Origin of the sequence: Streptomyces sp. NPDC050448 (assembly GCF_040655295.1) — a bacterium.
GTDB lineage: Bacteria > Actinomycetota > Actinomycetes > Streptomycetales > Streptomycetaceae > Streptomyces.
Genome location: NZ_JBFAJR010000017.1, coordinates 111,227 through 167,784 on the forward strand (window position 1 = coordinate 111,227; position 56,558 = coordinate 167,784).

The 56,558-nt window shown below is 71.3% G+C and carries 51 protein-coding genes (1 of these 51 cut by a window edge); 10 read left to right on the forward strand and 41 right to left on the reverse strand.

The annotated features are described in order from the left end of the window. A protein-coding gene (locus AB0I68_RS21305) for an acyltransferase (RefSeq protein WP_363178888.1) crosses the window boundary here: on the forward strand, positions 1-1,166 show its 3' portion. It extends 1 nt beyond the left edge of the window; the window shows 1,166 of its 1,167 coding nt (coding positions 2-1,167); its start codon straddles the left edge of the window (only 2 of its three bases are visible, at positions 1-2); it ends in the stop codon at positions 1,164-1,166. Positions 1,167-1,318: 152 nt separating this feature from the next. Here the strand turns inward: AB0I68_RS21305 and AB0I68_RS21310 are convergent, their stop codons facing one another. Further along, positions 1,319-2,779, reverse strand: coding sequence for a transcription antitermination factor NusB (locus AB0I68_RS21310; RefSeq protein ID WP_363178889.1), 1,461 nt, complete (start codon positions 2,777-2,779; stop codon positions 1,319-1,321). Between the two features lie 71 nt (positions 2,780-2,850). Continuing rightward, the gene (gene fmt / locus AB0I68_RS21315) at positions 2,851-3,795 is read right to left on the reverse strand and encodes a methionyl-tRNA formyltransferase (RefSeq protein WP_363178890.1); all 945 of its coding nucleotides are present in this window, start codon (positions 3,793-3,795) and stop codon (positions 2,851-2,853) included. A 286-nt stretch (positions 3,796-4,081) separates the two neighbouring features. On the opposite strand from fmt, the gene AB0I68_RS21320 reads away from it, so the two are divergent. Next, positions 4,082-4,606, forward strand: a complete 525-nt coding sequence (locus tag AB0I68_RS21320) for a hypothetical protein (protein ID WP_363178891.1) — start codon at positions 4,082-4,084, stop codon at positions 4,604-4,606. A gap of 577 nt (positions 4,607-5,183) precedes the next feature. On the opposite strand, the gene AB0I68_RS21325 is transcribed toward AB0I68_RS21320, so the two are convergent. From AB0I68_RS21325 to pyrR, 14 genes are all read right to left on the reverse strand, one after another. Beyond that, positions 5,184-7,313, reverse strand: coding sequence for a primosomal protein N' (locus AB0I68_RS21325; RefSeq protein WP_363178893.1), 2,130 nt, complete (start codon positions 7,311-7,313; stop codon positions 5,184-5,186). A gap of 190 nt (positions 7,314-7,503) precedes the next feature. Further along, positions 7,504-8,712, reverse strand: a complete 1,209-nt coding sequence (gene metK / locus AB0I68_RS21330) for a methionine adenosyltransferase (RefSeq protein WP_266631096.1) — start codon at positions 8,710-8,712, stop codon at positions 7,504-7,506. A 195-nt stretch (positions 8,713-8,907) separates the two neighbouring features. Continuing rightward, positions 8,908-10,122, reverse strand: a complete 1,215-nt coding sequence (gene coaBC / locus AB0I68_RS21335; RefSeq protein ID WP_363178894.1) for a bifunctional phosphopantothenoylcysteine decarboxylase/phosphopantothenate--cysteine ligase CoaBC — start codon at positions 10,120-10,122, stop codon at positions 8,908-8,910. 99 nt (positions 10,123-10,221) lie between these two features. Continuing rightward, on the reverse strand, positions 10,222-10,494 hold the full coding sequence (rpoZ, locus tag AB0I68_RS21340) for a DNA-directed RNA polymerase subunit omega (RefSeq protein ID WP_004948662.1): 273 nt from the start codon (positions 10,492-10,494) through the stop codon (positions 10,222-10,224). 61 nt (positions 10,495-10,555) lie between these two features. Next, entirely contained in the window at positions 10,556-11,119 is a 564-nt protein-coding gene (gene gmk / locus AB0I68_RS21345) for a guanylate kinase (RefSeq protein WP_363178895.1), read from the reverse strand. Positions 11,120-11,180: 61 nt separating this feature from the next. Further along, positions 11,181-11,504 (reverse strand): integration host factor, encoded by a 324-nt coding sequence (locus tag AB0I68_RS21350; protein WP_008740406.1) that lies wholly within the window; start codon positions 11,502-11,504, stop codon positions 11,181-11,183. A 301-nt stretch (positions 11,505-11,805) separates the two neighbouring features. Next, positions 11,806-12,639 carry an orotidine-5'-phosphate decarboxylase gene (gene pyrF / locus AB0I68_RS21355; protein ID WP_363178944.1) on the reverse strand — a complete coding sequence of 278 codons (834 nt, stop codon included), beginning with the start codon at positions 12,637-12,639 and terminating at the stop codon, positions 11,806-11,808. A 26-nt stretch (positions 12,640-12,665) separates the two neighbouring features. Beyond that, positions 12,666-13,775, reverse strand: a complete 1,110-nt coding sequence (locus tag AB0I68_RS21360) for a quinone-dependent dihydroorotate dehydrogenase (RefSeq protein ID WP_363178896.1) — start codon at positions 13,773-13,775, stop codon at positions 12,666-12,668. A gap of 83 nt (positions 13,776-13,858) precedes the next feature. Beyond that, positions 13,859-17,167, reverse strand: coding sequence for a carbamoyl-phosphate synthase large subunit (gene carB / locus AB0I68_RS21365; RefSeq protein WP_363178897.1), 3,309 nt, complete (start codon positions 17,165-17,167; stop codon positions 13,859-13,861). Continuing rightward, entirely contained in the window at positions 17,160-18,323 is a 1,164-nt protein-coding gene (carA, locus tag AB0I68_RS21370) for a glutamine-hydrolyzing carbamoyl-phosphate synthase small subunit (protein ID WP_363178898.1), read from the reverse strand. The genes carB and carA overlap by 8 nt, the downstream gene beginning before the upstream one ends. After that, positions 18,320-18,901, reverse strand: a complete 582-nt coding sequence (locus tag AB0I68_RS21375; RefSeq protein ID WP_363178899.1) for a hypothetical protein — start codon at positions 18,899-18,901, stop codon at positions 18,320-18,322. The genes carA and AB0I68_RS21375 overlap by 4 nt, the downstream gene beginning before the upstream one ends. Further along, positions 18,898-20,184, reverse strand: coding sequence for a dihydroorotase (locus AB0I68_RS21380; RefSeq protein ID WP_363178900.1), 1,287 nt, complete (start codon positions 20,182-20,184; stop codon positions 18,898-18,900). Before AB0I68_RS21380 ends, AB0I68_RS21375 begins: the two co-directional genes overlap by 4 nt. A 2-nt stretch (positions 20,185-20,186) precedes the next feature. Further along, a complete protein-coding gene (locus AB0I68_RS21385) occupies positions 20,187-21,176 on the reverse strand; it encodes an aspartate carbamoyltransferase catalytic subunit (RefSeq protein ID WP_363178901.1) in 990 nt (329 codons plus the stop codon). 119 nt (positions 21,177-21,295) lie between these two features. Then, positions 21,296-21,892, reverse strand: a complete 597-nt coding sequence (gene pyrR / locus AB0I68_RS21390) for a bifunctional pyr operon transcriptional regulator/uracil phosphoribosyltransferase PyrR (RefSeq protein ID WP_363178902.1) — start codon at positions 21,890-21,892, stop codon at positions 21,296-21,298. A 264-nt stretch (positions 21,893-22,156) separates the two neighbouring features. Here pyrR and bldD point away from each other — a divergent pair, with 264 nt between their 5' ends. Further along, positions 22,157-22,657, forward strand: a complete 501-nt coding sequence (gene bldD / locus AB0I68_RS21395; RefSeq protein ID WP_007263032.1) for a transcriptional regulator BldD — start codon at positions 22,157-22,159, stop codon at positions 22,655-22,657. Between the two features lie 162 nt (positions 22,658-22,819). Here the strand turns inward: bldD and nusB are convergent, their stop codons facing one another. The 15 genes from nusB to rpsD form a co-directional block, all read right to left on the reverse strand. Continuing rightward, the gene (nusB, locus tag AB0I68_RS21400) at positions 22,820-23,251 is read right to left on the reverse strand and encodes a transcription antitermination factor NusB (protein ID WP_363178903.1); all 432 of its coding nucleotides are present in this window, start codon (positions 23,249-23,251) and stop codon (positions 22,820-22,822) included. Positions 23,252-23,253: 2 nt separating this feature from the next. Then, positions 23,254-23,820, reverse strand: a complete 567-nt coding sequence (gene efp, locus AB0I68_RS21405; protein ID WP_356848407.1) for an elongation factor P — start codon at positions 23,818-23,820, stop codon at positions 23,254-23,256. 59 nt (positions 23,821-23,879) lie between these two features. Continuing rightward, positions 23,880-24,989 carry an aminopeptidase P family protein gene (locus tag AB0I68_RS21410; protein ID WP_363178905.1) on the reverse strand — a complete coding sequence of 370 codons (1,110 nt, stop codon included), beginning with the start codon at positions 24,987-24,989 and terminating at the stop codon, positions 23,880-23,882. 78 nt (positions 24,990-25,067) lie between these two features. Further along, positions 25,068-25,838 carry an AAA family ATPase gene (locus tag AB0I68_RS21415; protein WP_363178906.1) on the reverse strand — a complete coding sequence of 257 codons (771 nt, stop codon included), beginning with the start codon at positions 25,836-25,838 and terminating at the stop codon, positions 25,068-25,070. Between the two features lie 80 nt (positions 25,839-25,918). Continuing rightward, positions 25,919-26,359: a type II 3-dehydroquinate dehydratase gene (gene aroQ, locus AB0I68_RS21420; protein ID WP_363178907.1), complete on the reverse strand. Its 441-nt coding sequence runs from the start codon at positions 26,357-26,359 to the stop codon at positions 25,919-25,921. Then, entirely contained in the window at positions 26,356-27,447 is a 1,092-nt protein-coding gene (gene aroB, locus AB0I68_RS21425; protein WP_363178908.1) for a 3-dehydroquinate synthase, read from the reverse strand. Before aroB ends, aroQ begins: the two co-directional genes overlap by 4 nt. Next, a complete protein-coding gene (locus AB0I68_RS21430; protein WP_363178909.1) occupies positions 27,444-27,962 on the reverse strand; it encodes a shikimate kinase in 519 nt (172 codons plus the stop codon). The genes aroB and AB0I68_RS21430 overlap by 4 nt, the downstream gene beginning before the upstream one ends. Continuing rightward, complete coding sequence (aroC, locus tag AB0I68_RS21435) at positions 27,959-29,143, reverse strand: chorismate synthase (RefSeq protein ID WP_363178910.1); 1,185 nt, start codon at positions 29,141-29,143, stop codon at positions 27,959-27,961. The genes AB0I68_RS21430 and aroC overlap by 4 nt, the downstream gene beginning before the upstream one ends. Before the next feature lie 233 nt (positions 29,144-29,376). Further along, a complete protein-coding gene (locus AB0I68_RS21440) occupies positions 29,377-30,198 on the reverse strand; it encodes a shikimate dehydrogenase (RefSeq protein WP_363178911.1) in 822 nt (273 codons plus the stop codon). Further along, positions 30,195-31,919 (reverse strand): endolytic transglycosylase MltG, encoded by a 1,725-nt coding sequence (mltG, locus tag AB0I68_RS21445; protein WP_363178912.1) that lies wholly within the window; start codon positions 31,917-31,919, stop codon positions 30,195-30,197. Before mltG ends, AB0I68_RS21440 begins: the two co-directional genes overlap by 4 nt. Positions 31,920-32,046: 127 nt before the next feature. Next, entirely contained in the window at positions 32,047-32,517 is a 471-nt protein-coding gene (ruvX, locus tag AB0I68_RS21450) for a Holliday junction resolvase RuvX (protein ID WP_327282511.1), read from the reverse strand. 2 nt (positions 32,518-32,519) lie between these two features. Further along, positions 32,520-35,189, reverse strand: a complete 2,670-nt coding sequence (alaS, locus tag AB0I68_RS21455; protein WP_363178913.1) for an alanine--tRNA ligase — start codon at positions 35,187-35,189, stop codon at positions 32,520-32,522. Beyond that, complete coding sequence (locus AB0I68_RS21460) at positions 35,189-35,539, reverse strand: DUF6167 family protein (protein ID WP_363178914.1); 351 nt, start codon at positions 35,537-35,539, stop codon at positions 35,189-35,191. The genes alaS and AB0I68_RS21460 overlap by 1 nt, the downstream gene beginning before the upstream one ends. Positions 35,540-35,547: 8 nt before the next feature. After that, positions 35,548-36,012, reverse strand: coding sequence for a DUF948 domain-containing protein (locus AB0I68_RS21465; RefSeq protein WP_363178915.1), 465 nt, complete (start codon positions 36,010-36,012; stop codon positions 35,548-35,550). 416 nt (positions 36,013-36,428) lie between these two features. Next, on the reverse strand, positions 36,429-37,040 hold the full coding sequence (rpsD, locus tag AB0I68_RS21470; RefSeq protein ID WP_030294564.1) for a 30S ribosomal protein S4: 612 nt from the start codon (positions 37,038-37,040) through the stop codon (positions 36,429-36,431). A gap of 295 nt (positions 37,041-37,335) precedes the next feature. On the opposite strand from rpsD, the gene AB0I68_RS21475 reads away from it, so the two are divergent. After that, positions 37,336-37,989 (forward strand): DUF2470 domain-containing protein, encoded by a 654-nt coding sequence (locus AB0I68_RS21475; protein WP_363178916.1) that lies wholly within the window; start codon positions 37,336-37,338, stop codon positions 37,987-37,989. 78 nt (positions 37,990-38,067) lie between these two features. Here the strand turns inward: AB0I68_RS21475 and AB0I68_RS21480 are convergent, their stop codons facing one another. Then, positions 38,068-39,417: a replication-associated recombination protein A gene (locus AB0I68_RS21480; RefSeq protein WP_363178917.1), complete on the reverse strand. Its 1,350-nt coding sequence runs from the start codon at positions 39,415-39,417 to the stop codon at positions 38,068-38,070. 67 nt (positions 39,418-39,484) lie between these two features. Then, a complete protein-coding gene (locus AB0I68_RS21485) occupies positions 39,485-40,099 on the reverse strand; it encodes a vitamin K epoxide reductase family protein (RefSeq protein WP_363178918.1) in 615 nt (204 codons plus the stop codon). 136 nt (positions 40,100-40,235) lie between these two features. Between AB0I68_RS21485 and AB0I68_RS21490 the strand changes: the two genes are divergently transcribed. Genes AB0I68_RS21490 through AB0I68_RS21505 form a run of 4 tightly spaced genes read left to right on the forward strand, consistent with a single transcriptional unit; the run spans position 40,236 to position 43,822 of the window. Continuing rightward, on the forward strand, positions 40,236-41,117 hold the full coding sequence (locus AB0I68_RS21490; RefSeq protein ID WP_363178919.1) for an ABC transporter ATP-binding protein: 882 nt from the start codon (positions 40,236-40,238) through the stop codon (positions 41,115-41,117). Continuing rightward, entirely contained in the window at positions 41,114-41,974 is an 861-nt protein-coding gene (locus AB0I68_RS21495) for an ABC transporter permease (protein ID WP_363178920.1), read from the forward strand. Before AB0I68_RS21490 ends, AB0I68_RS21495 begins: the two co-directional genes overlap by 4 nt. Further along, the gene (locus AB0I68_RS21500) at positions 41,932-43,182 is read left to right on the forward strand and encodes a sensor histidine kinase (RefSeq protein WP_363178922.1); all 1,251 of its coding nucleotides are present in this window, start codon (positions 41,932-41,934) and stop codon (positions 43,180-43,182) included. The genes AB0I68_RS21495 and AB0I68_RS21500 overlap by 43 nt, the downstream gene beginning before the upstream one ends. A gap of 13 nt (positions 43,183-43,195) precedes the next feature. Next, positions 43,196-43,822, forward strand: coding sequence for a response regulator transcription factor (locus AB0I68_RS21505; protein ID WP_363178923.1), 627 nt, complete (start codon positions 43,196-43,198; stop codon positions 43,820-43,822). A 199-nt stretch (positions 43,823-44,021) separates the two neighbouring features. Here AB0I68_RS21505 and hisS read toward each other — a convergent pair whose 3' ends face one another. Next, positions 44,022-45,281 carry a histidine--tRNA ligase gene (gene hisS / locus AB0I68_RS21510; protein ID WP_363178924.1) on the reverse strand — a complete coding sequence of 420 codons (1,260 nt, stop codon included), beginning with the start codon at positions 45,279-45,281 and terminating at the stop codon, positions 44,022-44,024. Between the two features lie 10 nt (positions 45,282-45,291). Then, positions 45,292-46,002: an MBL fold metallo-hydrolase gene (locus tag AB0I68_RS21515; protein WP_363178925.1), complete on the reverse strand. Its 711-nt coding sequence runs from the start codon at positions 46,000-46,002 to the stop codon at positions 45,292-45,294. 163 nt (positions 46,003-46,165) lie between these two features. Here AB0I68_RS21515 and AB0I68_RS21520 point away from each other — a divergent pair, with 163 nt between their 5' ends. Beyond that, entirely contained in the window at positions 46,166-46,948 is a 783-nt protein-coding gene (locus tag AB0I68_RS21520) for a peptidylprolyl isomerase (RefSeq protein ID WP_363178926.1), read from the forward strand. Positions 46,949-47,138: 190 nt separating this feature from the next. Beyond that, the gene (locus AB0I68_RS21525) at positions 47,139-48,368 is read left to right on the forward strand and encodes a DUF349 domain-containing protein (protein WP_363178927.1); all 1,230 of its coding nucleotides are present in this window, start codon (positions 47,139-47,141) and stop codon (positions 48,366-48,368) included. A gap of 120 nt (positions 48,369-48,488) precedes the next feature. Here AB0I68_RS21525 and AB0I68_RS21530 read toward each other — a convergent pair whose 3' ends face one another. The 6 genes from AB0I68_RS21530 to ruvB all read right to left on the reverse strand — a co-directional run bounded on the left by AB0I68_RS21530 (position 48,489) and on the right by ruvB (position 56,398). Continuing rightward, complete coding sequence (locus tag AB0I68_RS21530; protein WP_363178929.1) at positions 48,489-50,927, reverse strand: bifunctional (p)ppGpp synthetase/guanosine-3',5'-bis(diphosphate) 3'-pyrophosphohydrolase; 2,439 nt, start codon at positions 50,925-50,927, stop codon at positions 48,489-48,491. 208 nt (positions 50,928-51,135) lie between these two features. After that, the gene (locus AB0I68_RS21535) at positions 51,136-51,687 is read right to left on the reverse strand and encodes an adenine phosphoribosyltransferase (RefSeq protein WP_363178930.1); all 552 of its coding nucleotides are present in this window, start codon (positions 51,685-51,687) and stop codon (positions 51,136-51,138) included. Continuing rightward, the gene (gene secF, locus AB0I68_RS21540; RefSeq protein WP_363178931.1) at positions 51,684-52,742 is read right to left on the reverse strand and encodes a protein translocase subunit SecF; all 1,059 of its coding nucleotides are present in this window, start codon (positions 52,740-52,742) and stop codon (positions 51,684-51,686) included. Before secF ends, AB0I68_RS21535 begins: the two co-directional genes overlap by 4 nt. Before the next feature lie 3 nt (positions 52,743-52,745). Beyond that, positions 52,746-54,527, reverse strand: a complete 1,782-nt coding sequence (gene secD / locus AB0I68_RS21545; RefSeq protein WP_363178932.1) for a protein translocase subunit SecD — start codon at positions 54,525-54,527, stop codon at positions 52,746-52,748. Positions 54,528-54,680: 153 nt separating this feature from the next. Further along, complete coding sequence (gene yajC / locus AB0I68_RS21550; protein ID WP_363178933.1) at positions 54,681-55,172, reverse strand: preprotein translocase subunit YajC; 492 nt, start codon at positions 55,170-55,172, stop codon at positions 54,681-54,683. A 164-nt stretch (positions 55,173-55,336) separates the two neighbouring features. After that, positions 55,337-56,398: a Holliday junction branch migration DNA helicase RuvB gene (gene ruvB / locus AB0I68_RS21555; RefSeq protein WP_363178935.1), complete on the reverse strand. Its 1,062-nt coding sequence runs from the start codon at positions 56,396-56,398 to the stop codon at positions 55,337-55,339. Positions 56,399-56,558: the final 160 nt, after the last annotated feature.

Consider the following 56,558-nt stretch of genomic DNA (forward strand, 5'->3'; position numbering starts at 1 on the left):
TGTCCGACAAGCTCGTCCTCACCGGGGACCGCGTCCCGGAGCCCGCCGAGGCTCCGCAGGCAGCCCCCGACCCCGTCCGGCGCCGCCGGGGGCTGTGGTCGAGGAGCGGCGGGTCCGCGCGGGCGCCGCGCATAGCCGTGCTGGACGGCCTCCGGCTGCTCGCGGCGCTGTCGGTGGTCCTGTTCCACTACCTGGCCGGCTCGGGGACGATCCCCTGGCAGCGGACGGCGGTCCGGCTGTTCCCCGGGCTCCACCGGGTCGCCGAGTTCGGCTGGCTGGGCGTGGTCTTCTTCTTCATGATCAGCGGCTTCGTCATCTGCATGTCCGCCTGGGGCAAATCGCTCCAGCAGTTCTGGCAGGGCCGGATCCTGCGGCTGTTCCCGCTGTACTGGGCGGCGGTCCTGCTCTCCTCGGTGGCCGCCCGCCTGGGCCCGCGGATTCCGGGCGAGCCGAGGGTCACCGTCGGCCAGATGCTCACCAACCTCACGATGCTGCAGGAGCCCCTCGGGGTGAACAGCGTGGACAACGTCTACTGGACGCTCTGGGTCGAGCTGCGCTTCTACCTGATCTTCTCGTTGATCGTTCTTCTCGGTACCGGCTACCGCCGGGTCGCGACCTTCTGCTGGCTTTGGGCGCTGGGCTCGGTCCTGGCGCCGGCATCGGGCATCCCGCTCCTGGACCAGCTCCTGGTGCCCCGGTGGGCACCCTTCTTCATCGCCGGAACCGCCTTCTACCTCATCCGCCGGGCGGGCCGCATCGAGGGCGAGACCCTGGGGATCCTGGCGCTGTCCTGGCTGCTGATGCAGCACCGCCTCCCGGCGATCATGGAGGGCGAGGGGCACGGCATCAACTGGAAGATCTGCCTGGCCGCGATCACCGTCATGTACCTGCTGATGGGCCTGATCGCGCTCGGGAAGCTGGACCGGATCCAGTGGCGCTGGCTGCCGGTCGCGGGCGCGATCTCCTACCCGCTCTACCTCGTGCACCAGTCCCTGGGCGTCCGCGCGATCTGGCGCTGGAACCAGCAGTGGGGCCCATGGCCGACCCTCCTCGGCGTGATCACGGGCGTGGCGCTGACCGCCTGGCTGCTCCACCGCCTGGTGGAACGCCCCCTCGTCCCGCTGCTGCGCCGCCTGATCGCCCCGGCCACGCCACCATCCCGGTGATCCCGCAGACACGCGCAGCCAGACACGGGTAGCCAGATACGCGTAGCCAATGACCCGGCTACGCGTATCTGGCTACCCGTGGAGTTGAGCATCCCGTGCCCCGGAGCGCGCCAGCCGCTCCCGGGCCGGTCAGTCGACCCGAACCGAACTGCCTAGCCCGTACGCCGGATCAGCGCCAGGTACATCGCGTCCGTCCCGTGCAGGTGCGGCCACAGCTGGACGTCCGGGCCGTCGCCCAGGGCCGGGACGCCCGCCATGTACGGCCTGGCGTCGATCAGTTCGGCCGAGACCGGCGAGGCTCCCGCGCCGCGGCCCTTGAGGACGTCGTCCACGACGACCCGGGTCTCGGCCAGATGGGGCGAGCACGTCGCGTAGCCCACGACGCCGCCCACCCGGACCGCCGACAGCGCCTCCCGCAGCAGTGCGCGCTGCAGCGGTGCGAAGCCCTCCAGGTCCTCCGGGCGACGGCGCCACCGCGCCTCCGGGCGACGGCGCAGCGCGCCAAGGCCGGAGCACGGGACGTCCATCAGGACCCGGTCGAAGGAGCCCGGCCGCCACGGCGGGCGGGTGCCGTCCGCCGCGATGACCTGGTACGGGCCGGGGTTGCCGGCCAGGGCGCGCTCCACGAGCCGGGCCCGGTGCGGCTGCTTCTCGGAGGCCAGCAGGAACGCCCCGCGCTGGGCCGCCAGGGCCGCCAGCAGGGCCGCCTTGCCGCCGGGTCCCGCGCAGCCGTCCAGCCAGCGCTCGTCGGCGCCCTCGACCGGCGCGGCCGCCAGGGCCATCGCCACCAGCTGGCTGCCTTCGTCCTGGACGCCCGCGCGCCCCTCGCGGACCGCCTCCAGCGCGCCGGGCTCGCCGCCCTCGGCCATCCGGACGGCGTACGGCGACCAGCGCCCCGGCAGCGCGGAGTCCTCGCCGACGGCCGCCAGCAGCTCCTCGGGGGTGGAGCGTCCCGGCCGCGCAACGAGCGTGACCTCGGGCCGCTCGTTGTCGGCTTCGAGGAGGTCCTCGATGCCGGCCCGGCCGCCGCCGAGCGCGTCCCACAGTGCGCTGACGACCCACCTCGGGTGCGAGTGGTACACCGCGAGGTGCTCCTCGGCGTCCTCCTCGTACGGCGGGGCCACCCGCTCGAGCCAGCCGTCCAGGTCGTGCGCGGCGATCTTGCGCAGCACGGCGTTCACGAACTTGGCGCGCCCGTCCCCGAGCACCACCCGGGCCAGCTCCACGCTGGCGGACACCGCCGCGTGCGTGGGGATCCGGGTCCCCAGCAGCTGGTGCGCACCCAGCGAGAGCACGTCCAGCACCGGCGGGTCCACCTCCCGCAGCGGCCGGTCGATGCAGGCCTTGATGACCGCGTCGTAGGTGCCCTGCCGGCGCAGCGTCCCGTACACCAGCTCGGTGGCCAGCGCCGCGTCCCGGTCCTGGAAGCTCTCGTCCTGGCGGGCCTTGCGCAGCAGCGGGGGCAGGACGAGGTTCGCGTACGCGTCGCGCTCGTCCACCGCCCGGAGCGCCTCGAAGGCCAGCATCCGGACGGGGTCCTTCTTGGGACGGCGGTACGGCTTGGCCTGCCGCTGGCCTGCGGCGCTGCGCGGGGGACGGGACTGTTCGCTCACGTGAAAGGTGCTCCGGGGTTACGAGGTGCTGCTTGCGGCGGGCTGCTGCCCGAATGGGGTGCCGGTACGGATCAGCCTACGTCCGTGCCGCCGACCCGCTCGCCGGGGGCGATCCGCACCCCGCGCGCCCAGTCGGCGCCGCGCATCGGCTTCTTGCCCTGGGGCTGCACCCAGAGCAGCTCCACGGCGTGCGAGCCGGTGCCGACGTACACGTTGTTCTTGGCCGGGGCGAGCTCGCCGGGCGCCAGGTCCGTGCGGTCGGCGACGAGGCCGACGGAGATCAGCTTGAGCCGCTCCCCGCGGAAGACGGTCCACGCGCCGGGCGCGGGCGTGCAGCCGCGCACCACGCGGTCGGCGCGCATCGCCGGGGCGTTCCAGTCGATCCGGGCGTCCTCGACGGTGATCTTGGGGGCGAGCGAGATCCCGTCGGCGGGCTGCTCGACGGCGCGCAGGGTGCCGTCCTCGATGCCGTCCATGGTGGCGGCCAGCAGGCCGGCTCCGGCGAAGGCGAGGCGGGTCAGCAGGTCGCCGCTCGTGTCGGTGGGCCGGACCTCCTCGGTCAGGTGCCCGTAGACGGGCCCGGAGTCCAGGCCTTCCTCGATGAGGAAGGTGGAGGCGCCGGTGACCTGGTCCCCCGCCATGATCGAGTGCTGTACAGGCGCGGCGCCGCGCCAGGCGGGCAGCAGCGAGAAGTGCAGGTTGACCCAGCCGTTGCGGGGGATGTCGAGGGCGCTCTTGGGCAGCAGCGCCCCGTACGCGACGACCGGGCAGCAGTCGGGGTCGATCTCGCGCAGCCGGGCCTGGAACTCGGGGTCCCGCGGCTTGACCGGCTTGAGGACCTCGATGCCGGCCTCCTCGGCGCGTTCGGCGACCGGGCTGGCGATGAGCCGCCGGCCGCGGCCGGCCGGTGCGTCGGGCCGGGTGACGACGGCGGCGACCTCGTGGCGCCCGGAGGCGATCAGGGCGTCCAGGGCGGGCACGGCGACCTCGGGGGTGCCTGCGAAGACGAGCTTCACTGGGGTCCTACCTCGCTATCTCGGCTGTCAGCAGCGCACCAGTCTATGGTCCCGGCGCCCACGGGGGGTGCCCGGGCCGATCAGCAGGCGCCCCAGGAGTCCCGGCAGCCTCATCAGGGGGCGTACGCACACACGCGCGCCTCTCGCATATGCCGACACGCCCCCGGTGCGTGACTTCAGTGCCGTATGACGCGTTGGTCAAGAGAGATTGACCGAAACCGGGCCGCGATGAGAACGGTGTCTGCGGCCCGATCCGCTCTTCAGCACCGGTTCGAGAGGCTTCTTCATGGCCGACCACGCCACCCACGACGCCCAAGCACGGGCCAGCCTGCACCTCTTGGTGCGGGACATCGAGCGGGTTCGCCGGCAGGTGGATGCTCTGCGTACGCTCACCGCTCAGCTCGGCAATGTGTACCGCCCGCGCCGCTCCGGTCCCTCCACGGGCTTCGTCGTCTATGGCCGGGCCCCCGCGCCCACCGTCCGCCTCGCGCAGGAACTGCGGGACAGCGTCGAGACGCTGGTCACCGCAGCGGTGGACTTCGACCGCTCGCTCGGCTTCTCGTGGGACGCGGTGGGTTCCGCGCTCGGCGTCACCAAGCAGGCCGTGCACCGGCGGTACGGGGCCCGGCGGGCCCAGGCCGCGGAGTCCGCGGAGCCGCTGTCCGAGGGCACGACCACCCGGACCCTGGGGCCTCTGCCCACGGTCCCGGCGGCCCGCTCGGTCCCGCCGCAGCCGGTGCGCGAGGAGTCCCAGGCCGCGGCCGCGGCCTCGTCCCCCTCCGCGGCGTTCCCGGGGCCCCGCAACGGCTGATCCGCCGCCGGCCGCCGGGACGCCGACCTCCGACGGCCGGCCCCCAGCCCTGACCGGGCATCGGCTGAGCCCACGGCTCGTCCGGCAGCTGCCGGACGAGCCGTATCCATGCCCCGGCCCGGCGTCGGCATGAGTCCACGCCGTGCCCGGCCGGGGCGCCCCGGGCAGCTCGGACCCGGCTCCGGACCGCCGGACTCCGCCGGAAGAGCGCGGGCGCGGCCTGTCCGACGGCTTGCCGCACCGCCCGAGCGCGGGCGCCCCGACGCCCCGACGCCCTGTCAGGGCGGGGCACCCGCGTACGTCCACGCACACGGGCGCCCCTCAGCCTTGCCAGGCACGCACCAGCCACCGCGCGCTCGACCGACAAGACCCGAAAGGGACGCCCTGGTGATGTGACCGGAAAGCTTCACCGGCCCTCGGCGGCCTCGCCGCGTTGTCGGGCCGCGCAGGTACGTCCAGTACGAGCCGCAGCCCTCCGACTTGCGATGCACCGCACCCCGGGGCACCTCTCAGCGGTAGCCGGGGGAACGCCGCGGGCCCACCGGCAAACCTTCCCGGTCACGGCCCTAGCCGCGCCCTAGCCGATGTCCGGCGGGTCGATCCGCACCCGGACCGCCTCCGCCGCCGGGACTCCCCGCGCCAGCCGGGCCGCTTGGGCCGACTTCAGGGCGGCCGCCAGCGCGGCCCCGCTGCCGGGCGGGACGCGGACCAGGGCCCGCTCCCCCGGCGACGGCTCCCCGCGGCGCCCCGGCACCGGGACCGGCCCCAGCACCTCCGCGTCCGGCGGCAGCCCGGCGCCGGCCAGGAAGGCCTCCACCGCCTCGCCCCGACCGGCCACGGCCGCCATCCGGGACACCGGCGGGAAACCGAGCTCGGCCCGCTCCGCGAGCTCCCGTACCGCATGGCCCACCGGATCCCACCGCACGAGGGCCTGGACCGGCCGCAGCGTCGGCTCGGCGACCACGACGACCTGCCCCTCCCCCCGGACCAGCGAGGCGGCCGCGATCCACCGGCGCAGCGCGTCCTCCCCGGCCCGCAGGTCGGGCCGGGTCAGCATCGCCCAGCCGTCCAGCAGCAGCGCCGCCGCATACCCGGCGCCCGCCGCGACGGGTTCGGCGCCGGGGGTGCACACCACCAGCGCGGGCCGGTCGGGCACCTCGTCCAGGACGTGGTCGCGGCCGGAGGTGCGCACGGGCACGGCCGGGAAGGCCCGCCCGAGCTCCTCGGCCGTCCGCCGGGCGCCCACCACCTGGGCGCGCAGCCGGAACGACCCGCACTCCTCGCAGTGCCAGGCGGTCTCCTGACGTCCGCACCAGCCGCAGTGCAGATCCCGCGCGTCGGGGGCCTCCAACGGCCCCGCGCACACCGAGCAGCGGGCGGGGGTGCGGCACCGCTCGCACGCCAGCCGGGGCGCATAGCCGCGCCGGGGCACCTGCACGAGCACGGGCCCGGACTTCAGCCCCTCCCGTACGGTCTCCCAGGCCAGGCTCGGCAGCCGGGCGGCGCGGGCCGCCTCGTCGCGGGCCAGCAGCTCGTCGCCCACGGTCCGGATCCGGGGCGCGCAGGCCCGCACCGTCTCCCGGTCGGCGACCAACGGCCGCGCCCAGCCCGTCTCGACCAGCTGGGCGGCCTCCACGGTGCAGCTCGTGCTCCCGGCCAGGAATCCGCAGCCGTCGCCGACGGCGCGCAGCTCCAGCACCTCCCGTACGTGCGGGAACGGCGCGTGGTCGTCGCTGTGGCTGGAGTCGCCGTCGTCCCAGATGGCGACCAGCCCGAGGTCCCGTACGGGCGCGAACATCGCGGCCCGGGTGCCGATGACGGCCCGCACCGAGCCGCGGTGCACGGCGAGCCACTGGCGGTAGCGCTTCTCGGGGCCCGATTCGGCGGTCAGCAGCGCGTGCCGCCCCTCACCGAGCAGGGCGGTCAGCGCCACGTCGACCCGGGCGGCGGTCCGCCCGTCGGGCAGGACGGCGAGGGCGCCGCGGCCGGAGGCGAGGGTGGCGGCCACGGCCCGGGCCAGCTCGTCGGCCCATCCGGGGCCGGGCAGGGCGGTCCAGACGGCGCGCGGGGCGGCGCCTGCGGCGAGGGCCCGCAGGAACGCGGGGCCGGAGCCGTAGCGAGCCCAGCCTCCCGGCTCGGGCGCGGCGGGCGGGGGCAGCGGCTCGGGTGAGGGCTTGGCCTCGGCGCGGGCGCTCCGCGCGGGCAGTGCGAGCTGGAGTACGTCGGCCAGGCTGCCGGCGTACCGGTCGGCGACGGCCCGGGCCAGGGCCAGCAGGCCCGGCGTGAGCACGACCTCGGGCGAGACGACGTGGGCGAGGGCGGCCAGTGCACCGTGGTAGTCGGACTCGGCGCGGCGCTCGACGATGAAGCCGTCGATGAGGCCGCCGCCCTCGCGGCGGCCGCCGTGGACCTGGTGGGAGCCGGCCCCGAAGCGGACCCGGACGCGGACTCCGGGCTGGGCGGCCTCGGAGAGCTCCTCGGGGACGGCGTAGTCCCAGAGCTGGTCGAGGTGGAGCACGCCCTTGTTGACGAGGATCCGGGCGACCGGCAGCTCCCGGGCGAGGGCGGCGCCCCGCCAGGTGCGCGGCTTGGCCTTGGGGGCCTTGGCCTTCGCCTCGGCGACCATCTCCCGCATCAGCGCGAGCTGCTCCGGCGGGCCGCCGGGACTCTGGTCCCCGCGCTGACCGGATTCGTTCGCGCTGCTCACACCCGCATTCTTACCAAACCCCACCGACAACGGACGGGCCCGGCCGCCCTCCCGGGGTTTTCGGCGGCGGCGAGGGGGTTTCCTTCACCCCGGGGAGAACTCACCCGCGCGGAACGCCGTACGGCCCCGGACCACAGGGGCCACAGGGGTCCGAGGCCGTACGGCTGCGCTACGTGCGTGCGCGGGCGTCCTACAGGCCGGCGGCCGTGCGCAGCGCGTCCACGCGGTCGGTGCGCTCCCAGGTGAAGTCCGGCAGCTCGCGGCCGAAGTGGCCGTACGCGGCGGTCTGGGCGTAGATCGGGCGCAGCAGGTCGAGGTCGCGGATGATCGCGGCCGGGCGGAGGTCGAAGACCTGGCCGATCGCGTCCTCGATCTTCTGGACCTCGACCTTGGCGGTGCCGAAGGTCTCGACGAAGAGGCCGACGGGCTCGGCCTTGCCGATCGCGTACGCGACCTGGACCTCGCAGCGCGAGGCGAGGCCGGCGGCGACCACGTTCTTGGCGACCCAGCGCATCGCGTACGCGGCGGAGCGGTCGACCTTGGACGGGTCCTTGCCCGAGAAGGCGCCGCCGCCGTGGCGGGCCATGCCGCCGTAGGTGTCGATGATGATCTTGCGGCCGGTCAGGCCGGCGTCGCCCATCGGGCCGCCGATCTCGAAGCGGCCGGTCGGGTTGACCAGCAGGCGGTAGCCGTCGGTGTCCAGCTTGATGCCGTCCTCGACGAGCTCCTTGAGCACGTGCTCGACGACGAACTCGCGGATGTCCGGGGCGAGCAGCGAGTCCAGGTCGATGTCCGAGGCGTGCTGCGAGGACACGACGACCGTGTCGAGGCGGACGGCCTTGTCGCCGTCGTACTCGATGGTGACCTGGGTCTTGCCGTCGGGGCGCAGGTACGGGATGGTCCCGTTCTTGCGGACCTCGGACAGGCGGCGCGAGAGCCGGTGCGCGATGTGGATCGGGAGCGGCATGAGCTCGGGGGTCTCGTCGCACGCGTAGCCGAACATCAGGCCCTGGTCGCCGGCGCCCTGCTTGTCGAGCTCGTCCTCGTCGCCCTCGACGCGCTTCTCGTACGCGGTGTCGACACCCTGCGCGATGTCCGGGGACTGCGCGCCGATGGACACCGACACGCCGCAGGAGGCACCGTCGAAGCCCTTCTTCGACGAGTCGTAGCCGATCTCGAGGATCTTGTCGCGGACGAGCTGCGCGATCGGCGCGTACGCCTTCGTCGTCACCTCACCGGCGATGTGGACGAGACCCGTGGTGATGAGGGTCTCCACGGCCACACGCGAGGTCGGGTCCTCGGTGAGAAGTGCGTCGAGGATCGTGTCGCTGATCTGGTCAGCGATCTTGTCGGGGTGACCCTCGGTGACGGACTCCGAGGTGAACAGGCGACGGGACACAACGCTCCCTGGGGTTGCAGCGGCTGCTGGCTGATCATTTGGCGGAACCTCACCGGGGGCTGCGCCCGATCACGTTCCTCATGCAGTTTATCGGTCGCCACCGTTTACCGGACCACCTGTCTCGCCCTATGGGAGGCACGTGACCTGCGGCACTCCATTCTTGCTCATGGAATCGGCTACGAGAAGAGCAGTCGCTCAGGCGCGTCGGGGAGCGAGTCGCGGGGCGACCTGGTCCCAAATCACCTCGGCCAGCGCTTCCTTCGGACCATAGGGAACCGGGGTCTCGACCCCATTGGAGGCCAGGATCACAGCCTCGTTCTCCTCGGAACCGAAGGTCTTGGATGCGCCCACCTCGTTCACGACGAGAAGATCACACCCCTTGCGGAGCAGTTTGGCCCGGCCGTTCGCGAGCACGTCGTCGGTTTCGGCGGCGAAACCCACCACGACCTGGCCTTCCCGCGCCCGGTCGGCCGAGATCTCCGCGAGGACGTCGGGGTTGCGGACGAGCGCCACCGGCGCCGGATCCTGCCCTTCCTTCTTCTTGATCTTGCCGCCCGCGTACTCGGCCGGCCGGAAGTCGGCCACGGCCGCGGCCATCACCACGGCGTCGGCGTCCGCGGCCGCCTTGAGGACGGCCTCGCGCAGCTGTACGGCCGTCCCGACCCGTACGACGTCCACCCCGGCCGGGTCGGCCAGTGCGGTGTTGGCCGCGACGAGGGTGACCCGGGCTCCGCGGGCGACGGCCGTGCGGGCCAGTGCGTAGCCCTGCTTGCCGGAGGAGCGGTTGCCGAGGAAGCGGACCGGGTCGAGCGGTTCCCGCGTGCCGCCCGCGCTGATCACCACGTGCCGGCCGGCCAGGTCGGGCTCGGCCACTCCGCGCGCGAGGACCCTCCGGCACACCTCGTAGATCTCCTCGGGGTCGGGCAGCCGCCCCTTGCCGGTGTCCTTGCCGGTGAGCCGGCCGACGGCGGGCTCGATGACGAGGGCGCCGCGGCGGCGCAGCGTGGCCACGTTCTCCTGGGTGGCGGGGTGCTCCCACATCTCGGTGTGCATGGCGGGCGCGAAGACCACCGGGCAGCGGGCGGTGAGCAACGTGTTCGTGAGCAGGTCGTCGGCGAGGCCGTGGGCGGCCTTGGCGAGCATGTCGGCGGTGGCCGGGGCGACGACGACGAGGTCGGCGGACTGCCCGATGCGGACGTGCGGCACCTCGTGGACCCTCTCCCAGACCACGGCCTGGGCCGGGTTTCCGGACAGGGCGGCCCAGGTGGCCTCGCCCACGAAGTGCAGGGACGCCGCCGTGGGCACCACCCGTACGTCGTGTCCGGACTCGGTCAGTCGGCGCAGCAGCTCGCACGCCTTGTACGCGGCGATCCCGCCGCTGACTCCGAGCACGACCTTCGGCTTACCCACCACACACGCCCCTTCGGCTGATCGTCGTACCTGTCTATGACACACCACAGGCCCGGCAGATGTTCTGCCGGGCCTGTGGTGAAAAGGAATGCTCGGTGCCTACTGAGCCGGGGCCTCGATGGCCTCGGAGGTCAGCAGACCCGCGTTGATCTCGCGCAGCGCGATCGAAAGCGGCTTCTCGTGGACGTGGGTGTCCACCAGCGGGCCGACGTACTCGAGCAGGCCCTCACCGAGCTGCGAGTAGTACGCGTTGATCTGACGCGCGCGCTTGGCCGCGTAGATCACGAGGCTGTACTTCGAGTCCGTGGCCTCGAGCAGCTCGTCGATCGGCGGGTTGATGATGCCCTCGGGCGCAGTGATGGAAGAGGACACGCTCTACCTTCCGAAGATGGGTGAAAGATCAAACATCAATCGATGGAACATCGATCAACGATCAAACAACTTCCATCAAGGCTAGCAGCTCACGCGCCACGTCCTCGACGGAGGTGTTGACCAGGGTGGTGTCGAACTCGGACTCGGCAGCGAGCTCGACCTTGGCCGTCTCCAGCCTGCGCTGGATGACCTCGGCCGATTCGGTGCCGCGGCCGGTGAGCCGGCGGACCAGCTCGTCCCAGCTCGGCGGTGCCAGGAAGACGAGTTGGGCTTCGGGCATCGACTCGCGGACGAGTCGCGCGCCCTGGAGGTCGATCTCCAGGAGGACGGGCTCGCCGTTCTCCAGTCGCTCCACCACCGCGCCGCGCGGTGTGCCGTAGCGGTTGCCCGCGAACTCGGCCCACTCCAGCAGCTCGCCGTTGGCGATCAGCTTGTCGAACTCGTCGTCGTTGACGAAGAAGTAGTGGACTCCGTGTCGCTCACCGGGCCGCGGCTTGCGGGTGGTGGCCGACACCGAGAGCCATACCTCGGGGTGGACCTTGCGCATATGCGCGACGACCGTGCTCTTGCCGACCCCCGAAGGGCCGGAGAGCACGGTCAGCCGCGGACGAACCTCTGCTGCCATAAAGCGATTATCCAGGTTCTCGGGACTGCCTGAGAACGCCGGGAGAACTTCAGGCAACGCGTCAGCCGGCAGGAGTGCCGAACTCACGCTCCAGAGACGCGATCTGGTTGGAACCGAGACCTCGGACACGCCGGGACTCGGAGATGCCGAGGCGCTCCATGATCTGCTTGGCGCGGACCTTGCCCACGCCAGGCAGGGACTCCAGCAGGGCGGAGACCTTCATCTTGCCGATGACGTCGTTCTCCTGGCCCGTCTTGATGACCTCTTGGAGCGAGGCGCCGGAGTGCTTGAGTCGATTCTTCACCTCGGCCCGCTCCCGGCGAGCCGCGGCGGCCTTTTCGAGCGCGGCTGCGCGCTGTTCAGGGGTAAGGGGCGGAAGAGCCACGCCTACGTCACCTCGGATGTCGAACTGTCGGATACGGACCGGTGGGGAACCCTAGGGCGCCACACCAGGCGAATGCCCGAACAGCAATAAAACTCGTTCGCTGCTCGTTCACTCTGGTCGGAGACTAGCGGCCAAGGCCGCTCCAGTCAGCGAGAACGGACGAAAAGTCCTGGTCAGCCTCCACTGAACCGTACATCACGGACAAACCACCCCGGTTTTGTCCGGTGAAAGACGTTCGAATTTCGTCAGACCGTACGACGTGCGGCGACGCCGGCCCGCCCGACGACACCTCCGAACGTGCTCAGCCGGAGACCGCCGCGCGGATTTCGTCCGCGAACCGGGTGGCCGAGGCGCGCAGCGCCGCGGCGTCCGGACCGTGCTGCAGGACGCCCCGCGACACGTTCGGGACGACGTTGCGGACCGCCGCACCGAAGACCGCCGGCAGGTCGGCCGCCGTCGCGCCCTGCGCACCGATGCCCGGAGCCAGCAGCGGCCCGTTGATGTCCAGGTCGAAGGAGGAGAGGTCGCCCAGCGTGGCGCCGACCACCGCGCCGAAGGAGCCCATCGGCGCCGCGCCCGCGTTCTCCGCCGCGAGATGCCCCAGCATCGTCGCGCCGATCGTCCGGCCGTCCTCGCGCACCGCGCGCTGGACCTCCGCACCCTCCGGGTTCGAGGTGAGGGCGAGGACGAAGAGTCCCGCGCCCGACCGGCGGGCCAGGTCCACCGCCGGCTGCAGCGAGCCGTAGCCCAGGTACGGTGACACCGTCAGGGCGTCGGAGAACAGCGGCGAGGACGGCGACAGGAACGTCTGCGCGTACGCGGCCATCGTCGAGCCGATGTCACCGCGCTTCGCGTCCATCACGACCAGCGTGCCCGCGGCCCGCGCGTCGGCCACGGTCTGCTCCAGCACCGCGATGCCCTTCGAGCCGAAGCGCTCGAAGAAGGCCGCCTGCGGCTTGAAGACGGCCACCGAGTCGGCCAGCGCCTCGACGACCGTGCGGGAGAACTTCTCGAGGCCCGCGATGTCGTCGTTCAGGCCCCACGACGACAGGAGGGCCGCGTGCGGGTCGATGCCCACGCACAGCGGGCCGCGGGAGTCCATCGCCTCGCGCAGGCGGGTGCCGAAGGGGGTCACGGCGGTCTCGGTCACGGGGGTCTCGGTCACTGGGCGGCCTTTCGGGTTTCGGCGCCGACGGCCTCGGCGAGGGTCGCGTACGGGCTGACGGCCAGGCGCGCGGCCAGGCCCTTGTGGATCGCGCGGGCGTAGAACGGGCCCTCGTAGATGAACGCGCTGTACCCCTGGATCAGGGTCGCGCCGGCCAGGATCCGCTGCCAGGCGTCCTCGGCGTTCTCGATGCCCCCGACGCCCACCAGCACCAGGCGGTCGCCCACACGGGCGTACAGGCGGCGCAGGACCTCCAGGGAGCGCTCCTTGACCGGGGCACCGGACAGGCCTCCGGTCTCCTTCACGAGGGACGGGGAGGACTTCAGGCCCAGCCCCTCCCGCGCGATCGTGGTGTTCGTCGCGATGATGCCGTCCAGGCCCAGCTCCAGGGCCAGGTCCGCGACCGCGTCCACGTCCTCGTCCGCGAGGTCCGGCGCGATCTTGACCAGGAGCGGGACCCGGCGGTCGGTCACCGTGCGGTCCGCGGCCTCCCGTACGGCCGTCAGGAGCGGCCGCAGGGATTCGGTGGCCTGGAGGTTGCGCAGGCCCGGCGTGTTCGGCGAGGAGACGTTCACGACCAGGTAGTCCGCGTGGCGGGCGAGGCGCTCGGTGGAGGCGACGTAGTCCGCCACCGCCTCGTCCTCCGGCACCACCTTGGTCTTGCCGATGTTGACGCCCACGACCGTCCTGAAGACCGGCACACGGGCCGCCAGGCGGGCCGCCACGGCCGCCGAGCCCTCGTTGTTGAAGCCCATCCGGTTGATCAGCGCGCGGTCCGGCACGAGCCGGAACAGCCGCTTCTTGGGGTTGCCCGGCTGCGCCTGCGCCGTGACCGTGCCGATCTCGATGTGGTCGAAGCCGAGCATCGACATGCCGTCGATGGCGACGGCGTTCTTGTCGAAGCCCGCAGCGAGGCCGAAGGGGCCGTGCATGCGCAGCCCGAGCGCCTCGGTGCGCAGTTCCTTGTGGCGCGGGGCCAGGGCCGCCGCCACGAAGGTGCGCAGCACGGGGGTGCGGGCCGCGAGGCGGATCCAGCGGAAGGCCAGGTAGTGGGCCTGCTCCGGGTCCATCCGCTTGAAGACGAGGTTGAAGAACAGCTTGTACATGTCGAGAAGATCCCTTGTGCGCTCATGACGAGGGGGACACCGACGCGCAAAGCGCATCCGTGTCCCCCTCCTCGTACGGGCTGCTAGTCGCGGGCCGCGGTCAGGTGCTCCGCGTGCTCCTGGAGCGAGCGGACGCCCACGTCGCCGTGGCCCAGCGCCTCGATGCCCTGGACGGCCGCGGCGAGCGCCTGGACCGTGGTCAGGCACGGGACGCTGCGCGCCACGGCCGCCGTGCGGATCTCGTAGCCGTCGAGGCGGCCGCCGGTGCCGTACGGGGTGTTGACGATCAGGTCGACCTGGCCGTCGTGGATGAGCTGGACGATGGTCTTCTCGCCGTTCGGGCCCTCGCCCTCGCTGAGCTTGCGCACCACGGTGGCGTTGATGCCGTTGCGGCGCAGCACCTCGGCGGTGCCGGAGGTGGCCATCAGCTCGAAGCCGTGGGCGACCAGCTCGCGCGCCGGGAAGATCATCGAGCGCTTGTCGCGGTTGGCGACGGAGATGAACGCGCGGCCCTTGGTGGGCAGCGGGCCGTAGGCGCCGGCCTGCGACTTGGCGTAGGCCGTGCCGAAGACGGAGTCGATGCCCATGACCTCGCCGGTGGAGCGCATCTCCGGGCCGAGGACGGTGTCCACGCCGCGGCCGTGGATGTCGCGGAAGCGCGACCACGGCATGACGGCCTCCTTGACGGAGATCGGCGCGTCGAGCGGCAGGGTGCCGCCGTCGCCGGTCTTCGGGAGCATGCCCTCTTCGCGCAGCTCGGCGATGGTGGTGCCGAGCGAGATGCGGGCGGCGGCCTTCGCGAGCGGGACCGCGGTGGCCTTCGAGGTGAAGGGGACGGTGCGGGAGGCGCGCGGGTTGGCCTCCAGGACGTAGAGGATGTCACCCGCCATCGCGAACTGGATGTTGATCAGGCCGCGGACGCCGACGCCCTTGGCGATGGCCTCGGTGGAGGCGCGCAGGCGCTTGATGTCGAAGCCGCCGAGGGTGATCGGGGGCAGGGCGCAGGCCGAGTCGCCGGAGTGGATGCCGGCTTCCTCGATGTGCTCCATGACGCCGCCGAGGTAGAGCTCGGTGCCGTCGTAGAGGGCGTCGACGTCGATCTCGATGGCGTCGTCGAGGAAGCGGTCGACCAGCACGGGGCGGGTCGGCGAGATCTCGGTGGACTCGGCGATGTACGACTCGAGGCGGGTCTCGTCGTAGACGATCTCCATGCCGCGTCCGCCGAGCACGTACGACGGGCGGACGAGGACCGGGTAGCCGATCTCGTCGGCGATGGCCTTCGCACCCGCGAAGGTGGTGGCGGTGCCGTGCTTGGGGGCGGGCAGGCCGGCCTCGGCGAGGACCCGGCCGAAGGCTCCGCGGTCCTCGGCGGCGTGGATGGCCTCCGGCGGGGTGCCGACGACCGGGACGCCGTTGTCCTTGAGCGCCTGGGCGAGACCGAGGGGGGTCTGGCCGCCGAGCTGGACGACGACGCCGGCGATGGGGCCGGCCAGCGACTCGGCGTGGACGATCTCCAGCACGTCCTCGAGCGTCAGCGGCTCGAAGTACAGGCGGTCGGAGGTGTCGTAGTCGGTGGAGACGGTCTCCGGGTTGCAGTTGACCATCACGGTCTCGTAGCCGGCGTCGCTGAGGGCGAAGGAGGCGTGGACGCAGGAGTAGTCGAACTCGATGCCCTGGCCGATGCGGTTCGGACCGGAGCCCAGGATGATGACCGCGGGCTTCTCGCGGGGCGCGACCTCGCTCTCCTCGTCGTACGAGGAGTAGAAGTACGGGGTCTTCGCGGCGAACTCGGCGGCGCAGGTGTCGACCGTCTTGTAGACCGGGCGGACGCCGAGGGCGTGGCGGACCTCGCGGACGACGTCCTCGCGCAGGCCGCGGATCTCGGCGATCTGGGCGTCGGAGAAGCCGTGGCGCTTGGCTTCGGCGAGCAGCTCGGGGTGGAGCTTCTCGGCGGCGGCCAGCTCGTCCGCGATCTCCTTGATCAGGAAGAGCTGGTCGACGAACCAGGGGTCGATCTTCGTGGACTCGAAGACCTCTTCCTGGGTGGCGCCGGCGCGGATGGCCTGCATGACGGTGTTGATGCGGCCGTCGGTCGGGCGGACCGCGGTGGCGAGCAGCTCGTCCTTGTCGCCGGGCTCGCCGACGAAGGTGAACTGCGAGCCCTTCTTCTCGAGGGAGCGCAGGGCCTTCTGCAGCGCCTCGGTGAAGTTGCGGCCGATGGCCATGGCCTCGCCGACCGACTTCATGGTGGTGGTGAGGGTGGCGTCGGCGAGCGGGAACTTCTCGAACGCGAAGCGCGGGGCCTTGACGACGACGTAGTCGAGGGACGGCTCGAAGGAGGCCGGGGTCTTCTCGGTGATGTCGTTGGGGACCTCGTCCAGCGTGTAGCCGATGGCCAGCTTGGCGGCGATCTTGGCGATCGGGAAGCCGGTGGCCTTCGACGCGAGCGCCGAGGAGCGCGAGACGCGCGGGTTCATCTCGATGACGATGACGCGGCCGTCGACCGGGTCGATCGCGAACTGGATGTTGCAGCCGCCGGTGTCGACGCCTACCTCGCGGATGATCGCGATGCCGATGTCGCGCAGCCGCTGGTACTCGCGGTCGGTCAGCGTCATCGCCGGGGCGACGGTGATCGAGTCGCCGGTGTGGACGCCCATCGGGTCGAAGTTCTCGATGGAGCAGACGACGACCACGTTGTCCTTGGTGTCGCGCATCAGCTCGAGCTCGTACTCCTTCCAGCCGAGGATGGACTCCTCCAGGAGCACCTCGGTGGTCGGGGAGAGCGTGAGGCCCTGGCCGGCGATGCGGCGCAGCTCGTCCTCGTCGTGGGCGAAGCCGGAGCCGGCGCCGCCCATGGTGAAGGACGGGCGGACGACGACGGGGTAGCCGCCGAGGGTCTCGACACCGGCGAGGACGTCGTCCATCGAGTGGCAGATGACCGAGCGGGCGGACTCGCCGTGGCCGATCTTGGCGTTGACGGCCTCGACGACGCCCTTGAAGAGGTCGCGGTCCTCGCCCTTGTTGATGGCCTCGACGTTGGCGCCGATGAGCTCGACACCGTACTTCTCCAGCACACCCTGCTCGTGCATGGAGATCGCGGTGTTGAGCGCGGTCTGACCGCCGAGGGTGGGCAGGAGCGCGTCGGGGCGCTCCTTGGCGATGATCTTCTCGACGAACTCGGGGGTGATCGGCTCGACGTACGTGGCGTCGGCGATCTCCGGGTCGGTCATGATCGTCGCGGGATTGGAGTTCACCAGGATGACCCGCAGGCCCTCGGCCTTGAGGATGCGGCAGGCCTGGGTGCCGGAGTAGTCGAACTCGGCTGCCTGTCCGATGACGATCGGGCCGGAGCCGATGACCAGGACGGACTGGATATCGGTGCGCTTAGGCACGCTCGGCCTCCATCAGGGCGGTTTCCATCAAAGACGTGAAGCGGTCGAAGAGGTACGCGGCGTCGTGCGGGCCGGCAGCCGCTTCGGGGTGGTACTGGACGGAGAAGGCCGGCTGGTCGAGCAGCTGGAGGCCTTCGACGACCTGGTCGTTCAGGCAGACGTGGGAGACCTCGGCGCGGCCGTAGGGGGTCTCGGAGACCTTGTCGAGGGGCGCGTCGACGGCGAAGCCGTGGTTGTGCGCGGTGACCTCGACCTTGCCGGTGGTGCGGTCCTGCACCGGCTGGTTGATGCCGCGGTGGCCGTACTTCAGCTTGTAGGTGCCGAAGCCGAGCGCGCGGCCCAGGATCTGGTTGCCGAAGCAGATGCCGAAGAGCGGGGTCTTGTGCGCGAGGACGCCCTGCATGACGGCGACGGGGCCGTCGGCGGTGGCCGGGTCGCCCGGGCCGTTGGAGAAGAACACGCCGTCCGGGTTGACCGCGTACACGTCCTCGACGGTGGCGGTGGCGGGCAGCACGTGCACCTCGATGCCGCGCTCGGCCATCCGGTGCGGGGTCATGCCCTTGATGCCGAGGTCCACGGCGGCCACGGTGAACTTCTTCTCACCGATCGCGGGGACGACGTACGCCTCCTTGGTGGCGACCTCGGCGGAGAGGTTCGCGCCCTTCATCTGCGGGGCGGACTGGACCTTGGCCAGCAGGGCCTCGTCGCGGACGCCCGTCCAGGCCTCGCCCGAGAAGATGCCGACGCGCATGGCGCCGCGCTCGCGCAGGTGACGCGTCAGGGCGCGGGTGTCGATGCCGCAGATGCCGACGACGCCCTGCTTGACGAGCTCCTCGTCCAGCGAGCGCTGCGAGCGCCAGTTGGAGGGGACGCGGGCGGGGTCGCGGACGACATAACCGGCCACCCAGATGCGGGAGGACTCGGGGTCCTCGTCGTTGACGCCGGTGTTGCCCACGTGCGGGGCGGTCATCACGACGACCTGCCGGTGGTACGACGGGTCGGTGAGGGTCTCCTGGTATCCGGTCATGCCGGTGGAGAACACGGCCTCGCCGAAGGTCTCCCCCACGGCGCCGTAGGCGCGGCCGCGGAAGATCCGACCGTCCTCCAGGACGAGTACGGCGGGAGCTTTGGCTGCTCCCCTGGTGGAGGTCGTCATCGTTCGGCGCCTTCCGTCGTGATGGATGAGTTCATGAGGTTGATTGCCTCGACCCAGGCGGCGTGTTCGGCCGCGCGGTCGGAGCGGAATCCGGAGTCGATCAGCTTGTCGCCGTGCGCCCAGGTGACGACGAGGAGACCGCCCTCGGTGAGTACCTTGCCCGCGATTCCCTTGTCGAGGCGGGCGCCGCGCAGCTGCGCGGCCGGTACGAAGAAGTCGGTGGCACCCGGACGGACCACGTCGAGGCCCGCGTCGGTGAGCGTGAGCTCGACCCGGCTGCGGATGCCCAGACCGTGGGCGACGATCCGGTCGAGCCACTGCCCGGCGGTGGTGGACCCGTGGTACCGGCCGGTCAGGGCCAGCCGGTGCTCGGGGAGACCGCCGGGGGCGGCGGGCAGCTCCGGCAGATCGTTCTGCAGGGCGCCGCGCCATTTCCAGCCCTGCCGCATCAGCCAGTACACGAACGCGATGAAGACGAGCAGACCGATCACCCACGCGATGCGGGCGCCCCAGTCCGTCACCTCCGCCGACCGTCGTTCGGCGGCCTCGGCGGCCAGTTGGATTACTGCAGGTGTCACGCCAGATTCCCGTCCACGACCGTTGCCCGGCCCCGCAGGAAGGTGTGAGTGACGCGACCCGGCAGCTCACGGCCCTCGTAAGGCGTGTTGCGGCTGCGGGAGGCGAAGTGTGCGGGGTCCACGACACCACGGTACGAGGTGTCGACCAGCGTCAGGTTCGCGGGTTCACCTGCCGAGACGGGGCGGCCGTGGTGGTCCAGGCCGCCGATCCGCGCCGGGGCGAAGGACATGCGCTCGGCGACGCCCGCCCAGTCGAGCAGTCCGGTCTCCACCATCGTCTGCTGGACGACGGAGAGCGCGGTCTCCAGGCCCACCATGCCCATGGCGGCGGCGGCCCACTCGCAGTCCTTGTCCTCGTGGGGGTGCGGGGCGTGGTCGGTGGCGACGATGTCGATCGTGCCGTCGGCGAGCGCCTCGCGCAGGGCCATCACGTCGCGCTCGGTGCGCAGCGGCGGGTTGACCTTGTAGACCGCGTTGTACGAGCGGACCAGCTCGTCGGTGAGGAGGAGGTGGTGCGGGGTGACCTCGGCGGTGACGTCGATGCCGCGGGACTTGGCCCAGCGGACGATCTCGACGGAGCCGGCGGTGGAGAGGTGGCAGATGTGCACGCGGGAGCCGACGTGCTCGGCGAGGAGGACGTCGCGGGCGATGATCGACTCCTCGGCGACGGCCGGCCAGCCGCCCAGCCCCAGCTCGGCGGAGACGACGCCCTCGTTCATCTGGGCGCCCTCGGTGAGGCGGGGCTCCTGGGCGTGCTGGGCGACGACGCCGCCGAACGCCTTCACGTACTCCAGGGCGCGGCGCATGATCACGGCGTCGTCCACGCACTTGCCGTCGTCGGAGAAGACGGTGACGCGGGCGGCCGACTCGTGCATGGCGCCCAGCTCGGAGAGCTGCTTGCCCTCCAGGCCGACGGTGACGGCGCCGATGGGCTGCACGTCGCAGTAGCCGGACTCCTTGCCCAGGCGCCAGACCTGCTCGACGACGCCGGCGGTGTCGGCGACCGGGAAGGTGTTCGCCATGGCGAAGACGGCGGTGTAGCCGCCGGAGGCGGCCGCGCGGGTGCCGGTCAGGACGGTCTCGGAGTCCTCGCGGCCGGGCTCGCGCAGGTGGGTGTGCAGGTCGACGAGGCCGGGGAGGAGGACCTGGCCCTCGGCCTCGATGACGGTCGCGCCCTGCGCGGAAAGGTTCTGTCCGACCTCGGCGATGGTCTCGCCGTCGATCAGGACGTCCTGCACGTCGCCGCCGAGTACCTTCGCGCCACGGATAAGGATCTTGCTCATGGTTACTTGGTCTCCTCGGTGCGGGCGGTGGTGCTGGTGGTGACGGCGGGCTCGGAGCCGCCGAGCAGCAGGTACAGGACGGCCATGCGGATGGAGACGCCGTTGGCGACCTGCTCGACGACGGTGCAGCGGTCGGAGTCGGCGACCTCGGCGGTGATCTCCATGCCGCGGACCATGGGGCCCGGGTGCATGACGATGGCGTGCTCGGGCATCTTGGCCATGCGGGCGCCGTCCAGCCCGTAGCGGCGGGAGTACTCGCGCTCGGTGGGGAAGAACGCGGCGTTCATGCGTTCGCGCTGCACACGAAGCATCATGACGGCGTCGGACTTGGGAAGCACCTCGTCGAGGCCGTACGAGACCTCGCAGGGCCAGGTCTCGACGCCGACGGGGACCAGGGTGGGCGGGGCGACGAGGGTGACCTCGGCGCCGAGCGTGTGCAGCAGGTCGACGTTGGAGCGGGCGACGCGGCTGTGCAGGATGTCGCCGACGATGGTGATGCGGCGGCCGGCGAGGTCCTTGCCGAGGCCGGCGTCGCGGCCGACGAGGCGGCGGCGCATGGTGAAGGCGTCCAGCAGGGCCTGGGTGGGGTGCTGGTGGGTGCCGTCGCCGGCGTTGATGACGGGGGCGTCGATCCAGCCGGAGGTGGCGAGCCGGTAGGGGGCTCCGGAAGCGCTGTGCCGGATGACGACGGCGTCGACGCCCATCGCCTCCAGGGTCTGGGCGGTGTCCTTGAGGGATTCGCCCTTGGACACCGAGGAGCCCTTGGCCGCGAAGTTGATGACGTCGGCGGAGAGCCGCTTCTCGGCGGCCTCGAAGGAGATCCGGGTGCGGGTGGAGTCCTCGAAGAAGAGGTTGCAGATCGTTCGGCCGCGCAGGGTGGGCAGCTTCTTTATCGGCCGGTCGGCGATCCGGGCCATCTCCTCGGCGGTGTCGAGGATGAGGACGGCGTCGTCGCGCGTGAGATCGGCGGCCGAGATGAGGTGGCGCTTCATCAGGGTGCTCCGTATGTCGAAGAGGTCAGAGCGGCGGGGAGGGCAGGGCGGCGGACCGGGAGTGCGGGCAGGGCAGGCCTGCGCACGGGCCCCGCGGTCGGGGCCCTCACTCGTACGGGCTACTGCCCGGCTGCGGTGTCGGTCCGCTGGCCGAGCAGCACGGCGTCTCGGCCGTCCTCCTCCTGGAGCTGGACCTTGACGGTCTCCCGCAGCGACGTGGGGAGGTTCTTGCCGACGTAGTCGGCGCGGATCGGCAGCTCGCGGTGGCCGCGGTCGACGAGGACCGCGAGCTGCACGGCGCGGGGGCGGCCGAGGTCGCCCAGCGCGTCGAGGGCGGCTCTGATGGTGCGGCCGGAGAAGAGCACGTCGTCGACGAGGACGACGAGGCGTCCGTCGATGTCGTCGCCGGGGATCTCGGTGCGGCCGATCGCGCGGGCGGGCTTCATCCGGAGGTCGTCGCGGTACATGGTGATGTCGAGGGATCCGACCGGGATCTTCGCGCCGGTGATCTCTTCGAGTTTGGCGGCCAGCCGGCGGGCGAGGTACACACCGCGGGTGGGAATGCCGAGGAGCACCACGTCGTCGGCGCCCTTGGCGCGTTCGACGATCTCGTGGGCGATGCGGGTCAGTACCCGCGCGATGTCCTGTGCCTCGAGCACGGGGCGCATCGCATCGATGCCCTGGGCACCGACGTTCTGAGCAGTCTGAGCGTCCATGAAAAGGACCTCCTTCTCCGCCTCACGGGACGGACCTTAAAGGACGTCTGATGTACGTGCTCCACGGTACCAGGACCGGGGCGGGGAACCGGCACCGGGCCCGTGCGGCGCCCCTCGTACGTGGGCGTTGGACAGCATTCGGCTTGACGCATCCAAGTAACGCTGCGTAACCTCACAGTGAGTTACCAGCCGCGCGGCGGAGCCGCACGTGGTCCATGTCGTCAGCGTCCATGTCGTCACAGCGTCACAGCGTCCGGGAGCGTTATGTCCAGCGAATACGCCAAACAGCTCGGGGCCAAGCTCCGCGCCATCCGCACCCAGCAGGGCCTCTCCCTCCATGGTGTCGAGGAGAAGTCCCAGGGCCGGTGGAAGGCCGTGGTGGTCGGTTCGTACGAGCGCGGGGACCGCGCCGTGACCGTCCAGCGCCTCGCCGAGCTGGCGGACTTCTACGGGGTGCCCGTGCAGGAGCTGCTGCCGGGAACGACTCCCGGCGGGGCTGCCGAGCCGCCGCCGAAGCTCCGCCTCGACCTGGAGCGCCTCGCGGGCGTTCCCGCCGAGAAGGCCGGTCCGCTGCAGCGTTACGCGGCGACCATCCAGAGCCAGCGCGGCGACTACAACGGCAAGGTGCTGTCGATCCGCCAGGACGACCTGCGCACCCTCGCCGTCATCTACGACCAGTCCCCCTCGGTCCTGACCGAGCAGCTGATCAGCTGGGGCGTGCTCGACGCGGATGCGCGTCGCGCCGTGGCGCACGAGGACATCTAGTCCCCGCGCCCAGGACCAGCAGAAACGTTACCGGCGTGGGCCGGGAGCCTGCCGTGGCTCCCGGCCCACGCCGGTTTCGCGTCTCCGGGCGCAGAGGCAGAAACGGAGGGCCCGCAGCGCGTGTGCGCTGCGGGCCCTGCGTTCTCGCCGAACCGCCGGGGGCTACTCGCCCCGGCGCAGGCTCGGCTTCAGGTCCTTGAAGCGGGCCAGCAGCCCGTTCACGAACGAGGGGGACTCGTCCGTCGAGAATTCCTTGGCCAGCTGGACGGCCTCGTCGATGGCCACGGCGTCCGGGGTGTCGTCCACCCAGATCAGCTCGTAGGCACCGAGCCGCACGATGTTCCGGTCCGCAACCGGCATGCGGTCGAGTTCCCAGTCCACGGCGTAGGTGACGATCAGGTCGTCGATGCGGTTCACCTTGTCGGCGTAGCCCTCGACGAGATCCATCGTGAAGGCGCTGACGGGCGGCTGCCGGTCGTCCGACCGCGCGTGGCGGATCCAGTCCGCGAGGACCTCGCGCACGGGCACCCCGCGCTGGTCGGCCTCGAACAGGATCTGGAAGGCGCGCTTGCGCGCGTTGCTGCGGGCAGCCACGGTTAGCTGCTCACCCGGCCGAGGTAGTCGCTGGTACGGGTGTCGACCTTGACCTTCTCGCCCGTGGTGACGAAGAGCGGGACCTGGATCTCGTAGCCGGTCTCCAGGCGCGCCGGCTTGGTGCCACCGGTGGAGCGGTCGCCCTGGACGCCCGGGTCGGTGTGCTCGATGACCAGCTCGACGGCGGCCGGGAGCTCGACGTAGAGCACCTCGCCCTCGTGCTGGGCGACCGAGGCGGTGAAGCCCTCGATCAGGAAGTTGGCGGCGTCGCCGACGGCCTTGCGGTCGACCATCAGCTGGTCGTACGTCTGCATGTCCATGAAGACGAAGTAGTCGCCGTCCATGTACGAGAACTGCATGTCGCGGCGGTCGATGGTGGCCGTCTCGACCTTCGTGCCGGCGTTGAACGTCTTGTCGACGACCTTGCCGGAGAGCACGTGCTTGAGCTTGGTGCGCACGAAGGCCGGGCCCTTGCCGGGCTTGACGTGCTGGAACTCGACGACGGACCAGAGCTGGTCACCGTCGAGCTTGAGCACCATGCCGTTCTTGAGGTCGTTCGTGGAAGCCACGGTTGCGGAATCTCCTGCACTGGAAGACCACGGGTGCGCGCACAGCCCGCCGCAGCGGGCTAGAGCGCGAGCAGCTCCTTGGTCGTAATGGTGAGTAGCTCGGGACCGCCGTCCGCCTCGGGGCGTACGACGAGCGTGTCATCGATCCGGACACCTCCCCGGCCCGGGAGGTGAACCCCCGGTTCGACGGTGACCGGCACGCAAGCGTCCAGTTTACCCATTGCCGTAGGTGCAAGCTGCGGGTCCTCGTCGATTTCGAGGCCGACGCCGTGTCCGGTCCACGGAGCGAGGGTCACGCCGTGGCCTGCGGAGTCCAGTACGGAGCGCGCGGCATGGTCGACCTCGCGGTACGCGGCACCGGGGACGAGTGCCTCGCGTCCCGCCCGCTGGGCCGCGAAAACAAGATCGTAGAGCTGGATCTGCCAGTCGGCCGGGCTGGTGCCGATCACGAAGGTCCGGCCGATCTCGCAGCGGTAGCCGCGGTAGTTGGCGCCGAGGCAGACGGACAGGAAGTCGCCCTCCTCGACGCGGCGGTCGGAAGGCCGGTGCCGGGAGCGGCCGGAGTTCGGCCCGGTGCCGACGGAGGTCGGGAAGGCGGGTCCGTCGGCCCCGTGGTCGACGAGGCGGCGCTCCAGCTCCAGGGCGAGGTGGCGTTCGGTCCGGCCCACCAGGATCGACTCCAGCAGCTCGCCGAGCGCCTGGTCGGCGATCTCGGCGGCGATCCGCAGGCAGGCGATCTCCTCCTCGTCCTTGACGAGGCGCTGCTGTTCCACGGCGGTCCCGAGGTCGGCGAGCCGCAGCGCGGGCGCGACGGAGCGCAGGGCGCGGTGCCGGGCGACGGTGAGGTGGTGCTCCTCGACGGCCAGTGAGTCGGCCCGCAGGGAGCCGGCCATGTCGCCGGCCGCGACGGCCGCGTCGCTGCCGGGGGCGGACAGCACGGAAAGCCTGAGGTGCTCGTCGAGGCGTCCCTCGTCGGCTTCGCCGGTGGGCGGGCCGACGGTGAACAGCATGTCCTCGCCGGCGGGCCCGACGAGCAGGACGGCGCGCGGCGGGGACGCCCCGGCGAGGTAGCGGACGTTCGCCGGACGCGTGATCAGTGCGGCGGCGTTCCCCGCGGCGGCACAGCGGTCGCGAAGCAGGCCCCGGCGGGCCGCGTACACGTCTGACATGTCTTCGAGCCTACGAGCGCCCCGCGCATCCGGCCCGGTGAGCACGCCCGTACGAGGGCCCGGCCACCGCGGCGGCGGTCAGAAGGCGGGAGCCGTGATGGCGCGGGCCAGGGCTTCGTCCAGGGCCCGGGACGTGCCCTCGACGTCGAGGTCCGAGTTGTCGATGATCGGCAGGCCGGAGCCGTACCAGCCGGCCATCCGGCCGTGGATCCGGGCGACCTCCTCGTCCGAGAGGCGCCGGTTCCCCGAGCGGGCGGCATTGCGCTCCAGGACGATCTCCAGGCCGGGGAGGAGGACGACCGGCAGCAGGGCGGGGCCGACGTGGCGCTTCCAGCCGCCCAGGCCCACCACGGGCCGGTCCGGGAAGACGGCGTCGTCGAGGATGCAGGAGATCCCGTTCGCCAGGAAGTTGCGGGCGGCGAAGCCGCAGGTGCGGCGGGCCAGGCGGTACTGGGCCTCGGAGTGGTCGTTCCAGCCCGCCTGCGGGTCCGCGAAGCCCGAGCACACCCACTCCCGGACGTCGTCCAGGCTCACGTGCGCGGTCGGCACCGGCCGGGTGCTCGCCCAGTGGCGGGCCACCGTGGTCTTCCCCGCGCCCGCCGGGCCGATCAGCAGCACGGCCAGCGTGGCGCCGCCGGTGCCGGCCACCGCGGGCGGCAGCGGAATGTGCCCCGTGGCCTCGGGACCGGGCGGCGGGGGCACGTGCGGCGGCGGTGCGTGTGGCGGCGGTGCGTGCGGCGGCGCAGGCACCGGCCATCCCTGCGCCGGGGGTATCGGCGGCTGCGGGGGCGCAGCCGGATGATGCCCCGGCTGCCCCCAGTTCGCGCCGCCCCCCGCTCCTTGCTGCATCCGCTGCCACTCCGTCTCGTTCCACCGACTGATGCGAGAACGTTATATGACCGCGGGGGCCGAACCGCTCACCAGCACCGTCAGAGCGGGACTTCGTCCGCCAGTGCGCGCAGCGCCAGCCGGTACGAGCCGATGCCGAAGCCCGCCACCGTCCCGGTCGCGACCGAGGCGATGACCGACGTGTGCCGGAACTCCTCGCGGGCGTACGGGTTCGAGATGTGCACCTCGATCAGCGGCGCGGTGCGCTGGGCGGCCGCGTCCCGCATGCCGTACGAGTAGTGCGTGAAGGCACCCGGGTTGATGACCACGGGAATCTTCCCGTCCGCCGCCTCGTGCAGCCAGCGGATCAGTTCGCCCTCGTCGTTGGTCTCGCGGACCTCCACGTCGAAGCCGAGCTCCTCACCCAGCGCGCGGCAGCTCTCCACGAGCCCGGCGTACGAGGTGGCCCCGTACACGTCGGGCTCACGCGACCCGAGCCGGCCCAGGTTCGGGCCGTTCAGCACGAGCACCTTGCGGCTCACGCCGACACCTCGCCGTACGCGGCGATCAGGTGCGCCGGGTCGGGGCCCTCCAGGACGGTGGGCTTGCCCAGCCCGTCGAGGACGATGAAGCGCAGCAGGTTGCCGCGGGCCTTCTTGTCGACCTGCATGGTCTGGAGCAGCTTGGGCCACTGGTCGCCGCGGTAGGTCAGCGGCAGCCCGACGGCGGCGAGGATCTCCCGGTGCCGGTCGGCCGTCGCGTCGTCGAGCCGGCCCGCGAGCCGGCCGAGTTCGGCCGCGAAGACCATGCCGACCGACACGGCCGCTCCGTGCCGCCACTTGTAGCGCTCGTTCTTCTCGATGGCGTGCGCGAGGGTGTGCCCGTAGTTGAGGATCTCCCGCAGGCCCGATTCCTTCAGGTCGCTGGAGACGACGTCCGCCTTGACCTGGATCGAGCGCACGATGAGCTCCGCGGTGTGCGGGCCGTCGGGCGTGCGGGCCGCCGCCGGGTCCGCCTCGATCAGGTCGAGGATCACCGGGTCGGAGACGAAACCGGCCTTGATGATCTCGGCGAGGCCGCTGACGTAGTCATTGACCGGCAGCGAGTCCAGGGCCGCCAGGTCGCACAGCACGCCGGCCGGCGGGTGGAAGGCGCCGACCAGGTTCTTGCCCTCGGCGGTGTTGATGCCGGTCTTGCCGCCGACGGCCGCGTCCACCATCGCAAGGACGGTGGTCGGTACGGCGATCCAGCGCACCCCGCGCAGCCAGGAGGCCGCGACGAAACCCGCGAGGTCGGTGGTCGCTCCGCCGCCGACGCCGACGATCACGTCGGTGCGGGTGAACCCGGACTGGCCGAGGGCCTTCCAGCAGTACGCGGCGACCTCGACCGTCTTGGCCTCCTCGGCGTTCGGCACCTGGATGGCGACCGCCTCGTAGCCCTGCTCGGCCAGGTCGTCGCGCAGCGCCTCACCGGTCGAGGCCAGCGCCTCGGGGTGGATCACGGCGACCCGCTGGGCCTTCGTACCGATCAGTGCGCCGAGCTCGCCGAGCAGCTGCCGGCCGACCAGCACGTCGTACCCGTCGTATCCGGCGCCGGCGCCGACCTGGATGCGCGTCACCTGGTCTGTCATACGTCCTTCAACTCCAGAGCGTCGAGGACCGCCTGGGCGACCTCTTCGGGGGTGCGGTCGTCGGTGGCCACCACGACGCGCGCGACTTCGGTGTACAGGGGGCGGCGGGCCTCCATCTGCTCGCGCCACTGGCGGCGCGGGTTGACGGCGAGCAGCGGGCGCGCGGCCCCCAGGCCGACGCGCCGGACGGCTTCCTCGACGTCCATGGAGAGATAGGCGACGGGCAGGCCGGCCAGCAGCTCCCGGGTGCCCGCGTCGAGGACCGCGCCGCCGCCGAGGGCGAGGATCCCGGTGTGCTCGGCGAGGGCGGCGGCGACCGCCTGCCGCTCCAGCTCGCGGAAGTACGCCTCGCCCTCGTCGACGAAGAGGTCCGAGATCTCGCGGCCCTGGGCCGCGACGATGTCGGCGTCGGTGTCCCGGTAGGGGACGCCGAGCCGTTCGGCGAGCAGCGCCCCCACCGTGGACTTGCCGGACCCCATGGGGCCGACGAGGACGACCAGTGGTCCGCCCGTCACCGGATCTGCAGGTTGTCGAGGTACGACCGGACGTTGCGCCGGGTCTCGGGCACCGAGTCGCCGCCGAACTTCTCGACGACCGCGTCCGCGAGGACGAGGGCGACCATCGCCTCGGCGACGATGCCCGCGGCGGGGACGGCGCAGACGTCGGAGCGCTGGTGGTGCGCGGCGGCGGCTTCGCCGGTGGCGACGTCGATCGTGGCGAGGGCCTTCGGGACGGTGGCGATCGGCTTCATGGCGGCCCGTACGCGCAGCAGTTCACCGGTGGTCAGACCGCCCTCGGTGCCGCCGGAGCGGCCGGAAGTGCGCTTGATGCCCTCGGGGGTGGACACGATCTCGTCGTGCGCCTGGGAGCCCGGTACGCGGGCCAGGTCGAAGCCGTCGCCGACCTCGACGCCCTTGATGGCCTGGATGCCCATCAGCGCGGCCGCGAGGCGGGCGTCCAGGCGGCGGTCCCAGTGCACGTGCGAACCCAGACCGACCGGGACCCCGTACGCGAGGACCTCGACGACGCCGCCGAGCGTGTCGCCGTCCTTGTGGGCCTGGTCGATCTCCGCGACCATCGCCTTCGACGCGTCCGCGTCCAGGCAGCGCACCGGGTCCGCGTCCAGCTTCTCCACGTCCGCGGGGGTCGGGTACACGCCGTACGGGGCCTTGGCCGCGGCCAGCTCCACGACGTGCGAGACGATCTCGATGCCCGCGGTCTCCTTGATGAAGGACCGGGCGATGGCGCCGAGGGCGACACGGGCGGCGGTCTCACGGGCGCTCGCGCGCTCCAGGATCGGCCGCGCCTCGTCGAAGCCGTACTTCTGCATGCCCGCCAGGTCGGCGTGGCCCGGACGCGGACGCGTCAGGGGGGCGTTGCGGCCCGTCTCCTTCAGCTCCGACGGGTCCACGGGATCGGCCGACATGACCTTCTCCCACTTCGGCCACTCGGTGTTGCCCACCATGACGGCGATCGGCGAACCCAGGGACAGTCCGTGGCGGACACCGCCGAGGAAGGTCACCTCGTCCTGCTCGAACTTCATCCGCGCACCGCGCCCGTACCCGAGCCGGCGCCGCGCCAGATGGTCGGCCACCAGCTCGGTGGTGACCGGAACGCCGGCGGGAAGCCCCTCCAGCGTCGCCACCAGCGCCGGACCGTGCGACTCCCCGGCGGTCAGCCAACGCAACCTGCTCAACGATGCTCCTCATGCTCGCGCCTGGTACTGCGGCGGCGCGGCCCTGGGGGTACCACCCAGCCGTAGCTGGAGGAGCGGCCCGGACCCGCCACACCCGATCCTCCCACGTCCGGGCGGGTGCACCGCCCTCCAGTCCAGCTGGCGGACGGCGGTGCGCCCTCCCCACCCTGGCGGGTCCGGCTCTACCCGAGCAAGATCAGTGCGCGCAGTGCATCAGGTGTGCCGGCCGGGGCTCAGTGACGGGCCCGCAGCGCGGCCTCGCCGGCGGCCCGTATGGCGGCCAGCGGCGCAGTGTGGCGGCCGGTCATCTGCTCGACCTGGAGCACCGCCTGGTGGACGAGGAGGTCCAGGCCGCCGAGGAGGCGGCCGCCGCGCTCCGACCAGGCCGCCGCGAGAGCGGTGGGCCACGGGTCGTACAGGACGTCGAACAGGGTGCCCGCACCGGCGGGTACGTGGGCCGCCAGCCAGTCCGTGGCACGCGCCGGCGTGGTCGCGATGACCAGCGGCGCACCCAGCCCGTCGGCCGCGTCCGCCCAGTCGGCCGTGCGGACGGCCACGCCGAGGCGCTCGCCCCACTCCTGCATCTCGTCGGCACGGGCCCGGGAGCGCACGTACACGGTGACCTCGCCGGAGCAGATCCGAGCGAGCGCGGCCAGGGCCGAGGACGCGGTGGCGCCGGCGCCGAGGATGGTGGCGCTCTCCACCTTGTCGACGCCGCGCTCGTGGAGCGCGGAGACGATCCCCGGGATGTCGGTGTTGTCGCCGAGGCGTCGGCCGTCCTTGGTCAGGACGACCGTGTTGACCGCCTCGACCGAGGCGGCGGTGTCGCTGATGCCGTCGAGCAGCGGGATGACCGCGCGCTTGAGCGGCATCGTCAGGGACAGCCCGGCCCACTCGGGGCCGAGTCCGGCGACGAACTGCGGGAGCGCGGCCTCGTCTATCTCGAAGCGGTCGTACGACCAGTCGTCGAGGCCGAGCTCCTGGTACGCGGCGCGGTGCAGCACCGGCGAGAGGGAGTGCTCGATCGGTGAACCGAGCACGGCTGCGCGTATCACTGCCCTGCCTTCTTCCGTTCCTCTTCGTACCGCTGGCGGTTCTGGTTGTGCTCGTCGTTCGTCACGGCGAAGAGCGTCTCGTTCTCGTTCACCGACACGAAGTAGTACCAGGGGCCGTCGGCCGGGTTCATCGCCGACTTGAGCGCGTCCGGGCCCGGGTTGCCGATCGGGCCGGCAGGCAGGCCCTTGATCTTGTAGGTGTTGTACGGGTCGTTGAGCTTGCGGAGGTCGCTGACGGCACCGACGTCCAGGGTGCTCTGGCCCTTGATGTAGTTGACCGTGGAGTCGAAGTCGAGCAGACCGTACGTCTCGGTGTTGCCCGGCTTGAGACGGTTGTAGACGACCCGGGAGATCTTGTCGAAGTCGTGCTGGTACTTGCCCTCGGCCTGGACGAGGCTCGCGACGGTGACGAGCTGCAGCGGGTTCGCGAGGCCCAGCTTGGTCGCCTGCCCCTTGATGTCCGCGCCCGCGTAGGCCTCGTTGGACTTGGCCACCATCTGCTTGAGCAGCGACTGGGGGCTCGCGTCCTTGCTGACGTCGTAGCGGGCCGGGTAGAGGAAGCCCTCCAGCGGGTCCTTGATGTCCTTGTTGTTGTTGGCCCACTCGGGCAGACCGAGGGTCTTCGCCTCCTTCGCGGCGATGTCCTTGGTCGTGCCCTCCTTGAGCTTGAGCTTGTCGTCGATGGCCTTGTAGACCTGGACGTTCTTCCAGCCGGGGATGACGTCCAGGGCGTTCATCCCGGCGCCGTTCACCATGAGGTCCACGGCCGCCTTGCCCGACATGTGCTCCTTCATCACGTAGGAGCCTGCCTGGATGGCGCCGCCCTTGGGGTTGACCTTGGCGGCGGCGACGAAGGCGTCGGCGCTCTTGACCACGCCGTGTGCCTTGAGGATGCGGCCCATCTCACCGGTACCGGTGCCCTTGGGGATGTCGACGGAGACGGAGCCCTCGCCCTCGCCGACGTAGTCCTCGCCCGCGCTGAACTTGGACTTGATGTAGTTGTAGCCGTAGTAGCCGCCACCGCCGAGGACTCCCACGATCACGAGGGCGGAGATCAGGCAGGCCGCGCCGTTGCGTCGTTTGGGCTTGTCCTTCGGGCGGCTTCGGCGTCCGCCGCCGTTCGGCTCGTCGGAATCGTCGTCGTCGCCGCCGGGCAGGATCGAGGAGGCCTCCTCGGCGTGCTCCGGCTCCGGCTCCTGCTCCTGCTCCTGCTCCGGGACCAGGTGGCGCCGGCCCGGGGGCTGCGGCGGCGGGTAGGCCTCGGGGGTGCCGTACAGATCGGGGGTCTCGCCCGGGTAGCCGCCGACGGGCTGCTGGGCGTACGGGTCCGCGCCGAGGTACGGGTCGGCCTGCGGGACACCGGTGAACTGGCCCTGGCCGGTGTCCCAGCCCTGGCCGTCGTACACGGGCTGCTGCGGCTGCGGCTGCGGGTGCAGCTGCTGCTGGTGGGTCTGCTGTGGGGCATAGCCCTGCTGCTGCCCCGGGTACTGCCCCTGCTGCGCGTACTGCTGCTGGTACTGCGGGTCCAGCTGGTACTGCGGGTTCTGTGGGTACTGCGGGTCCTGCTGGTACTGCGGCTCCTGCGGATACTGCTGCTGCGGGCCACCGGCATAGGGCATCTGAGCCTGCTGGGCCTCGTGCCCGGTCCACCCTTGGTCCCCGTACAGGGGGTCCTCCGGGTGCCACGGTTCGGGGCCACGGCCCCGGCCATACTCAGTCATCGATCCCCTAGAGCCGCGAGACGGAGGCAACGGCTACATCCGCCGCGGCACCCGGTTCCGCCTCTGAAGTGGTGGGCGACGACTGTTCGAATGCCGCCGCATCGCGCGGAACGTTACCGTATCGCGATCAGACAACCACTTCGACGCACTCACCGGGCGGATTACCTGATACCCGTTCGGTCTCAAGAGCGTTCTGAAGGATCACCACTGCGGCGGCCTGGTCGATCACCGAACGGCCCTTCTTGGCGTTCCTCCCCGAGGCCCGCAGCCCCTGGGCGGCGGTGACCGTGGTCATCCGCTCATCCACGAGACGGACCGTCACCGGCTTGATTCCCTTGGCGAGTTCCGTGGCGAAGACGCGCACCTTGGCCGCGGCCGGCCCCTCCCGCCCGCTGAGCGAGCGGGGCAGGCCGACCACGACTTCCAGGGGTTCGTACTCCTCGACGAGCTGCCGCAGCCGCCGGTGGGCGAAGGGGATGTCCCGGCCCGGAACGGTTTCCACCGGTGTGGCCAACACCCCATCGGGGTCGCACGAGGCGACCCCGATACGGGCATCCCCGACATCGATGGCGAGACGGCGGCCGCGGCGCAGAGTCATGGTCAGACCGTCTCGACGACGAGGCGCTCGACCGCGGCGATGGCCTCGGGGACGGCGCCCGGGTTCTGGCCGCCGCCCTGGGCGACGTCCGGCTTGCCGCCACCGCCGCCACCGAGGGTCTTGGCGGCCGTGCGGACCAGGTCGCCTGCCTTGAGGCCGCGTTCGCGGGCGGCCTCGTTGGTGGCGATGACGGTCAGCGGGCGGCCGCCCGCCGTGGTGAACAGGGCCACGACGGCCGGGCGGTCGCCCCGGATGCGGCCGCGGACGTCGAGGACCAGCTTGCGCAGGTCGTCGGCGCCGGTGCCGTCCGGCACCGTCCCCACGACGAGGGCGACGCCGCGGATGTCCTGGGCGTTCTCGGCGAGCCCGGCGGCGGCCTGGAGGACCTTCTCCGCACGGAACTTCTCGATCTCCTTCTCGGCGTCCTTCAGCTTGCCGAGCATGGAGGCGATCTTCTCCGGCAGCTCCTCCGGACGGCCCTTGACCAGCTCCTGGAGCTGGGCGACGACCGTGTGCTCCTTGGCGAGGAAGTGGTACGCGTCCGCGCCGACCAGGGCCTCGACCCGGCGCACGCCGGAGCCGATGGAGGACTCGCCGAGCAGCTTCACCAGGCCCAGCTGGGCGGTGTTGCCGACGTGGGTGCCGCCGCACAGCTCCTTGGAGAAGTCGCCGATGGTCACGACGCGCACGCGCTCGCCGTACTTCTCGCCGAACTCGGCGATGGCGCCCTGCTTCTTCGCCTCGTCGATGCTCATGATCTCGGCCGTGACCTCGAGCTCGCGGGACAGCACGTTGTTGATCTTCTGCTCGACGTCGGTGAGGACCGAGCCGGGGACGGCGTTCGGCGAACCGAAGTCGAAGCGGAAACGGCCCGGCGAGTTCTCGGAACCGGCCTGGGCGGCCGTCGGGCCGAGGGCGTCGCGCAGCGCCTGGTGCGTCAGGTGCGTGGCCGAGTGGGCGCGGGCGATGGCCCGGCGCCGGTTCACGTCGATGGCGGCGTACGCGGAGGCGCCCACCGTCACCTCGCCGACCTGGACCGAGCCCTTGTGCACGGAGACACCCGGGACCGGCTGCTGGACGTCGCGGACGTTGATGATGGCGCCGGAGTCGAGCTTGATCCGGCCCTGGTCGGCGAGCTGGCCGCCGCCCTCGGCGTAGAAGGGGGTGCGGTCCAGGACGACCTCGACCTCGTCGCCCTCGGAGGCGGCGGGCGCGGAGACGCCGTTGACCAGGAGACCGACGATGGTGGACTCGCCCTGCGTGGTGGCGTAGCCGGTGAACTCGGTGGCGCCGGCGCCGTCCGCGATCTCCCGGTAGGCGGACATGTCCGCGTGGCCGGTCTTCTTGGCCCTGGCGTCGGCCTTGGCCCGGTCGCGCTGCTCCTGCATCAGGCGGCGGAAGCCGGGCTCGTCCACGGAGAGGCCCTGCTCGGCGGCCATCTCCAGGGTGAGGTCGATCGGGAAGCCCCAGGTGTCGTGGAGCAGGAACGCCTTGTCGCCGGAGAGGACCGTGCCGCCGGCGGCCTTGGTCTCGGTCACGGCGGTGTCGAGGATGTTGGTGCCGCCCTTGACGGCCTTGAGGAAGGCGGCCTCTTCGGCGAGCGCGACGGTCTCGATGCGCTTGCGGTCGGTGACCAGCTCCGGGTACTGCTGCCCCATCGTGTTGATCACGACGTCGACGAGGTCCTGGACGACCGGGCCGGTGGCGCCCATGAGGCGCATGTTGCGGATGGCACGGCGCATGATGCGGCGCAGCACGTAGCCGCGGCCCTCGTTGCCGGGGGTCACGCCGTCGCCGATGAGCATCACGGACGTGCGGATGTGGTCGGCGACCACGCGCATCGAGACGTCGGTGTTCTGGGCGGCGCCGTACTGCACGCCGGTCAGCTCGGTGGCCTTGTCCATGACCACGCGCAGGGTGTCGGTCTCGTACATGTTCTGCACGCCCTGCAGGATCATCGCGAGGCGCTCGAGGCCGAGACCGGTGTCGATGTTCTTCGACGGCAGGTCGCCGAGGATCGGGAAGTCTTCCTTCCCGTCGCCGGCGCCGCGCTCGAACTGCATGAAGACCAGGTTCCAGATCTCCACGTAGCGCTCGTCGTTGACGGCGGGGCCGCCCTCGACGCCGAACTCGGGGCCTCGGTCGTAGTTGATCTCCGAGCAGGGGCCGCAGGGGCCGGGGACGCCCATGGACCAGAAGTTGTCCTTCTTGCCCAGGCGCTGGATGCGCTCGGCGGGGACGCCGATCACGTCACGCCAGATCGTCTCGGCCTCGTCGTCGTCGAGGTAGACGGTGATCCAGAGCTTCTCCGGCTCCAGGCCGTAGCCGCCGTCCGCCACGGAGCTGGTGAGCAGCTCCCAGGCGTACTTGATGGCGCCTTCCTTGAAGTAGTCGCCGAAGGAGAAGTTGCCGCACATCTGGAAGAACGTGCCGTGGCGGGTGGTCTTGCCGACCTCTTCGATGTCCGGCGTACGGACGCACTTCTGCACGCTGGTGGCCCGGGGGGCCGGGGGCTTGGTCTCGCCGAGGAAGTACGGCTTGAACGGGACCATGCCCGCGTTGACCAGCAGCAGAGTCGGGTCGTCCGCGATGAGCGACGCCGAAGGGACAACGGCATGACCGCGCTCCTCGAAGAAGCTCAGCCAGCGGCGGCGGATTTCAGCCGACTCCATCAGTGGTCCTCATTCCGGTTGTGCGAACCCGCCGAGCGGATCTCGCGGGTGGTCTTGTCGTTCTGGATGGCCCGCATCCGCCGCGGCCCGGGGAGGGCGGTGACGTTGTCGGGCCGGTCGGGATCGTGGCGCAACCCCAGTGCGTCGTTCAGCTCGTCCTCGCGCTGTGACATTCCCGCCTTCACGTCGAGGGCGAAGTCCTTGAGGCGGTGACCCGCCTCCACGGCCTTGTCGGCGGCCTGGGCGGCGAGGCTCTCCGGTGTCAGCTTCTTGAGCTGGCGGTTGACCTTGGTGGTGGCCCACACGCCGGCGGCTGCGCCTGCGGTGAACCAGAAGGCTCGGCGGAACATCGGAGGTTTCAGCCCTTCTGTTTCCGGCGCCGGGCCGCCGGCACCGTACGGCCAACGATCACGGTATGGCTACCGCCATCACTTCGTGCACGTCGGGACGACTGCTGCGGCACGTCTTCGGCGTTCCTGCCGGGCCTGCCCAGCGCTTTGCGGACCCCGTAGCCGAAGGCCGCGACCTTGACCAGCGGCCCGCCGAAGGTGGAGGCCACCGTGGAGGACAGCGCGGAGGCGTTCGAGGTGACTTCCTGGACGTCGCTCGCGATGGCGTCGACCCGGTCGAGCTGGGTGCGCGCGGAGCGGACGGTGGTGGAGGCGTCCGCCAGCAGCGGGACGGCCTGGTCGGTCACGTCGGCCACCAGCTTGGTGGCCGCCTTGAGCACTTGGGCCAGCCTCACCAGCACCACGGCGAGGAAGGAGACCAGAATGGCCCAGAAGACGGCCACGAGGATCCCGGCCACCTCTCCACCGGACACGTTGCACCGCTCTCTGCATGTTGATCGCTACGTAGAAAAGTCGTTCTCCGACCCTATCGCGCCGGAGATCCACCGCCGTACCGGAATTCGCGGTCCGGCGAACCGCCTTGTACGCAGCGCATCCGGACCAGTACCCTCCGCGTCCCATGCGACAGCGGCCCGTACGACACAGGACCTGCGGCAATCTCCCCTCGGAGCTGAGCCGCTTCGTCGGCGCGCCAACCCCGTCGCCGGACGAGCTGGTCGAGCGGGCCCTGCGGATGCCGGAGCCGGTGCCGGCGGCGCCGGAACCGCTGCCGAGGCCCCGGCCCGGGGGCGCGGCGAGCACGGCGGGCCGTCCGGAAAACAGGAAGCCCGTCGGCTCCCCCAAAGGGGAACCGACGGGCTGACCAGCCTGTGAGGCTACGTCCGCTGGATCAGCGGGCGTAGTACTCGACGACGAGCTGCTCGTCGCAGATGACCGGGATTTCCTTGCGGTTCGGGTCGCGGTCCAGGCGGAAGGCCAGGGCCTTCAGGTTGACCTGCAGGTAGCGCGGGGTCTCGCCCTCGCCTGCGTAGCCACCCTCACGGGCAACCTGGAACGGAACCTTCTCGCGGCTGCGCTCGCGCACGGTGATGACGTCGTCCGGACGGACACGGAACGACGGCTTGTCGACCTTGCCGCCGTTGACCTCGATGTGGCCGTGAACGACCATCTGGCGGGCCTGGTAGATGGTGCGGGCGATGCCCGAACGCAGGACCAGGGCGTCGAGGCGACGCTCGAGCTCGACGACCAGCGCCTCGCCCGTCTTGCCTTCGGCCTTCTTGGCGCGGTCGTACGCGCGGGCCATCTGACGCTCAGAGATGTCGTACTGAGCGCGCAGACGCTGCTTCTCGAGCAGACGAACCTTGTAGTCCGAGTTCTGCTTGCGGCCACGGCCGTGCTCGCCCGGCGGGTAGGGACGAGCCTCGAAGTACTTGACGGCCTTCGGGGTCAGCGCAATGCCGAGGGCACGCGACTTCTTGACCTTGGGTCGCTTCTGGTTCACGGGGAACCTACCTCCATGTAAGTTAGGTGAGGCTTACCTTATCGAGGAGGACGTAATGTCTCGACCACATGGGATCCCCCTGCCCAGTGCGCACCGAAGTTCGGGTTCCAACGAAACGGAATCCGCTTTCGACGACGATAAGCAAGGTCAGCCGCGTCCCAGGGAAGGCGTTCGGCAGCTCACCGGAGCCGAACGCGTACGAACCCTCGTAGAGTCCAACGCCTCAGTATCCCTCACGCTGCCAGGTGCTTTTGACCAGCTGCGGTCTCTTGACCAGGCGGAGTTCGGGACGGGGATGCCGGTCGCTCGGACCGTCACCCCGGACGGGGACGTGATTCTCCTGGTGTCAGGGGAATCCGCGGCTGCCAGGACAGCCGCTTACGCCCAGGACGACGACCTCACCGCCGTGATCGAGATCACGGACGTGGCGCCGGTGTCCGTGCCCCATCGTATCCGAGGCCGCGCGTGGCTGGCCGGGTGGCTGACGCAGGTGCGCCGGGACGACCGCGCGGCCTGCGCGGCGCTGCTGGCTCAGCGCAGGCCGGTGGGTGAACTCCTCGGGCTGCACGGCGGCCGGCCGTCCTTCGTGATGCTGCGCCTGGAGGTCGGCGAGATCTCGGTGGACGACCTGTGGGGCGCGGAGCACGTGGACCCGGAGGACCTGGCCTCGGCCGAGCCGGACCCGATGGTGAACCACGAGACGGAGCTCCTCCAGCACCTGGCCGCCGCGCACCGCGACCGGATCGCGGACCTGAGCGCGCTCCTGGGACCGCGGCAGAGCGCCGGCACGACCGCGGTCCCGCTGGCCCTGGACCGCCTGGGCCTGCGGGTCCGCTTCACGGGCGACGGCTCCTCCTTCGACGCCCGCTTCGACTTCCCGGCGCCGGTACGCGACGTCTGCGACCTGCGCCGGGCGATGCACACCCTGTTCGCCGCGGCGGGCCGCTAGGGGGTGTACCGCAATCCCCCCGGCGGGTGAGGCGTGGGGGCCCGGGGCCGGCCCCCGGCAGCGGTGGCGCGGGCGGGTTCAGGCTCCGCGGAGGCGTTCGCGGACCTTTTCCACCACGTCCGCATAGCGTGCCTCCGCGCCGTACCGCGTCGGCTCGTAGTACCGCTTCCCGTGCACCGCGTCGGGGGCGTACTGCTGGGCAGCGATCGCGCCCGGTACGTCGTGCGGGTACACGTACCCCACCGCGTGGCCCAGCTTCGCCGCCCCCTTGTAGTGCCCGTCCCGCAGATGCGTCGGCACCGCGCCCGCCAGGCCCGCCCGGACATCCGCCAGCGCCGCGCCGATCGCGGTCGTCGCGGTGTTCGACTTCGGCGCCAGGGCGAGTGCGATGGTGGCGTGCGACAGGGTGAGCGCCGCCTCCGGGAAGCCGATCATCGCCACCGCCTGCGCCGCGGCCACCGCGAGAGGCAGGGCCGTCGGGTCCGCCAGTCCGATGTCCTCGCTCGCCGAGATCATCAGGCGGCGCGCGATGAACCGCGGATCCTCCCCCGCCTCGATCATCCGCGCCAGATAGTGCAGCGCGGCGTCCACGTCCGAGCCGCGGATCGACTTGATCAGCGCGCTCGCCACGTCGTAGTGCTGGTCGCCGTCCCGGTCGTACTTCACCGCCGCCCGGTCGACCGCCTCCTCCACCGTCCGAAGGCTGATCTCGGACTCCCTCTTGGCGATCGCCGACCCGGCACCGGCCTCCAGCGCCGTCAGCGCCCGCCGGGCGTCGCCGCCCGCGATCCGCAGCAGGTGCGCTTCCGCGTCCGCCGGGAGGGAGACGGCCCCGCCCAGGCCCCGCTCCTCCGTCAGCGCCCGCCGCATCAGCGCGCTCAGGTCCTCGTCCGTCAGCGGCTCCAGCGTGAGCAGCAGCGAACGCGACAGCAGCGGGGAGATGATCGAGAAGTACGGGTTCTCCGTGGTCGCGGCGATCAGCGTCACCCAGCGGTTCTCGACGGCCGGGAGCAGCGAGTCCTGCTGGGCCTTGCTGAAGCGGTGGATCTCGTCGAGGAAGAGGACCGTCTCCTTGCCGTACCCGCCGGCCGCCCGCTTGGCGCCCTCGATGACGGCGCGCACCTCCTTCACGCCCGCCGTGATCGCCGACAGCTCCACGAACCGCTTCTGCGTCGCCTGGCTCACCACGTACGCGAGGGTGGTCTTCCCGATGCCCGGCGGGCCCCACAGGATCACCGACGAGGCTCCGGCCGGACCGCCCGCCCCGTCCCCCACCAGCCGCCGCAGAGGCGACCCGGGCTTCAGCAGGTGCTGCTGGCCGACGACCTCGTCCAGGGTGCGCGGGCGCATCCGGACGGCGAGCGGGGAGCTCGCGGGGTCCTTCTCCCGGCGGTCTTCGGCGGCGGCGGTGAACAGGTCTGGTTCCACACAGGAAGCCTATGCGAGCCCACCGACAGCGGACCGCGGGGCGAGGAGACCTCGGGAAGGAGGCGCCTCAGGAGGTCCAGAAGTCCCACCAGCGGGTCAGGATCAGCATGCCGATGATCCCGACGTGCAGCACCGGCAGTACCCAGGTGAACTCGTCGAGGAAGGAGCGCAGCCAGCCCGGGGCGGGCAGCAGGCCCTCCCGCACGTTGTGGGCGGTGACGTACCAGAACATGAAGATCGTGGCGACCCAGGCCAGGCAGCACCACAGGCACAGCGAGTTGATGTTGTACAGCGACTGGTACGTCAGCCAGGCGCAGAAGACGACGCCGAACAGCATGCCCGCGTTGAAGGTCAGCCAGTACCAGGGGCGGAACCTGGCCCCGGCCAGCACGCTCATGCCGACGCAGATCACGATCCCGTACGCGACCAGCCCCAGCATCGGGTTCGGGAAGCCGAAGACCGACGCCTGCTCGCTCTTCATGATGTTGCCGCAGGAGACGATCGGGTTCAGGCTGCAGCCCGGTGTGAAGTTCGGGTCCTCGAGCAGCTTGAACTTGTCGATCGTGATCACCCAGGCCGCGAGCAGTCCCGCGGCGCCCGTGATCACCAGCAGCAGGGCAAGTGCCCGGCTGGCGCCGACCGTCCGCGGGGCGGTGTCTGCGTCCGTACCTCGTGTCGTCATACCGCCCGCTCCACATCTGCAAGGTCAACAAGCACCGGCCATTGTGCCGTACCGAGCCGCTGTCCACCGTTCGGTGGACATAAGGATGTACGCACGGGGGGACCGGTGGAGCGCGTTCCGCCACACCATTTGAGACATGACACAGAACGCGGTGGAGGTACGGGGGCTTCGCAAGCACTACGGCGAGGTCACCGCAGTGGACGGACTCGATCTGGCGATCCGGCAGGGCGAGGTCTTCGGACTGCTCGGGCCCAACGGCGCCGGCAAGAGCACCACGGTGGAGATCCTGCAAGGCCACCGGGAACGGGACGGCGGCGAGGTGAGCGTGCTCGGCGCGGACCCGGCCACCGCCGGGCGGGCCTGGCGCTCGCGCGTCGGGATCGTCTGGCAAGACGAGTCGGCGCCCGCGGAACTGACGGTACGGGAGACGGTCGGGCACTTCGCCCGCTACTACCCGGCCCCGCGCGACCCGGCCGAGGTCATCGCCCTGGTCGGCCTGGAACAGAAGCGGGACCACCGAGTGAAGGGCCTCTCGGGCGGCCAGCGCCGCCGGCTCGACGTGGCGCTCGGTGTCATCGGCGATCCCGAGCTGCTGCTCCTCGACGAGCCGACCACCGGCTTCGACCCGGCGGCGCGCCGCCAGTTCTGGGACCTGATCCGGCTGCTCGCCGCCGAGGGCACCACCATCGTGCTCACCACGCACTACCTGGAGGAGGCCGAGGCCCTCGCCGACCGCCTCGCGGTCATCGCGAGCGGCAAGGTCGTCGCCGAGGGCGAACCGGCCGCGCTGCGCTCCCGCTTCGGCACCGGCGCCACCGTCGAGTGGACCGAGGCCGACGGCACCCCGCGCAGCATCGCCACCGAGACCCCCACCCGTACGGTCGCCGAGCTCACGGCCCGCTTCGAGGGCGAGATCCCGGGGCTGAAGATCGGCCGGCCCACCCTGGAGGACGTGTACCTGCGCCTCACGGGTCAGCTCGTACCCACGACCGCGCAGCAGCCGGAGGACACACGATGAGCACGACCGCCAAGACCGCCACGGCCGGCCGGACCGCCGCGGCCGCCGCCGCGAACGCGCTGCCCGGCGCCTGGACCCTGGGCCTGAGCCGCGGAGCCCTGGAGATCAGGCAGTTCGTCCGCCAGCGCGACGCGGTCATCTTCACCTTCGCCTTCCCCATCGTCTTCCTGGCCCTCTTCGCCTCGATCTTCCGCGACAGCGTGGAGAACACCGGGGTCACCGCCTCCCAGCTGTACGCGGCCGGCATGGTCGCCGCGGGCATCATGTCCACCAGCTTCCAGTCGCTCGGGATCTCGATCGCCGTCGAACGGGACGAGAAGGTGCTGCGCCGGCTGCGCGGCACCCCGATGCCCCCGGCCGCGTACTTCCTCGGCAAGGTCTGGATGGTGCTGGCCACCGGACTCGCCGAGACCGCGATCCTGCTGCTCGTCGGCTCCACCCTGTTCGGCCTCGATCTGCCCTCCTCGGCCTCCAAGTGGCTCACCTTCGGCTGGATCTTCGCCCTCGGCCTGACCGGGTGCGCCCTGCTCGGCATCGCCATCAGCAGCCTGCCCAAGTCCGGCAAGAGCGCCAGCTCGGTGGTCGTCCTGCCGTTCCTGATCCTCCAGTTCATCTCCGGCGTCTTCATCCCGGTCAACGCGATCCCGGACTGGCTGCTGAACATCGGCGCGCTGTTCCCGCTCAAGTGGATGTGCCAGGGTCTGCGCGGGGTGTTCCTGCCGGAGTCCGCGGCCGTCCTGGAGCAGGCGGGCAGCTGGGAGTACGGAAAGGTCGCCCTGGTCCTGGGGGCCTGGGTCGTCGGAGGATTGGTCCTGTGTCTGCTGACCTTCAAGTGGAAGAACCGCCGCGACGGCTGAACGGGTTCACCAGGACGGCCGGAGCGCGCGAGACCCATGCCTGGGACCGCGCGTTCGGGCCGTGGGACCTCTACTTCGGCGTCGTGTGGGCCGCGACCGCGGCCTTCGTGCTGGGCGCGGACTTCCCGCCGCTGTCGTACCGGATCCCCGCCGTCGCCCTGCTCGTGGTGCTGGTCCCCTGGTACCTGTGGGCCGGCCGGCCCCTGCTGCTGAAGGATCCCGGCGCGGAACCGGCGCCGTCCCTGCGCTACCTGGGCGTGGCGCTGGCCCTGTTCCTGCCCGCCGCCTGCCTGGTCGGCGAGACCCGTCTGATCACCTTCGCGCTGGCCCCGCACTGCTTCATGCTGCTGCCGGTGCGCCGGGCGATCGTCGCGATGGGGGTGGTGGCCGTGCTGCCGGTGGCCGGGTGGACGCTGCTGTGGCGGCCCGCGGGCCACGTGGTCTTCATCAACGCGGCCGGCGCCGTCGTCAGCTACGCCTTCTCCGCCTTCTTCGGCGCCTGGATCATCCGGATCATCGAACAGAGCCTGGAGCGGGCCTCGCTGATCGCCGAACTCGACGCCAGCCGGGAGGAGGTGGCCCGGCTGTCGGCCGCGCAGGGCGCCCATGCCGAAAGGGAACGCATGTCCCGCGAGATCCACGACACCCTCGCCCAGGGCTTCACGAGCCTGCTGATGCTGGTCCAGGCCGTGCAGTCCGAGCTGGACACGGATCCCGCGCAGGCCCACCGGCACCTGGAGCTGATGGCCGCCACCGCCCGGCAGAACCTGGCCGAGGCCCGGGCCCTGGTCTCGGGCGGCGCCCCCGCCGACCTGGACACCGGCTCGCTGGCGGACGCGGTCCGCCGCCTCGCGGCCCGGCACGACCCGCCGGCGGCGGTGTCGGTGACCGGGGAGGTCCGCCCGCTGGCCGCGGCGCTGGAGGTGGTGGCCCTGCGGTCCTGCCAGGAATCCCTGTCGAACGCGTCGAAGCACGCCGGACCGGAGGCGCGCTGCTCGGTGTCCCTGGCCTACGGTGACCGCGAACTGACCGTCACGGTCAGGGACACCGGGCGCGGCTTCGACCCGGCCGCCCCCGCCTCGGGCTACGGCCTGCGGGGGCTGCGCGCCCGGGCGGCGGAGGTCGGCGGCACGGCGGCGATCGACAGCGCGGTCCTGGCCGGCACCGCCGTCACCGTCACTCTCCCGATCACCCTCCCGATCCGCTGAGGAGCCGTACGACATGATCCGCATCCTGCTGGCCGACGACCACCCGGTGGTACGGGAGGGCCTGCGCGGCATGCTCAGCGCCGAGCCGGACCTGGAGGTCGTCGCGGAGGCCTCGAACGGCCCGCAGGCGGAGGCACTGGCCGCGCAGCTCGTACCCGGCCTGGACCTGATCCTGATGGACCTGCGGATGCCGGGCGGCGACGGCGTCGAGTCCATCGCGCGGATCACCGCGGCCGGGGTGCCGGTGCGGGTGGTGGTCCTGACGACGTACGAGAACGACCGGGACATCCTGCGGGCGGTGGAGGCGGGGGCTGCGGGCTACCTGCTGAAGGACATGGCGCGGGCGGAACTGGCCGAAGCCGTCCGCGCGGCGGTCCGCGGCGAAACGGTCCTGGCGCCGTCGGTGGCGGGCCGCCTGGTGGACCGCCTCCGGACCCGCCCGGAGCGGCCGCGGCTGTCGGACCGGGAGGTCGCGGTCCTCCGCCTGGTCGCGGAGGGGGCGACGAACGCGGAGATCGGGCGTCGCCTGTTCGTGGCGGAGTCGACGGTCAAAACTCACCTGCTGCGCATCTTCGGCAAGCTGGAGGTCACGGACCGCACGGCGGCGGTAACGACGGCCATGCGCCACGAGCTCCTCTGACGGACCCCCGCTCCGCGAACCCCCGGCCCGCGCCGGTGCGCTGCGCGGCACCTCTCCCCGCCCCGCCCCTTCTCCTTTTCCCGGGCTCTGCCCGGACCCGCGCCTCAAACGCCGGCGGGAACGGCGAAAGGGCGGGGCGGGAGAGGCTCCGCGCAGCGGAACGTCTCCGACCCCGCCCCAGGCGCGGCGGCGGCAGCCGTCAGGCCAGCTTGGTCCGGAGGACCTCGACCACATCCGTCAGGGCGACCGGGGACTGCTCCCCGGACTCCATGTCCTTCAGCTGGACGACACCCTCCGCGAGGTCCCGGTCACCCGCGACGATCGCGAACCGCGCGCCGCTGCGGTTCGCGTCCTTCATGGCGCCCTTGAGGCCCTTGCCCCCGTACGAGATGTCGGCAGCGACACCCGCCCGCCGCAGCTCGGTCACCAGACCGAACAGCACCGGCTTCGCCTCGCCCAGCGCCACCGCGAACACCGACGTCGACGCCGGGATGTCCAGCTCGACACCCTCCGCCTCGAGCGCCAGCACCGTACGGTCCACGCCCAGCGCCCAGCCCACCGACGGCAGCGCCGGCCCGCCGATCATCTCGGACAGGCCGTCGTAGCGGCCGCCGCCGCCGACAGCCGACTGCGAGCCCAGACCGTCGTGCACGAACTCGAAGGTGGTCCGCGTGTAGTAGTCCAGTCCGCGCACGAGCTTCTCGTCGTCTTCGAAGGCCACGCCCGCCGCAGTGATCAGCGCGCGCACCTCCTCGTGGTACGCCTTGCACGCGTCGCACAGGTAGTCGCGCAGCACCGGAGCGCCGACGAGCTGCTTCTGTACGTCGGCCCGCTTGTCGTCGAGGACGCGCAGCGGGTTGATCTCGGCCCGGCGCACGGTCTCCGCGTCGAGGTCGAGACCGCTCAGGAAGGACTGCAGTGCCTCCCGGTACACCGGGCGGCACTCCTTGTCGCCGAGCGAGTTCAGCAGGATCCGGAAGTTGCGCAGGCCCAGCGAGCGGTACGCCTGGTCGGCGAGGATGATCAGCTCGGCGTCCAGCGCCGGGTCCTCGGCGCCGATGGCCTCGGCACCGACCTGCGAGAAGTGGCGGTAACGGCCCTTCTGCGGGCGCTCGTAGCGGTAGTACGAGCCCGAGTACCAGAGCTTCACCGGGAGACCGCCGGCCTTGTGCAGGTTCGCCTCCAGCGCCGCACGCAGCACGGACGCGGTGCCCTCGGGACGCAGCGCGAGGTTGGCCCCGCCCTTCGTCGTGAGGGTGTACATCTCCTTGGTCACGATGTCGGTGGACTCACCGACACCGCGGGCGAACAGGTCCACGTCCTCGAAGCCCGGCGTCTCGACGTACCCGTAACCGGACAGCCGCAGGGGCCCGGAGATGGCGTCCCGGACGGCCAGGTACTTCGCCGAGTACGGCGGGATCAGGTCGTACGTGCCCTTGGGGGCCTGGAAAGTAGCCACGAAACTCTCGTCACATTCCTCGTCGTGGAGCGGCGGTGCCGTCTCCGAGCCCGGCGGCGACCTCCCGCAGGTACGGGTTCGTCGCGCGCTCGCGGCCGATGGTGGTCTGGGGACCGTGGCCGGACAGCACCACGGTCGAGTCGTCGAGCGGCAGGCACACGCGGGCCAGCGACTCGAGCATCTCGGCGTGGGAGCCGCCGGGCAGGTCGGTGCGTCCGATGGAGCCGGCGAAGAGCAGGTCGCCCGAGAAGAAGACCGGCGGGATGTCGGCCAGCTCGGGCATCCGGAAGGTCACCGACCCCTTGGTATGCCCGGGCGCGTGGGCCACCGAGAAGTCCATGCCGGCCAGCTTCAGCCCGGTGCCGTCCGTCAGCTCGCGGACGTCGTCCGGCTCGCCCACGGTGATCTCGCCCATGAGCGGCATCCCGATGGAGCGGCCCAGCGCCTTCTCCGGGTCGCTCATCATGTAGCGGTCCTCGGGGTGGATCCAGGCCGGTACGTCGTGCGCTCCGCACACCGGGACCACCGACGCCACGTGGTCGATGTGGCCATGGGTGAGGACGACCGCGACGGGCTTGAGCCGATGTTTCCTCAGCGTCTCCTCGACGCCCTGGGCCGCCTGGTGGCCCGGGTCGATGATGACGCACTCCTCACCGGCGGCGGGGGCGACCACGTAACAGTTGGTCCCCCAGGCCCCTGCGGGGAACCCGGCAATCAGCACGTTCGTCCTCAATCGTCGTCCGGCGGGAGCTCCAGCAGCGGCCGAGATCGGAATGCTGCTGCTCAGAGCCTACCGGCGCCGCTCGTTACACAGCGAACCCATATACGGTACGGCCTAACCGAGCCCGGACAGCGGTGCCAGACACGTACAAGGAGACGACCCGGTGGTCACGAGCGATCAGCGGCGGCGACAGCTCGCCAGGGAGAAGTACGAGCGCCAGCAGAAGCGCCGGGCCGAGGCCCGGCGGAAGGCGCGACAGCGGGCGGCGGTGATCGGAGCGGCGGTGGCCGTGGTGGTCGCGACGCTGGTCGGCCTCGTCGTGGGCGGCGTCTTCGACAAGGACAAGAAGGACCAGGCGGCGGATCCGGCGGCGAACCCGTCGGCCTCGCCCTCGCCGAAGCAGTCGCCCTCGCCGGCGATGGCGATCGACAAGAACGCGAAGTACACGTTCGACCTGAAGACCAGCGCGGGCGAGATCAAGTTCGAGATGGACGCGGCGAAGACGCCGGAGACCGTCAACTCGTTCAAGTCGCTCGCGGACAAGGGCTTCTTCGACAACACCAAGTGCCACCGCCTGACCACGTCCGGGATCTTCGTGCTCCAGTGCGGCGACCCGCAGGGCACCGGCATGGGCGGCCCCGGCTACACCATCGCGGACGAGAACCTCGACTCGCTGGGCAAGCCGAACGAGCAGGGCCAGGTGATCTACCCGGCGGGCACGGTGGCGATGGCCAATACCGGCCAGCCGCACAGCGGCGGCAGCCAGTTCTTCCTGGTCTACAAGGACAGCCCGCTGGCTCCGTCGTACACGCCGTTCGGCAAGATCGACGCGGCGGGCCTGAAGGTGCTCGAGGCGGTCGCCAAGGCCGGTACGGCCGACGGCGGCCAGGACGGGGCCCCGAAGACCCCGGTGACCGTCGAGAAGGGCGCCGTCACCCGGAACTGACGGGCTCCGGCGGTCCCGGTACCGGCCGGCGTCCGGCCCGTACGGCGATATTCCGTCGTGCGGGATGCGGACAGCCGGCCCGGCGGTCGCCTATGTTGGCGTTGTGCAGGGCGGGCGCTGCCCGCCCCAGGAAACTGTGGACGATGCCCAGGGGGTGAACCCCTCGCAGGCATCAGGTGGAGGAGGCGCTGTGAGCAGCGACCCGTGGGGCCGCGTCGACGAGACGGGCACCGTGTACGTGCGTACTGCCGAGGGCGAGAAGGTCGTCGGCTCGTGGCAGGCGGGCACCCCCGAGGAGGCCCTGGCCTACTTCGAGCGCAAGTACGAGGGCCTGGTGGTCGAGATCGGCCTCCTCGAACGGCGGGTGCGGACCACCGATCTGTCCGCCAAGGACGCGCAGACGGCCATCGACCACCTGCGCGTGCAGGTGGAGGAGCACCACGCCGTGGGCGACCTCGACGCCCTGCGCGTCCGGCTGGACAAGCTGGTCGCGACCGTGGACTCGCGGCGCGAGGAGCGCAAGGTCCAGAAGGCCAAGCAGACGGACGAGGCCCGGGCGGCCAAGGACGCGCTGGTGGCCGAGGCCGAGCAGCTGGCGCAGAGCGACCAGTGGCGCAGTGCGGGCGAGCGGCTGCGTGCCCTGGTGGACATCTGGAAGGGTCTGCCGCGGCTGGACCGCAAGTCGGACGACGAGCTGTGGCACCGCTTCTCGCACGCCCGCTCGGCCTTCTCCAAGCGCCGCAAGGCGCACTTCGCCTCGCTCGACGCGCAGCGCGAGGACGCCCGCAAGGTCAAGGAGAGGCTGGTCGCGGAGGCCGAGTCGCTGTCGAAGTCGACCGACTGGGGTCCGACGGCCGCCCGCTACCGCGAGCTGATGGCGGACTGGAAGGCGGCGGGCCGGGCGCAGCGCGAGTCCGAGGACGACCTGTGGAACCGCTTCCGCGGTGCGCAGGACGTGTTCTTCGCGGCGCGCGGCGAGGTGTTCGCGGAGCGCGACGCCGAGCAGGTGGAGAACCTGAAGCTGAAGGAGGAGCTGGCCGACGAGGCCGAGAAGCTCGTCCCGATCACGGACCTGAAGGCGGCCCGGGCCGCGTTCCGCTCCCTCAACGAGCGCTGGGAGGGCGTCGGCCACGTGCCGCGGGACGCCCGTCCGAAGGTCGAGGGCCGGATGCACGCGGTGGAGCGGGCGATCCAGGAGGCCGAGGAGGGCGAGTGGCGTCGTACGAACCCGGAGGCGCGGGCCCGTGCGGCCGGTCTGACGGGTCAGCTCCAGGCGGCGGTGGACAAGCTGCGTGAGCAGATCGACGCGGCCCGTGCCGCGGGCAACAACGCCAAGGCCGACAAGCTCGCCCGCGAGCTGGAGGGCCGCCAGGCCCTGCTGGACCAGGCGCTGAAGGGCCTGGAGGAGTTCGGCGGCTAGTTCCGGACTCCACGGCTGTCCCGCGAGGCGCAGCCTGCGTACGTACGAGGGCCCCGGTACGACAGCGCCAATTCCCTTTGGCCGTACCGGGGCCCTCGTGCGTGCTCTCGGAGCGATCGGCTACGGCCTGCGGGCCGAGGTGACGCGGTAGACGTCGTAGACGCCCTCGACGCCCCGTACGGCCTTCAGGACGTGTCCCAGGTGCTTGGGGTCGCCCATCTCGAAGGTGAACCGGGAGGTGGCCACTCGGTCGCGGGAGGTCTGGACGGCCGCGGAGAGGATGTTCACGTGCTGGTCCGACAGGACCCGGGTGACGTCCGACAGCAGCCGGGACCGGTCCAGCGCCTCGACCTGGATGGCGACCAGGAAGACCGAGGACTGGGTGGGCGCCCATTCGACCTCCAGCATCCGCTCGGGCTCCTGGGAGAGGGAGTCCACGTTGACGCAGTCGGCGCGGTGAACCGATACGCCGCTGCCGCGCGTGACGAAGCCGACGATCGGGTCTCCCGGGACCGGGGTGCAGCAGCGGGCCAGCTTGACCCACACGTCGTCGACGCCCTTGACGACCACGCCCGGGTCGGCGTTCTTGCGGCGCGTGCCCCGGGTCCGGGAGGGCGGGACGCTCTCTTCGATGTCCTCGTTGGCGGCTTCCTCGCCGCCGAGGGCCTGCACGAGCTTCTGTACGACGCCCTGCGCGGCCACGTGGCCCTCGCCGATCGCCGCGTACAGGGAGGAGATGTCGGGGTAGCGCATCTCGTGCGCGAGGGTGACGAGCGAGTCGCCGGTGAGGATGCGCTGGATCGGCAGGTTCTGCTTGCGCATGGCCCGCGCGATGGCGTCCTTGCCGTGCTCGATGGCCTCGTCGCGGCGCTCCTTGGAGAACCAGCCGCGGATCTTGTTGCGGGCCCGCGGGGACTTGACGAAGCCGAGCCAGTCGCGGGACGGGCCCGCGCCCTCGGCCTTGGAGGTGAAGACCTCGACCAGGTCGCCGTTGTCGAGGGTCGACTCGAGCGGGACGAGGCGGCCGTTGACGCGTGCGCCTATGGTCCGGTGGCCGACCTCGGTGTGGACGGCGTACGCGAAGTCCACGGGGGTGGCGCCGGCGGGCAGCGCGATGACGTCGCCCTTGGGCGTGAAGACGAAGACCTCGTTGCGGGAGAGGTCGAAGCGCAGGGAGTCGAGGAACTCGCCCGGGTCCTCGGTCTCCTTCTGCCAGTCCAGCAGCTGGCGCAGCCAGGCCATGTCGTTGACGGTGTCCTGGCCGGCGCTGCCCTTGGCGGCCTGCGGGACGTCGGTGCGGACCTTGGAGGTGCCGGCGACGGTCTGCTGCTTGTACTTCCAGTGCGCGGCGATGCCGTACTCGGCGCGGCGGTGCATGTCGAACGTGCGGATCTGGAGCTCGACGGGCTTGCCGCTGGGTCCGATGACCGTCGTGTGGAGCGACTGGTACATGTTGAACTTGGGCATCGCGATGTAGTCCTTGAACCGGCCGGGGACCGGATTCCATCGCGCGTGCACGGTGCCGAGGGCCGCGTAGCAGTCCCGTACGGTGTCGACGAGGACGCGGATGCCGACCAGGTCGTAGATCTCCGCGAAGTCGCGGCCGCGGACGATCATCTTCTGGTAGACGCTGTAGTAGTGCTTGGGCCGTCCGGTGACGGTGGCCTTGATGCGGGCGGCCCGGAGGTCGGTCTGCACCTCGTCGGTGACGACGGTGAGGTACTCGTCGCGCTTGGGTGCCCGCTCGGCGACGAGGCGGACGATCTCGTCGTACATCTTGGGGTAGAGGATCGCGAAGGCGAGGTCCTCGAGCTCCCACTTGATCGTGTTCATGCCCAGCCGGTGCGCCAGCGGGGCGTAGATCTCGAGGGTCTCGCGGGCCTTCTTCTCCTGCTTCTCCCGCTTGAGGTAGCGCATGGTGCGCATGTTGTGGAGGCGGTCGGCGAGCTTGATGACCAGGACGCGCGGATCCTTGGCCATGGCGACGACCATCTTGCGGACGGTCTCGGCCTGGGCGGCCTCGCCGAACTTGACCCGGTCGAGCTTGGTGACGCCGTCGACGAGCAGGGCCACGGCGTCGCCGAAGTCGCGGCGCAGGTCCTCCAGCCCGTACTCGGTGTCCTCGACGGTGTCGTGCAGCAGGCCGGCCATCAGGGTGGCCGGGTCCATGCCGAGCTCGGCGAGGATGGTGGTCACCGCGAGCGGGTGGGTGATGTACGGGTCGCCGCTCTTGCGCTTCTGACCGCGGTGCCAGCGCTCGGCGACCTGGTACGCCTGCTCGATCTGGCGCAGCGTGGCCGTCTCGATCTTCGGGTCGTTGCTGCGGACTATGCGGAGCAGGGGTTCCAGTACCGGGTTGTACGGGTTGGAACGCTGGACGCCGAGGCGGGCGAGCCGGGCGCGCACGCGGTTGGAGGACCCGGCCGACTTCGCGGGCGCCGGCTTCGCGGGCGCGGGCTTCGCGGGCGGGGCCGGCGGGGGCGTGGCGGGGGGCGCCGCGGCCGGCTCGGCCTGCGGGTCGGGCTGCGCGGCGGAGATTGGCTGGACCTCGTCTGGCAAGAGCGCTCCTCTGGGGGTCCCCCCGGGCGGAGTCCGGGGGGAGGATCCGGGGCCCCGGTCAGGTCCGGATAACCAATGGTAGCGATGGTTCCGTCGGCCCGTTCCCCGCGCCCACCACGCGGACAGCGGCCCTTCGTGCCCCGGATGTGCGGAAGCGGGCGGGTACCCGGGGTGTCCCGGGTACCCGCCCGCTGCGCGGTCGGCGTCGTCAGACGACGATCAGCGCGTCCAGCGGGGCCCCCGCAAGGGCGCCGGCCAGCCGCTCGCGGCCCGGCAGGAACGACAGCTCCATCAGGACCGCCACACCGGCGACCTCCGCGCCGGCCCGCCGGATCAGCGACAGCGAGGCCTCGGCGGTACCGCCGGTGGCCAGGACGTCGTCGATGACCAAGACCACGTCGCCGGCCGACAGGTCCTCGGCGTGGACCTCGATCTCCGCGGTGCCGTACTCCAGCTCGTACGACTGCGCGAGCGTGGCGCCCGGCAGCTTCCCGGCCTTGCGTACCGGCACGAAGCCGATGCCCGCCTGGACCGCCACCGGCGCCGCGAGGATGAACCCGCGGGCCTCCAGCCCGACGATCTTCGTCGCCCCGTACTGGCCGGCCAGCCCCACCAGCGCGTCCGTCAGGGCCGCGAAGGCCTTCGGGTCCGCCAGCAGCGGGGTGATGTCCTTGAACATCACCCCCGGCTTCGGGTAGTCGGGGACGTCCTTGATCCGGCTGAGCAGCAGCTCGCGCACCTCGGAGGACAGCAGGCTCACCGGCGCCGTCCCGTGCGGCCCTGGGCCACGACCTGCGGGGCGTCGTCGCCCTCGTAGCCCTCGTCGTCCACGGACTCGCCCTTCGCCGCCGCGGCCGCCCGCTTGGCCAGCACCCGCTTCTTCAGGGCCTTCATCGCCGGCTCGCGCTCCTTGAGGTCCACGACCAGCGGGGTCGCGATGAAGATCGAGGAGTACGCACCGGCCGCGAGGCCGACGAACAGCGACAGCGAGATGTCGTTCAGCACGCCGGCGCCCAGGAAGCCGCCGCCGATGAAGAGCAGGGCCCCGACCGGGAGCAGTGCCACGACCGTGGTGTTGATCGAGCGGACCAGGGTGCCGTTGATGCTGCGGTTGGCGACCTCGCTGAACGTGTAGCGGGTCTGCTTGGTGATGTCCTTCGAGCCCTCCTTCAGACCGTCGAAGACGACGACGGTGTCGTAGAGGGAGTAACCGAGGATCGTCAGCAGACCGATCACGGTGCCCGGCGTGACCTCGAAGCCGACCAGCGCGTACACGCCGACGGTGATGGTGAGGTCGTGGACCAGGGCGATCAGCGCGGCGACCGCCATGCGCCATTCGAAGGCGATGGCGAGGTAGATCACCACGAGGACCATGAAGACGGCGAGGCCGGTCCAGGCCTTGTTCGCGATCTGGTCGCCCCAGCTGGGGCCGACGAGGTCCGCGTTGATGTCGGCCTCGGCGACCTTGAGGTCGGCGGCGAGCTGCTTCTTCACACCCGCCGCGGCATTCGTGTCCAGACCCGAGATCTGGATGCGCAAGCCCCCCGTGCCGAGCGCCTGGACCGTCGCGTCGTGGCCCGAGGCCTTCGCCGCGTCCTCGGTCGCCTTGGCGACGGAGACGGCCGTCTTCGGGGTGGTGAAGACGGCACCGCCCTTGAACTCGATGCCCATGTTGAGGCCCTGAACGGCCAGGGCCACGATCGCCGTGATGGTGATCAGGATGGAAACGCCGTACCAGATGAAACGCTTGCCGACGAAGTCGTAGCCGACCTCACCGCGGTACAGCTTGGCGCCGAGATCTCCCAGCTTCGACATCTCTCACGCCTCCTTTACGTCGACGGGAGCGGTGACGGAACCGGAGCCGGCGCGGCGGGACCGGCGCAGCGGCGGCTTGGCGCCGAGCCGCTTCGGGTCCAGTCCGGACCAGGGGTGACCGCTGGAGAAGAACTTCGTACGGGCCATCAGCGTCATGACCGGCTTGGTGAAGAGGAACACCACGACCACGTCGAGCACGGTGGTCAGACCCAGGGTGAAGGCGAAGCCCTGCACCTTGCCGACGGTGACGATGAACAGCACCGCGGCGGCCAGGAACGACACGAAGTCGGAGACCAGGATCGTGCGACGGGCGCGCGGCCAGGCCCGCTCCACGGCGGGACGCAGGGTGCGGCCCTCGCGGATCTCGTCGCGGATGCGCTCGAAGTACACGATGAACGAGTCCGCCGTGATGCCGATCGCGACGATCGCACCGCAGACGGCGGGCAGGTTCAGCGCGAAGCCGATGCCCTTTCCGAGCAGCGCCATGATCGTGTAGGTGAGGATCGCGGACACCATGAGGCTGACGATGGCGATGAAGGCCAGGCCCCGGTAGTAGGCGAGCAGGTAGATCACCACGAGGGCGAGGCCGATGGCGCCGGCGATGAGGCCGGCCTTCAGCTGCTCGCCGCCGAGCGCGGCGGTGACGGTGGTGACGCTGTCCTCGCTGAAGGAGAGCGGCAGGGCGCCGTACGAGAGCATGTTGCCCAGGTCCTGCGCGGACTGCTGGGTGAAGCCGCCGGAGATCTCGGCGTTGCCGCCGGTCAGCGCCTGGCTCACGGACGGGTCGGAGACGACCTCGCCGTCGAGCACGATCGCGAACTGGTTCTGCGGCATCTGCTTGGTGGCGAGCTCACCGGTGATCTTGGCGAACTTGTCGGCGCCCTTGTCGGTGAACTGCATCGTGACGATCCACTGGCCGCGCCGCGGGTCGATGACGCCCTTGGCGTCCGCGACGTCCGTACCGGCGACACCGGCGGGGCCGAGGATCCACTTGCCCCAGGTGTTGCCGCGCTTGCCACAGGCGAGCGTCGGGTCCTCGGGCTTGGCGCCCTTGCCCGCGGCGGCGCGCTGCGCCTCGTTGGTGCAGTCCAGCGCGGCGAACTTCGCCTGCAGGTCGGCGGCGGCCGCCTCGATGCCCGAGGGGGCCGGGGTCGGGGCCGGAGCCTTGGTGTCGTCTGCCTTCTTCGACTCGCTCGCCGAGGGCGAGGGAGCGGGGGTGGCCGGGGCCTTGAGGGCCTCGCTGAGCACACGGCCCTGGGAAGTGGCGCTGGACGACGGGGTGGCCGGTGCGCTGGGCTTGCCGCTGCCCTCGGCCTTCGGGGCGCCGGAGCTGCTCGCGGAGGGGCTCGGCGTGCCCTCGGGGGCCGCCGGGGCGCCGTCGGCGAAGGCCAGGACCGGGCGGAAGTACAGCTGGGCGGTGGTACCGACCTGCTCGCGAGCCTGCTTCTCGTTCGTCCCCTTGGGGATGTTCACGATGATGTGGTCGCGGCCCTGCGTCTGGACCTCGGCCTCCGAGACGCCGAGACCGTTGACGCGGCGCTCGATGATGCTGACCGCCGTGTTCATGTTGGTCTCGTTGATCGCGTCCGGCTTGCCGGGCTCGCTCTTGGCCTTGAGCGTGATGCTCGTGCCGCCCGCGAGGTCGATGCCGAGCCGGGGGGTCGTCTGCTTCGTGAGGAACATCCCCGCGGTGAGCGCCACCATCGCGATCAGGATGATGGCCAGGGCGCGCCCCGGCCTCCCCTGAGCCCCCGTGGGCCGCCGGCCCTTCTTCGGTGCTGCCACCTTGTCGTATCTCCCTGTCCAACCGCCCCGCGCCGGGTCAGCGCGCGGACGGCCACGAAATGTGTGGTGGGGACCCCTGCCCCCCGCAGAAGTGTCACTGACGGGGACCGCGCCGGCTGCCGGTCAGGCGCCTTCACGGTCCCCGGCCGCGCGCTACTTCGCGCCGGCCTCGCCGTCGTCCTTGCCGTCCTTGGGCTCGTCCTTCGGCTCATCGGCCTCGGCAGCCTTGGACTCGTCGGCCTTCGGCTCGTCCTTCTTGCCCAGGTCGAGCTTCGGGGCCTCGGTCTCGTCCGCGTCCTTGTCCAGGGTCAGCGAGGAGGCGTCGTCCGGGACGGCCGGCGTGTCGATCGTCAGATCATCACTGGCGCCGTGGACGATGCGGTTGTACTCCGCGTCCTCCAGGACGGCGCCGATGGAGTTCTTCGCATAGATCGCGTGGACACCGGGGGCCACCTCGAGGGTGACGGTGTCGTCGCCGATCTCCTTCACCGTGGCGTACATGCCGCCGATGGTGCGGACACCGGTGCCAGGCGCCAGGTGGTCACGCATCTGCGCGGCCGCCTGCTGCTTCTTCTTCGCGGAGCGGGTCATCAGGAACATCGCCCCGATGAGCACGATGAACGGGAGGAGTGTCACGAGATTCACGGGACGGAGATCCTTCGCACGACCGCACGGGAGACGGCCTTTTTCTACGGGGGTGGGCATACCGACCCGAAGGGTCGGCATCGGCGGAGTCTAGGCGAGTCCGCACCGATGGAACAACGCCCAGCATGGCACCGCAGTTCCTGACCGGGCGAACCTCCGCGCCGTCAGGCCCCGAACAGGCCCTGTTGTCCGCTTGATCCACTCCCGCCGTGCTGCGGCGGGACGAGTCCCAGGTGAGCCCATGCGGCGGGGGTCGCGACCCGGCCCCTGGGCGTACGGGCGAGCAGCCCCTCCCGTACCAGGAACGGCTCGGCCACCTCCTCTACGGTCTCCCGTTCCTCGCCGACGGCGACGGCGAGGGTGGAGAGCCCGACGGGACCGCCGCCGAACAGCTTGAGCAGGGCTTCGAGCACGGCCCGGTCCAGCCGGTCGAGCCCGCGCGCGTCCACCTCGTACACCTGGAGGGCGGTGCCGGCCACCTCGCGGGTAATCACTCCGTCGGCCCTGACCTGCGCGTAGTCGCGGACGCGGCGGAGCAGGCGGTTGGCGATGCGCGGGGTGCCGCGGGAACGGCCTGCGATCTCGGCGGCGCCGGCCGTGTCGATCTCCACGTCGAGGAGGCGGGCGGAGCGGTGAATGACGCGTTCCAGCTCCTCGGGGGCGTAGAACTCCATGTGCCCGGTGAAGCCGAACCGGTCGCGCAGCGGCGGCGGCAGCAGGCCGGCGCGGGTCGTCGCCCCGACGAGGGTGAAGGGCGGCAGTTCCAGGGGGATGGCGGTGGCCCCGGGCCCCTTGCCGACGATCACGTCGACCCGGAAGTCCTCCATGGCCATGTACAGCATCTCCTCGGCGGGCCGGGACATGCGGTGGATCTCGTCGAGGAAGAGGACCTCGCCCTCCTGGAGGGAGGACAGGATCGCGGCGAGATCGCCGGCGTGCTGGATGGCGGGGCCGGAGGTGATCCGGATGGGCGCGCCCATCTCCGCGGCGATGATCATGGAGAGGGTGGTCTTGCCGAGGCCGGGCGCGCCGGAGAGCAGGACATGGTCGGCGGTCGCCCCGCGCTGGAGGGCCGCCTTGAGGACGAGGTCCAGCTGCTGGCGGACCTTCTCCTGGCCGACGAACTCGCCGAGGTCCTTGGGGCGCAGGGCCGCCTCGACGGCGGTGTCCTCCCCGTCGGCCGCGGCCGCCACGATCCGGTCGTCGCTCTCGTCATCCCAGTTCACGCTGTCAGTCTGCCTTCTCGGTTCGTACGGTGGTCATCGCGCCGGCGCTCCGCCCCGGACCCCGCACGTTCGAGGCCCGGTCCGGGCAGCGCCCGGGGGCGGTGGGAGGGCGGGCAGGGGGCTAGGGGGTGTCCGGCGGATCAGGGCCCGGGCCCTGATC

Excerpts from the sequence above, each read along its gene's own strand:
- AB0I68_RS21380 (WP_363178900.1), bottom strand. The coding sequence starts at position 20,184 with ATGAGCAAGATCCTTATCCGTGGCGCGAAGGTACTCGGCGGCGACGTG.
- AB0I68_RS21490 (WP_363178919.1), top strand. The coding sequence starts at position 40,236 with ATGACACAGAACGCGGTGGAGGTACGGGGGCTTCGCAAGCACTACGGC.
- gmk (WP_363178895.1), bottom strand. The coding sequence starts at position 11,119 with ATGGCAGCAGAGGTTCGTCCGCGGCTGACCGTGCTCTCCGGCCCTTCG.
- mltG (WP_363178912.1), bottom strand. The coding sequence starts at position 31,919 with ATGACTGAGTATGGCCGGGGCCGTGGCCCCGAACCGTGGCACCCGGAG.
- AB0I68_RS21505 (WP_363178923.1), top strand. The coding sequence starts at position 43,196 with ATGATCCGCATCCTGCTGGCCGACGACCACCCGGTGGTACGGGAGGGC.
- aroB (WP_363178908.1), bottom strand. The coding sequence starts at position 27,447 with ATGACAGACCAGGTGACGCGCATCCAGGTCGGCGCCGGCGCCGGATAC.
- AB0I68_RS21385 (WP_363178901.1), bottom strand. The coding sequence starts at position 21,176 with ATGAAGCGCCACCTCATCTCGGCCGCCGATCTCACGCGCGACGACGCC.
- AB0I68_RS21495 (WP_363178920.1), top strand. The coding sequence starts at position 41,114 with ATGAGCACGACCGCCAAGACCGCCACGGCCGGCCGGACCGCCGCGGCC.
- AB0I68_RS21485 (WP_363178918.1), bottom strand. The coding sequence starts at position 40,099 with ATGACGACACGAGGTACGGACGCAGACACCGCCCCGCGGACGGTCGGC.
- pyrR (WP_363178902.1), bottom strand. The coding sequence starts at position 21,892 with ATGGACGCTCAGACTGCTCAGAACGTCGGTGCCCAGGGCATCGATGCG.
- bldD (WP_007263032.1), top strand. The coding sequence starts at position 22,157 with ATGTCCAGCGAATACGCCAAACAGCTCGGGGCCAAGCTCCGCGCCATC.
- AB0I68_RS21460 (WP_363178914.1), bottom strand. The coding sequence starts at position 35,539 with ATGTTCCGCCGAGCCTTCTGGTTCACCGCAGGCGCAGCCGCCGGCGTG.
- ruvX (WP_327282511.1), bottom strand. The coding sequence starts at position 32,517 with ATGACTCTGCGCCGCGGCCGCCGTCTCGCCATCGATGTCGGGGATGCC.
- secF (WP_363178931.1), bottom strand. The coding sequence starts at position 52,742 with ATGTCGAAGCTGGGAGATCTCGGCGCCAAGCTGTACCGCGGTGAGGTC.
- AB0I68_RS21320 (WP_363178891.1), top strand. The coding sequence starts at position 4,082 with ATGGCCGACCACGCCACCCACGACGCCCAAGCACGGGCCAGCCTGCAC.
- AB0I68_RS21360 (WP_363178896.1), bottom strand. The coding sequence starts at position 13,775 with ATGTACAAGCTGTTCTTCAACCTCGTCTTCAAGCGGATGGACCCGGAG.
- carA (WP_363178898.1), bottom strand. The coding sequence starts at position 18,323 with ATGACGACCTCCACCAGGGGAGCAGCCAAAGCTCCCGCCGTACTCGTC.
- AB0I68_RS21410 (WP_363178905.1), bottom strand. The coding sequence starts at position 24,989 with ATGTCAGACGTGTACGCGGCCCGCCGGGGCCTGCTTCGCGACCGCTGT.
- alaS (WP_363178913.1), bottom strand. The coding sequence starts at position 35,189 with ATGGAGTCGGCTGAAATCCGCCGCCGCTGGCTGAGCTTCTTCGAGGAG.
- AB0I68_RS21475 (WP_363178916.1), top strand. The coding sequence starts at position 37,336 with ATGCCGGTCGCTCGGACCGTCACCCCGGACGGGGACGTGATTCTCCTG.
- AB0I68_RS21415 (WP_363178906.1), bottom strand. The coding sequence starts at position 25,838 with ATGCAGCAAGGAGCGGGGGGCGGCGCGAACTGGGGGCAGCCGGGGCAT.